This is a genomic window from Microbispora sp. H10670 (assembly GCF_014161385.1).
GTDB lineage: Bacteria > Actinomycetota > Actinomycetes > Streptosporangiales > Streptosporangiaceae > Microbispora > Microbispora triticiradicis.
Map to the genome: position 1 here is coordinate 115,343 of NZ_JABBWW010000017.1, position 57,671 is coordinate 173,013.

The following is a 57,671-nucleotide window of genomic DNA, read 5'->3' on the forward strand; positions in this document are numbered from 1 at the left end:
GAACGGCAGGCCGCCCCACACGATGACCGGGGCCGCGAGCGTCAGCGACAGCCACTGCCAGTAGGTGAACTGCAGCACCGGGATCATCGCCAGCGCGATCACCGGCACCGCGAGCACCACGGAGACCAGCAGCCGGGTCCGCAGGGCGGCGAGTTCGTCCGGCTCCGGGGGCGCCTGCTCCGGCTTGGGCGGCTCGGGGAGTCTGGCGGTGTATCCGGCCTTCTCCACCTCCGCCACCAGCGCCTGGGGGTCCAGGTCTTCGGGGAAGGTCACCTTCGCCTTCTCCGTGGCGTAGTTGACCGTCGCGGTCACGCCGTCCATCTTGTTGAGCTTGCGCTCGATCCGGTTGGCGCACGACGCGCAGGTCATGCCGCCGATCGAGAGTTCGACCGCGCCTGTCGGCCGGTCACCGGTGATGGAGGCCATCACCCCTCCTTTCCGCGTCATACCCGGCGTCAGTGGCCGGAGTGGGCGTGTTCGGATCCGTGGTCCGCCGTGGTGGCGGGAGCCGCCCCCGAGGGTTGCTCCGCCCGTACGGTGAAGGCGGCGGTGTGCACGGTCCCGTCGTGCTTGAAGTCGAGGAAGAGCCGGTAGTCGCCGCGGCTCGGCACCTCGGCGTAGAAGGTGATGCCCGGCCCGGCCGTGGTGACGCCGTCGCCGGGGGCGCCGTCAGGGTGGACGTGCAGGTAGGCCAGGTCGCCCACGCGCAGCGCGACCAGGTGGCCGTAGGCCGCGAGGTACGGCTGGAGGTCGGTCACGGGCCTGCCGTCCTTGCTGATCTCGGCGACGAGCCTGCTCGCCGCACCGGGAGTGAGGGTGCCGTCGAGCCGGACGGTGTATCCGTCCACCGTCACCGTACGGCCGGGCGCCGGCAGCGGCCGGGGCGCGTAGTCGCCGGAGGCGTACAGGTCGGCGCCGAGGGTCAGCCCTGCCCCGCCCTGGGGGACGAAGTCGGCGAAGACCCGGTAGGCGCCGGCGTCGGGCAGCGTCAGCGGCACCGACCAGGTTCCGTCACCGGCGAGCTCGGGGTGCACGTGCCGGAAGATCGTCGCGTCGCGGCTGACCACGATGAGGTGCAGCTTCTTGTCGTGCTGCGTCTCGTAGGCGGTCACCGGGCGGCCGTCCGGGCCGTCCACGGTGAACCGGAACTCGGTCCACTCGCCGGGAGTGATCGTCGTGGTCCGCGGGGTGAGGGTGTAGCCGTTCTGGGACACCTGGAGCCCTCCCGGCACGTGGTCCGTCTTCGGCGCGGCCTGTGCCGGGGTCCCGTGCCCTCCGTGTCCGTTGTTCACGGACGCCGAGGGTGGAGTCGCGCCGACCGCGCCGCCGATGCCGAACGCTCCCGCGAAGACCACGGCGAGGCCGAGGACGTAGGCGCCCATCCGGGCCGGTGTGTTCATGGGTGGTCCACCACTTCGTATCCGGCCTCCTCGACGGCGGCCCTGATCGTGGCCGTGTCGAGGGGGTTGTTGCTTTCCACGGTCAGGAGCCCGGTGGCCAGATCGACCTCGACACCGGTGACACCGGTGACCTCGCCGACCTCTTCCTTCACGGAGCTGACGCAGTGACCGCAGGTCATGCCGCTGACAGTGTAGGTGGCGGTCGTCATGACGCTTCTCCTTCTGTTGTCGATCGATCAGGAACGGACGGGACGGGCGACGGCGTCGGAGGCTTCCTTGATCTTGACGTCGGCCTCGGCGCCGCCTTGCTCGGAGGTCCGTTGTCCTAATTGAACACCCTACCCCCCTAGGGTATTTCGCACTGCCCAGGGTGGACCCGCTCGACCGTCTCACACCTGCACGGACGTCGCTTCGGCGCCCACGGCGGCGGGGGTGGCCGGCTTCGGCCTGCGCATGAGCAGCAGGGTCAGTACGGCCCCTGTCGCCGCCAGGACCGCCGCGCCGACGAATGCGGCCTGGAAGCCGCCGGTGAGCGCGGCCGGGCTGTCGGCACCTCCGGTCGCGGCGAGCGCGGTCGTCACGGCCAGGCCGAGGGCCGAGCCGATCTGGTAGGTGGTGTTGACGATTCCCGAGGCCAGCCCGCTCTCCTCGGGCCGCGCGCCGGAAATCGCCGACATCATCGCGGGGATGTAGGCCAGGGACATGCCGACCGCCGCGGCCAGCGAGGCGGGCAGCACATCGGCGGCGAAAGTGCCGTCCGGCCGGACCAGGGACAGCCAGGCCACCCCCGCCGCCAGCACGGCGAGCCCGATGACGATCAGGGGCTTGGCGCCGAACCGGCCGAGCAGCCGGGCGGTGATCCCGATCATGACGATCATTATCGCTATCGTCATCGGGAGCAGGGCCGCTCCGCTGGGGAAGGCGCTGTAGCCCAGGACCTGCTGCAGATTAGAGGTTGAGGAAGTACCACATCGGGATCCAGGCGGCGCCCAGCAGCGCCATCGCCAGGTTGGCGACGGCCAGCCCGGGGGTGCGCCAGACGGCCGGCGGCATGAGCGGCTCCCGGATCACGCGCTGCACGAGCAGGAACAGCGTGAGCAGCACGACCGCCCCCGCCAGTTCCAGCAGCGTGGTGGCCGAGCCCCAGCCCTGCTCTGGCGCCCGGACGATGGCGAACACGGCCAGGGCGATCCCGGCGGTGACGACGAGGCCGCCGAGCACGTCCACCGATCCGCGCCGGCCGGCGACCGCGGGCAACAGCGCGGGCACGGCCAGCAGGGTGGCGATGCCGATCGGGATGTAGACGACGAAGACCCATGGCCAGCTCAGATACTCGGTGACGACCCCGCCGAGGAACACTCCGGCGGTGCCGCCGGCCGGCGCCGCGGCGCCGTACAGGGCCATGGCCTTGCCGAGCTCCCGGGAATCGTGGGAGAAGAGCATCATGAGCAGGGTCATCGAGGCGGGGGCGATGAGCGCGCCGCCGACGCCCTGCACGCCCCGGCCGAGGATCTCCACCCAGGGGCTGTTCGCCACGGCGGCCACGGCCGACCCGGCGATCAGGATCAGCCAGCCGGCCGTGAAGATCCTGCGGGCTCCGAAGATGTCGGACAGGCGGCCGCCGAGCAGCAGCAGGCCGCCGAATGCGATGACGTAGGCGTTGAACACCCACTGCAGCGCGCCCGGGGAGAAACCCAGGTCGCGCTGCATGTCGGGCAACGCGACACCGATGATCGAGGTGTCCATGATGACCATGAACTGGGCGGCGGCGAGCACGACCAGTGCCCGCCACCTGGGCGGATTGACGGCGTTCATGCCGCACTCCTGTTCTTCGCATCCGCCCCTCGATGGGAGGATGCGCTAAGGGGGTTGGGTGTGATGCGTGATCGGACCGGCCCCACGGGTGGGCGTGCATGCCGGTGCACGCCCACCGCTCTCTTCCGGGGCCCGGTCGCCTGGGCCTAACTCACCAGCGTGTAGCCGGCCTCTTCCACCGCGGCCCGGATCTCCTCGTCGGTGAACCCAGAGCCGCTGACGGTGACCGCGCCGGTCGGCAGATCGACCGTCACGCCGGTGACGCCGCCGACCTTGCCGATCTCCCCCGACACCGACGAGACGCAGTGACCGCAGGTCATCCCGCTCACCGAATAGACCTTGCCGTCCGCCGTTCCCGTCTCGGTGTCCGTCTCGGCGGCCACCTCGGCCTGAGCCGTCTCCGTGCCGCACGCGCATACCGTGCACATGTCCGCCATCCCTTCGTTTAGTACCCATAGGGGGTATCGACGCGAGGACCGTAGCATACCCCCAGGGGGTTTGTCTGCCCGGTTCGTCCTGTAGAGAACCGGGTGGTACGCCCGTCGGCGCGGTGAACCCCGGCGACAGGGACGGCTCGGGGCTGTCGTCCACCCGCAGGTCAGGTCCAGAAACGATCCATGGGAAAGCCATGGGATGACGTCGCGAGGCGATGCGGGGAACCCACGGATCGCTGGGTAATGTCGCACTGTCACTACGGGGGTGTGCGCGCAGGCTCGCTCCGCGACTCTTGTGATCCGGGTGTAGAAGACGCGTGCTCGACGGCCGTCCGTCGTCGAGCTTCAGCGAGATGCCCGCACCTGCACACGGAGAGTGTTCAGCCATGAAGCGTCTTGCCGTTCCCGTCGCCGTGCTCTCGACCGGTCTGCTGGCCGGTGCCTGCGGCTCCACAGACACCGCAACTCATGACATGTCGTCCATGTCGTCCATGTCAGCGACGCCGGCTGAATCGCGGGCTCCTGTCACCAGCTCGGCCGCGGATCACAACGAGCGGGACATCTGGTTCGCGCGGATGATGATCCCGCACCACCGCCAGGCCCTGGAGATGGCCAGGCTTGTTGAGGGGCGCGCCGCCGGCGGCAAGGTCAAGGAGCTGGCCAGGAAGATCGAAGCCGCCCAGGATCCCGAGATCCGGACGATGACCGGTTGGCTGGAGAGCTGGGGCGTTCAGGTCCCCGGCGAAGGCGTGCCGATAAACCATATGGACCACGACATGCCCGGAATGATGTCCGGCGAGGACATGAACAAACTCAAGGGCCTCGAAGGCGCCGCCTTCGACAGGGCGTTCCTGACGATGATGATTCAGCACCACGAGGGCGCCGTCACCATGGCCGAGGAGGAGCAGGGCGCCGGCGTCTACGAGCCGGCCAGGCGGCTCGCCGGCTCCATCATCACCAGTCAGTCCGCGGAGATCAGCACCATGAGGAAGCTCCTGAAGTAGGACTTCCGGGCGGGTGGGCGATGATTTCGTCGCCCATCCACCTCTGGTGTCAGCGCGACGTGGGGCACTGCCTGCCGAGCTTGGCGACCTTCTTGGAGAAGGCCTTCGCGTGCCTCAGTTCGTCCTTCGCGGTGCCGTTGAGCACTTCGGCCACCTCGGAGTCACCGGCCGCCGAGGCCTGGCGGGCGTGCTCGGGATACATCCGCGTGCCCTCGTACGTCTCCCCCTTGATCGTCTCGCACAGGTTCGTCCCGGTGTCGCGGACCGCGCCGGCGAGGTTCGCGTGCTCGGCGAAATGCTCGGTGCGCTCGACGGCGGCGGTGCGGTGGAACAGCCTGGCGAGCCTGGGCTGCCCGGTCTCCCGCGCCCTGTCTCCGTAGAGGGTGTATTTGGCGTAGGCGAAGGCCTCGCCCTTCATCGCCGCCCGAAGGTTCTCCAGGGTCCTGGACGAGGAGACCTTGGACGGGCCGGCCTGGATCTCCACCGGCTTGGCCCGTACGTCGGTCGGGATCGTCACCCCGGACGAGGGGTCGGTGAGGGCCTTCCGCGCCTGGCGGAACTTCTCCCGGTGCCTGGCCTCGTCCTTGCCCACCTCGGAGAAGAGCCTGGCGGCCTCCTGGTCGCCGTCCGCCCTGGCCTGCCGGGCGAACTTTCTGTACATCGTCGTCGCCTCGTACGACTCACCGCTGATGCTGTCGCGGAGATTCGCCGCGTTGTCGCCGACCAGGCCGATCAACTCCGCCTGCTCGGTGAAGTGCTCGCGTAACTCACTGTGCGCGGTGTGCCGGTACAGGTTCGCGACATCGGGCAGGTTCTCCCGATCGGCCTGCTTGGCATAGGCGCGGTAGGTGACGTTCGCCAGCGCCTCGCCCTTCATCGACTTCGTGACGTTGGTACGCGTGGACGGGTCGACGTCGTCCGAACGAGGAGCGGACGCCGCCATGGCGCTCCCGGCTCCCATGGACAGAAGGACGACCGTGCCCGCGATCGTGAGAGAGACTTTCCAGCAGAAGAGACCTCGGGATTCCATGTGACCCCCCGATGTGCGTGCGGTCGGCACGAGCGGAGCGGTTTCCGCGCGGTCACCGAAGTCGCGACGGAACACCAGCCCTTCTGACAGTGATACCCCGCCGGCCGAATCCCCGGGGCTGGCGGTGGTCAAGGAATCGGACGCCGGTCAGGGCCGCCGGCCGCCGGCGGCGTGTTTCGGGAGGTAGGCGGTGTAGCCGGTGCCCCGGAGCCGGTGGGCCTTCCACTCCTGGGCGTAACCGGGAGGTGGGGAGCGTCTGTCGGCGAGGGCGGCGGTGGGTTCGGTCGCGGCGCGGCGCAGCAGGGCGGCCTCGGTGATGTTGCGGTTGTTGCCGCTGACGTCGGCGGAGGCGCAGCCGGCGTAGTAACCGATCGGCTGCGAGTGACTGCCGGTGACCAGGCAGGGCGGGCGCAGGCCGAGGCGGCGCAGGCCGTCCGCGACCGCCTGGTAGCGGTCGGCGGTGGCCCGCGCACCGGCGGCCCTCTCCTGGAGCACCTCGAACTGCACCGTCAGGTGCGCGACGAGCAGCCCGGCCAGGACACCCGCGACGACGACACGGCCGCGGGCCGGACGGACGGCTCGCACCGTACCCGCGGCCAGCGTGGCGACGGGCAGGGCCAGCAGGGCGTAGACGGGCAGGAAGAAGCGCGGCGCGGAGTAGCCGACGAGGACGAGGTAGGGAACGCTCAGCGCGGCGGCGCAGACGACGGGCAGCACGGTCTCGGCCGCCCGCCCGGTGCGCAGGGCCACCGCGCACGCCGTCAGTGCGAGCACGGGAAGGGCCAGCCACCACAGCGTGAGCTCCGGGTGCGTCAGCGGGACCGTGCAGGGGCGGCACAGCAAAGGCCCGTTGAGGCTGCGCCAGGCGTCTCCCGCTGCCCAGTGCAGGCCCATGCCGCCCTCGGTCGCGCTGGACGCGTGCAAGCGGGCGCTGACGCCGCCCCATCGCCCGTACGCCTCGGCGATCCACTGGGCGCCACCGGCGGCGAGCCCGCCCGCGACGGTGAGGGCCGGGGCCGGACGCCGCCAGGCGGGCACCACGCCGCAGGCGGCCAGCAGCGGCGCCGCGAGCCAGACGCCGTCGGAGAAGCGGAAGAGCGTGGCCGCCGCGACTGAGCCGCCCAGGCCGAGGAGCACGACTCCGGAGGCGCCGGGCCGCTGGGCGCGCAGGAACCAGCCGGTCGCCGCCACCGCCGGCAGCGCCACCCACAGGTTGGGCATGGCCTGAGGTCCGTACAGCACGGTGACCCACAGGCCCGCGAACAGCAGGGCGGCGAACGCGGTCCGGCCGGGCCCGAGCAGCGGGCGCCAGACGCGGTACGCCGCATAGAGCGCGACGGCCGACAGCAGCGCCAGCACGATCCTGATCACCGGGGTGGCGCCGGTGACGGCCATCAGGGGGGCCGCCAGGAAGCCGATCCCCCGCGAGCGCGGCGCGCTGAAGTAGGCGGCCGGATTGCGTGGATCGACCTGGGACAGATACACCGTCTCGTCCCAGCCGAGCCCGAGGAGCGGCGTGACGACAGCCAGCTGGACCGCCGCATAGCCGGCAGCCACCAGGCCCAACCATGGGATTCGGATCACAGCAGCCTACCCGCCGGCCGTGCTTGCCGAATGGTGACTGTTCGGGGGCCGTTCGGCACTGTCGGCCCGCACGTCGGGGCTGTCGTATGGAGGCGACACTTCCGTGTGTGGAGGCTCGACATGCCGCGTTCTCTCGGTGTCCTGGGTGACCGGTGGGAACAGGCGTTCCTGGTGGCGACCGGCGGCGCGCTGGTGGGTGGTGGTGCTGCCTGGCTGGCCGGGGCCACGGCCGTCGCGGACGGGTTCTGGGCGGCGGGGACCGCGGTGGCCGTCCCACCCGCCGTGGTGTGGGTGGCCGCCGCGGTGCGCAGGGGGCGGGCGGGTGTCGACCTGATCGCGGCGCTGGCGCTGGCCGGGACCCTGGCCGTCGGGGAGCACCTGGCCGGGGCCCTGATCGCGCTGATGCTGGCCACCGGGCGGGCGCTGGACGCCGCGGCGGAGCGCCGCGCGTCGCGCGATCTGCGTGCGCTGCTGGAGCGCGCGCCGCGCTCCGCGCGTCGCCGGAGCGGCGACGACCTGGTCGTCGTCCCCCTGGCGGACGTACGGATCGGGGACGTCCTGGTGGCCGGCCCGGGCGAGGTCGTGCCGGTGGACGGCCGGGTCCTGACGGGGCCGGCGATGCTGGACGAGTCCGCGCTGACCGGCGAGTCCGCCCTGGTCGAGCGTGGCGCCGGCGAGGCGGTCCGCAGCGGGGTGGTCAACGCCGGCGGCGCGGTCGACGTCGAGGCGACGGCGACCGCCGAGGACAGCACGTACGCGCAGATCGTCCGGCTGGCCGAGCAGGCGGGCGCGCAGCGGGCGCCGGTGGTGCGGCTGGCCGAGCGGTACGCCGCCTGGTTCCTGCCGCTGTCGCTGGGGGTCGCCGGGGCGGCGTGGTGGCTCGGCGGGTCCGCAGTGCGGGCCGTGGCGGTTCTGGTGGTGGCGACCCCGTGCCCGCTGCTGCTGGCCGCCCCGGTCGCGATCGTCTCGGGGTTGTCGCGGGCGGCGCGCCGGGGTGTGATCGTCCGGGACGGCGGGGCGCTGGAGCGGCTGGGACGGGCCCGCACTCTCCTGCTGGACAAGACAGGCACCCTGACCACGGGCCGTCCGCGGGTTCTGCAGGTCGTCGCCGCCCCTGGCCGTACGCCGTCGGAGGTGCTGCGGCTCGCGGCGTCACTCGACCAGATGTCCGCTCACGTGCTGGCCGAGGCGATCGTCGCGGAGGCGCGGGCCCGCGCCCTGGCGCTGCCGCCGGCGCGGGAGGTGACCGAGGAGCCCGGCCGCGGCGTGACCGGCACGGTGGACGGGCGGCGCGTGACCGTGGGCAAGACGGTGATGCCACCCGAAGCCCGTCCCGGCTGGGCTCGCGCGGCCGACAACCGGGCCGCCCTGGACGGCGCCGCCGTCGCCTGGCTCACCGTCGACGGCGCGTTGTGCGGTGCGGTCCTGCTGCTGGACCCGCTGCGTCACGACGCTCCCCGTACGCTGCGGCGGCTGCGCTCGGCGGGAATCGGCCGCCTGCTGATGCTGACCGGCGATCGCGCCGAACCCGCCCGGGAGGTCGCCGCCGTCGTGGGGCTGGACGAGGTGCGGGCCGAGCAGTTGCCCGCCGACAAGGTCGCCGCGGTCAGGGCGGAGGCCGCACGGGCGGTGACGGTCATGGTCGGCGACGGCGTCAACGACGCCCCGGCGCTGGCGGCGGCCGACGTGGGGGTGGCGATGGGGGCGCGCGGGTCCACCGCCTCCTCCGAGGCCGCCGACGTGGTGCTGGTCACCGACCGGGTGGACCGGCTCGCCGACGCCATGGAGATCGCGGTGCGCGCGCGGCGCATCGCCGCGCAGTCGGCCGCGGGCGGCATGGCCCTGTCGCTGGCGGCCATGGTGGCCGCGCTGCTGGGCCGGCTGCCTCCCGCGGCGGGGGCGCTGCTGCAGGAGGGGATCGACGTGCTGGTCATCGTCAACGCGTTGCGTGCCGTGCTGCCCCGGCGCGGCGCCGGGCCGGGGCTGGAGCCGGCCACCGAGGACCTGATCCGCCGCTTCGCCGCCGAGCACGACGATCTCGCCGACGTGCTGGACGCCGTACGCGACGCCGCGAGCCTGCTGGCCGTCGAGCACGGGCCGCGGGCGCTCGGCGCCGTGCGGGAGGTCGACCGGCTGCTGACCGAGCGGTTGCTGCCGCACGAGTACGCCGAGGAGCACGAGCTCTACCCGGCACTGGCCGGTCCCCTCGGCGGAGGAGAGGCGACCGCGACCATGAGCCGGGCGCACAGCGAGATCGACCGCCTGGCCCGCCGGATCGGCACACACGTGAGAGTCGCCGGCGCCGCCGGCCGGTTGCGGCCCGAGCAGCTGGAGGATCTTCGCGCCTGCCTGTACGGGCTGCACTCGGTGCTGCGGCTGCATTTCGTCCAGGAGGAGGAGAACTACTTCTCTCTCGCCCCCTGACCGTCGGGGCCGTGATTCTTTCATCGAGGGAGAGCCGTCCGACCAGGCCATAGAAAGTTTCGTTTATTCGGTGTTCTTGTTCTCCCCGAAAACGGGTCACTAGTCTCGCGACAGCGTAGAAGCGCTTCGACGACCTCGAAGGGGACGGCCCCCACCGTGAGACCCGAGCTGAACCGCAGAAGCTTCGTCGCCCTCGCCGCGGCGACTCCCCTGCTCGCCGCCTGCGGGGGCGGGGCACGGCAGAAGACCGGCACGACCACCGGGGAGGGACTGCGAGCGGCGTTGCCGTCCTACGTGCCCAGCGGCTCCGTCAGGCCGGACATCCCGTCCCTGGCGGGCGGAGCCGGAGCCGCGACCGATCCCGCCTTCCTGGCCTACCCCTCCGGCCGGGTCGCCACCGTCCACGGGACTCCGGGCAGGGGCGGCAGCTACACCGCCGTCACACCGCTGTGGGGAACGGTGCCGCCGGCGGGGAACTCCTTCTACGAGGCCGTGAACAAGGCCCTGGGCGTCACTCTCACCGTGAAGCCGGCGGACGGCAACAACTACAACACCATCGTCCCGACGATGACGGCCGCCAGGCGCCTGCCCGACTGGATCCAGCTGCCGACCTGGTGGAACGCCGTCTTCGACGTCGGCGGGCTGGCGGGGACGCAACTCGCCGACCTCACGCCCCACCTGGCGGGCGACAAGATCAAGAAGTATCCGAACCTCGCCGCCATCCCCACCGGCGCCTGGCAGACCGGCGCGTGGGGCGACAGGCTGTACGGCATCCCCTCCTTCTCCAGCGGCTTCGTCGTCGCCGGCGCGGTCTTCCACCGCCGGGACATCCTGGAGGCGAAGGGGATCACCGCCGGCCAGGTGCGGTCGGCCGACGACCTGATGAACCTGGGCAAGGAGCTGACCGACGCCAGACGCGGCGTCTGGGCCTTCGACGACGTGTGGACCTATCTCTTCCCCGCCTGGAACGTCCCTCTCACCTGGGATGTCCAGGACGGCAGGCTGATCCACAAGTACGAGATGCCGCAGTTCTTCGAGGCGCTCGACTGGCACCACGGCATGGCGCGGGCCGGCTACCTGCACCCGGACGCCGCCGCCGGTCAGAACGCGAACGCCGACGCCCGCTTCTACTCCGGAAAGGTGCTGATCAGCGGTGGTGGCACCGGCGCCTGGAACCTCGCCGACCACCAGTCCGGAACGGCCGCCGACAGGGACTACCGCCGCGGCGCGTTCGACTTCTTCGCCGCCGACGGCACGAGCCCGCCTCGCGTCGCCATGGGGCCCTCCACGAACGTCGTCAGCTACCTCAGCAACAGGTTGAAGCCGGACCAGATCGAGGAACTGCTGGCGGTCGCCGACTATCTGGCCGCCCCCTTCGGCTCGGCCGAGTACACGATGGTGAACTTCGGGGTCGAGGGCGTCCACTTCACGATGGAGGACGGGGTTCCGACCGCGACCGAGGACGGCAGGAAGTTCGTCCAGGCGATGACCTTCCCGTTCCTGGCCTCGCCGCCCGCCGTGATCAGCAACCCCGGCGCCGAGGTCGTCACCAGGGACTACGCCGCCTGGCAGGCTGCCAACGTCAGGGCGCTCTACAAGCCGGTCTTCTGGAACATGAACATCAGCCTGCCCCGGTCGCTGTCGGCGGCCAGTGCCGCGCAGGCCGTCGAGGACGCCGTCAAGGACTGCTACCACGGGAGAACGAAGGTTTCCGAGGTCCAGGCCGCCGTCTCCACATGGAAGACCGGCGGCGGGGGCGACCGGCTCAAGCAGTGGATGACCGACAACGTGCTGGACAGGTACGGCACGGGTCGGTGAGCACATCGCACACTCGGCAGGAGCGTCCGGGCCTGCGGATCAGGCTGCGGCGCGACCGCTCGCTGCTGATCATGGTGATCCCCGCGGCCGTCCTGCTGCTGGTCTTCAACTACGCACCGCTGTTCGGACTGCTCACCGCGTTCCAGTACTACGACCCGCCGGCCGGGGTCTGGAACAGCGAATGGGCGGGCTTCGAGCAGTTCCGCCGGCTGTTCGCCGACCCGCTGTTCTGGGGCGCGCTGCGGAACACGCTCTACCTCAGCCTGGTCCAGCTGGTCCTGTTCTTCCCCATCCCGATCGCGCTGGCGCTCCTGCTCAACTCGGTGCTCGGTGTGCGGGTGCGCAACTTCGTCCAGTCCGTCGTCTACCTGCCGCACTTCTTCTCGTGGGTGCTGGTGATCACGATTTTCCAGCAGATGCTGGGCGGTGCGGGCGCGCTCAACCAGTTTCTCCGCTCCCACGACCTGCAGACGTGGGACATCACCACCAATCCGGGCACCTTCGTGCTGCTGGTCACCTCTCAGGTGGTCTGGAAGGAGGCCGGCTGGGGGATCGTCGTCTTCCTGGCCGCACTGTCCGCCATGAATCCCGGGCTCTTCGAGGCGGCGGCCGTGGACGGCGCCGGGCCCTTCCGCCGGATGTGGCACATCACCCTTCCGGGCCTGCGCGGAGTGATCGTGCTGATGCTGGTGCTCCGCCTCGGCGGCGCGCTCTCGGTCGGCTTCGAGCAGTTCCTGATCCAGCGCGACGCCGTCGGCCACGAGACCGCGGAGGTGCTCGACACCTACGCCTTCTACTACGGCATCGCAACGGGCGACTACAGCCTGGGTGCGGCGGCCGGGCTCTTCAAGAGCGTGATCTCGCTCCTGCTCATCTGGGGCGCCAACAGGATCGCGCATTCCTTCGGCGAGGACGGGCTGTACCGGAGATGACCAAGGCGTTCACAACCGGCACGAGTGCGGCGACGGCCCCACGGGCGCGGACGGAACGCCCGCCCTGGCAGGAGCGGCCGACCGTCGCCGGCCGGTCCGCGAAGGGCGGTGCCATCGGCGGTGTGCTGGCGGTCATGCTGGTCCCGCTGTGGATCGTCGTGGTGACCAGCCTGTCCGCTCCCGATGTCGTCAACCGGGCCGGCGGCCTCGTCGTCTGGCCGGACGGCCTCACCTTCCAGGCCTACCGGGAGATTCTCACCGACCCGACCGTACGCACCGCGCTGTCGGTCAGCCTGGGCGTCGCCGTCATCGGCACGGCGCTGTCCATGGTCGTCTCGGTCCTGTGCGCCTATGGGCTGTCGCGGCCGGGTTCGCCCGGGCACCGCCTCATCCTGGTGCTGCTGATCGTCACGATGTTCGTCGGCGGCGGGCTCATTCCCACCTTCCTGGTGGTGACGGGCCTCGGCGGCTACGGGCAGTGGTGGGCGTTGATCCTCCCGAGTGCGGTCTCGGTCTTCAACATCCTGGTGCTCCGCTCCTTCTACATGAAGACCTCCGGCGAGCTGATCGACGCGGCGCGGATGGACGGCGCGGGCGACTGGCGCATCCTCTGGTCCGTCGTCCTGCCCACCTCGCGCGCGGTGACCGCGGTGATCGCCCTCTTCTACGCCGTCGGCTACTGGAACTCCTTCTTCAACGTCATGCTCTACCTGCCGACCGACAGCGAGAAGTGGCCGCTGCAGTACGTGCTGCTCACCTATGTCAACCGCGGGGCCGGGATGCCGGGATCGGTCAACGCGGGCTTCGGCATGGCGCACGCGCGGACCGCTCCCCTGTCGACGCAGATGGCGGTGGTGGTGCTGACGCTGGTACCGCTCCTGGTCGTCTACCCGTTCGTCCAGAAGCACCTGCGCACGGGAGTTCTCACGGGTGCCGTCAAGGGGTGAACCACCCGGCCGCCACGGGTGCCAGAATGGCTCCAGACCGTCGAAAGGCCGGGTGATCCAGGCGGCCGCCGTGGCGGACGCGCCGTTGACGAGGAAGGGCGAACGTGACGGACAACCGATCGGACGGGCCTGCGGCCGACGAGCAGAGCTCGCAGGGCGACGGGCCGGGATCGGTCACCATCGCCTATATCGCCGAGTCGGCCGGGGTCTCGATCCCCACCGTGTCGAAGGTGATCAACGGGCGCTCGGGGGTGTCGGCCCAGACGCGCGCCCGGGTCGAGGAACTGGTCAACCAGTACGGATACCGCAAGCCGAGCGGCAACCGGAGCAACATCGTGGAACTGGTGTTCCGCGAGCTCGAGAGCATGTGGGCCGTGGAGATCATCCGTGGGGTCGAGCGGGTGGCCCGCAAGAACCGCGTCGGAGTCATGGTCTCGGAGTTCGGCCTCCGCGACTCGGTGGGCATGTCCATCGACGACACGGTCGGACGCCGCCCTCAGTGCGTCCTTTCGGTGGCGCAGCTCGCCCAGGCGGAGCGCGACCAGCTGACCGCGAAGGGCATCCCGTTCGTCGTCTTCGACCCGATCGACGAACTGCCGGACGACGTGCCGTTCGTGGGCGCCACCAACTGGAGAGGCGGCCAGGCGGCGACCCGGCACCTGATCGAGCTGGGACACCGCCGCATCGCCATGATCAGCGGCCCTGATCACCCGTTCTGCCGTGCCCGGCTGGCCGGCTACCTCTCCGCGATGGCCGAGGCCGAGCTGCCCGCGGACCCCGGCCTCGTGGTCCGCACCCTGCTCACCCGCGAGCACGGCTACGCCGCGGCACGCGACCTGCTCTCCCGGCCCGACCGGCCCAGCGCCGTCTTCACCGCGAACGACCTGCAGGCGCTCGGCGTCTACCAGGCCGCCCGCGAGATGGGACTGTCCATCCCCCGGGACCTGAGCGTGGTGGGTTTCGACGACCTGCCGGTCGTGGCCTGGGTCGACCCGCCTCTGACCACGGTCCACCAGCCGTTGAACGAGATGGCGGCGGCCGCGACCGAGCTGGCGCTGGCCCTCGGGCGTGGCGAGGAGATCACCCAGGTCGGACTGGAGATCGCGACCACCCTCACCGTACGGGAGAGCACGGCGCCCCCGAAGGCCTGAGCACCAGGCGTCATGCCGGCCGGTGCCGGCCGGACGTGTCGTGCACGTCCGGCCGGCGTGGGTGACCCGGGCGCTCGCCGGTCGAAGCGTCAGCTTCGGGTCCACTTCTGGTTGCTACCGCCGTTGCACGTCCAGATCTGGACCCTGGTGCCGTTGGCGGTGCCGGCGCCCGAGACGTCCAGGCATTTGCCGGCGCCGACGGCGGTGACGGTGCCGTCGGAGTTGAGCCGCCACTTCTGGTTGTTCTGGCCGTTGCAGTCCCAGATGATGACCGCGGTCCCGTCCGCCGTACCGCCGCCGTTGACGTCCAGGCACTTGTTGCCGTAGACGCGCAGCTCACTCGCGCTGGTGGCGGTCCACTGCTGATTGCCCTGGCCGTTGCAGTCCCAGATCAGCACCGTCGCCCCGTTGGCCTGGGAGGCGCCGTTGACGTCCAGGCACCGGCCCGAGCCGACGCCCTTGATCGGGCCGGCCGGCGAGGTGCTGCCGCCGGGGCGGCGGTAAAGGCCGATCTCGGCGATGCCGGGATTGGCCCGGGCGCCGGTGATCCGCAGCCTCACCTGGCCGGTGCTGACGGGAGAGGCCAGGCGGATCAGCTTCTTGTGCCCGATCGTGGTGTCGGTCGCGATCTGGGTCCAGGAGTTGCCGTTCCATGAGTCGAGCGCGAACGACCTGGTGCGCTGGCCGATGTTCAGGTCCTCCTGCACCGAGATGACGTCGAAGGTCCGCGCCGACGGCAGGGTCAGCACGAGCCCGCCGGTCGTGCCGGTCGGCTGCCAGGAGCTGTCCAGGTCGCCGTCCTGCGCGAGGCCAGGGGTGTGACCCGTGCTGCTGGAGGTCCCGCTGTCGTTGGCCACACCGGCGCCGTCGGCCAGGTTGGTGGCGAACGTCTGCGACACCGTGGTGCCGAACTGCGACAGAGTGTCGATCGCCGACTGGTCCAGCAGGCCCTGCCGGTTGGGGGAGATGTTCAGCAGGAAGTTGCAGTTGCGTCCCACCGACCCGTAGTAGATCTCCAGCAGCTCGCTCGGGCTCCGCCAGGTCTCACCGGTCTGCCAGAACCAGTTGTGGCGTGCCGACAGCGTCCCGTTGCACTCCGCGGGGGACCACCGCAGCACGTTCCACGCGCTGGTCCCGTCCGACTTGCGCTGGGACAGCACCGCGTCGCTGCCCACATCGGCGGCGGTATTGAAACCGGGCACCGGCAGCGCGGTGTCGGCGGCGGTGGCGGGGTCGCCGTTGGTCGGCACGACCGACCACTCCGACTGACGCGCGTAGCCGTTCTCGTTGCCGACCCAGCGCACGTCCGGCCCGCCGTCGCCCTCCATGACCGCGTTGGGCTGCAGCCTGCGGGCCATGGTGGTCCAGTCCCTGAAGTTGTACGGCTGGTTGCGGCCGGTCGGGTTGGCGCCGTCCAGCCACAGCTCGTCGATGCTGCCGTAGCGGGTGAACAGCTCGTAGAGCGTGTTCTCGAAGTAGGTGTTGTAGTCGTCGGAGGTGAAGGTGAACGTCACCCCGTTGACGATCTCGGAGGAGTCGGACGGGATCGTCACCTGCCTGGAGGGGCTGCCGTTGGCGAACTTCCCTCCAGGCTGGTTCTCGTGCAGGTCGGCCGGCGAGACGTACAGTCCGGCCTTCAGCCCGTACTTGTGCATGGAGTCGGTGAAGCTCTTCACGACGTCGCCTCGCCCGGCGGACCAGGAGGAGGACGCGACGCCGAAGTCGCTGTACTTGGACGGGAACAGCAGGAACCCGTCGTGGTGCTTGGCGGTGAGGATCGCCCCCTTGAACCCGGCGGCCTTTATCGCCGCGGCCCACTGGTCGGTGTTGAGACCGGCGGGCTGGAACGCGTTCGGGTCCTCGGTGCCGGTGCCCCACTCCCTGCCGGTGAAGGTGTTGATGCCGAAGTGGATGAAGTTGTACTGCTCCAGCCGTTGCCAGGCCAGTTGGCGCGGCGACGGCACGACGTCCGCGGCCTTGGCGATGATCGTGGCGGACGAGTCCGACGGCGCCACCGGGGCGACCTGGACCGAGGCCGCCGAGGCGGGGGCGGTCGTGGCCGGCGCGGACACGACCAGGCCCAGCACAGAGAGTGCTGTCAGCGTTCTTCTCGCGAAGGCGCGCGTCCTCGGCGCGGATCCGAGCCTGTCAGGGGGGTGCATGGGCAGTCCTTTCCGGAGCGTGTGGGGTGCGGCGTCAGCTTCGGGTCCACTTCTGGTTGTTCGCGCCGGTGCAGGACCAGATCTGGACCTTCGTGCCGTTGGCGGTGCCGAACGCCGAGACGTCCAGGCACTTGTTCGCGCCGACGGCGGTGATGGTGCCGTCGGAGTTGAGGCGCCACTTCTGGTTGTTCTGGCCGTTGCAGTCCCAGATGATCACGCTGGTGCCGTCGGCCGTGCCGCCGCCGTTGACGTCCAGGCACTTGTTGCCGTACACCCGGAGTTCGCTCGCGCCGGTGGTCGCCCACCGCTGGTTGACGCCGCCGTTGCAGTCCCAGATCTGCGTCTGGGCGCCGTTGGTCTGGGAGACGTTGGCGACGTCGAGGCACCTGCCGGAGTTGACGTCGCGCAAGGCGCCGCTCGTCGTGCTGGGAGAGTTCTTCATCGGCCCGTTGAAGGTCAGCTTCACGACGTACGCGAGCGCCGAGTACGGCTGGCCGGGCAGGGTGATGCGCAGGCCGGAGGAGTCCTGGGTGCGGGTGGGCAGGTTGACGTAGGTGCCGGCGGTGTCGCCGATCAGCTCGGCCTTGCTCAGGTTGGACAGGTCCATCCTCCCGGTGGCCAGCGAGGCGAGGTTGAGGGTGGAGCCGGGCCAGCCGAGCACGGTCGCGTACAGGACGGTGTTGTCCTTGCTGCGGGTGTAGCGGATGTCCTGCGGCGTGCCTGCCCGCGGTTCGACGAAGCTGCCCCCGCCCATCTTGGTCGGGCCCTCGCCGTAGGTGGTCCAGGCCCGGGTGGCGTAGATCGACTCGCCGTTGCGCTTCAGGTAGCCGCCGATGGCGTTCAGCAGGTCCTTCTGCGTCTGCGGAATCGAGCCGTCGGCCCTTGGCGAGATGTTGAGCAGCATGTTGCCGTTCTTGCTCACCCGGTCGATCAGCGCGTGGACCAGCGCGGCCGAGCTGTAGTACGTGAGTGTCGGGGTGTAGGACCACGAGGGGTTGCTGACGGAGTCGTCGGTCAGCCAGTAGGGGGAGCGGATGTCGGCGGGGCCGCCGCGCTCGTAGTCGTACACCTCACCGTTGGTGTTGAAGCCGTCCTTGTACGCCGCGACGACCTCCTTACCCCACGCGTTGGCCTGGTTGTAGTAGTACGACAGGAAGTTGAGCCGCTTGGCCTCGTCGACGAGGTAGAGACCGCCATCCTGCCAGATCATGTCCGGCCGGTACCTGTCGACGACCTCCTTCAGCTTGTCGTACCAGAGCTGCTGCTCCTGGGCGTTGGGGAGCTGCCCGTACAGCTTCTTCAGCGTGGTGGTCGGCTGGGCGGGCACGTGGTCGTAGTAGCCGGTGAAGTTGTACAGGTGGTGCAGCGAGACCATGAACTTCAGGTTCTTGGCGCGGATCGCGTCGGCGAACAGGCCGACCAGGTCGAGCTTGGGCCCGCGGGCGACCGAGTTCCACTCGTTCACCTGGCTGTTCCACATGGAGAAGCCGTCGTGGTGCTCGGCCACGGGACCGGCGAACTTCGCGCCGGAGTCGGAGACCAGTTGCGCGAACTCGGCGGGGTCGAAGTTGCCGCCGGCGGACTTGAGCTTGGGCGTGAACTGCACCCAGTTGCCCGCCTTGTCGCGCGCGCCGTCGATGAAGTTGTGGTACGGCCATGCCGACGGGTCGCCGTAGACGCTCTTGTGGTGGTTGTTCTCGCTGGAGCCGTTGACGTACATCGTGCGGGGGTACCACTCGGTGCCGTACTCCGGGGTGGCGAAGGCGCCCCAATGCCAGTAGACGCCGAACTTGGCGTCCTGGAACCACTCCGGGGCGGCCGGGTGCTGGTCCACCGACGCCCAGGTCGGCTCGTAGACGGAGGGGGCGGCCGCGGCCGCGCCGCGCAGGGACGGAGCGGTGAGCAGGGCTCCGGCGAGCAGAGCGGTACCGGCGAGAGCGGTTCGCCGGCGCAGCCCGGACAGCTTCGAGGGGGGCATGCTGTCTCCTGTCGTGAGAGGGTCGTATCGATTCGATGACGGCGACGCGCGCCGATCGCGAGCGGACAGGTGTTCCTCGTACGGCCATGGGGTGCGGGCCGGACGGCCCGCACCCCTGGTGCTGGTCAGTACGAGTAGGTCGTGGTGCAGACGGTCCCGTTCAGGGTGAAGGAGGCGGGCGGCGGGTTGGCTCCGGTCTGGTTGCCGACGAACCCGAGACTGACCGTGTTGCCGCCGTTCGGGGCGAGGTAGGTGTTCGAGCCGGCCGGGGTGACGACCACGTGCCGGCCGTCCGTCGAGAAGGTGCCGTTCCAGGTGCTGCCGGAGACGGATTCGGTCGCGGCCGGGAAGGTGAACGCCAGCGTCCATCCCGTGATGGGAGTGGGACCGGTGTTGGTGACGCTGATGTTCGCCACGAAACCGCTGCCCCAGCCCGTGGCGAGGTTGTAGGTGACGGCGCAGGTGCTGTCGCGCGGCGTGCCCGTGACGAAGGTGACCGGCTCCGAGGGCATCGAGAGATGGCCCTTCTGGTCGACGGCGAGCACGTTCAGCGTGTAGGAGGTGCCGGGGACCAGGTTCCGCGCGGTGAAGGAGGTCGAGGTCGACTCGCCGAGCAGCACGCTGTTGGTGCCGAACTGCTGGTAGACGGCGTAGCGGGTGACGGCGCCGCCCGTGGACGGCCGCCAGGAGACGGTCGCGGTGCCGGCGGTGACGTCGCTCGCCGCCGGGCTGCCGGGCGCGGTCAGGGTGGTGCTGACCGGGTTGGTGGCCGACGGCGTGAGCTTGAGCGTCACGATCGAGTACGGCGGGATGACCTGCGTGCTCGCGGTGCCCTGCTTCGACGTGGCTATCGAGGTGTACCCGGAGCCGAGGGTGTGGACCGTCGGCGTGGCGCCGCTGGGGGTCCAGCCGTCGTAGCCGAGATGCACGGTGTAGGCGTTGCCGGGGTCCTGGTTGATCAGCTCGACGCTGAGCCCGCCGTCGGCGCCCCGGGCCGCGTGCACGGTGACGAGCCGGTTGTCGGAGGCGGCTCTGACCAGCGTGTCGCCGGGCAGCGCCACCCTGCTGAGCATCTGCAGCGCGTAGTAGGGCGCGAACGGCGTGTTCAGCGGGGGTTCGCAGACGTTGTCACTGTTGCAGTTGCCGCTCGACAGCAGGCCTCCGTCGCCGTACGACGTCGTCCCGTCGGGCGCGGTGGTGACCTCGCCCATCCCGTTGCGGGTGTCCCAGTAGTCCACCGTGAAGACGCCGTTCTCCAGCGCGGCGAAGTAGACGTCCGCGGTGAACAGGCCGCCGACCTGGGTGTCCGACTGGTAGTTGGACGAGGTCTCGGTCAAGGCGATGCCGATGTGCGGGCCGTTCCGGCCGGCGTACTGGTCGATCTGCCGCCGCACCTGCTCCAGCTCGCCGGGAAGCAGCCGCACCTGCTGGAGGACGTCCGCGGCGGTGGTGTGGTTCGGGTAGTAGTGCATGATCACGAAGTCGATGTACGGTCCCGCGATCGACAGCACCGTCTGGTTCCAGGCCGCGGTGTCCCCGTCCCCGACGACGCCGTCGGGCCAGTTGCCCGGATCGGTGACCACGGCCCCGATCTTGATCGTGGGGTCGACCGCCTTCATCGCCCGGGCGTACTCCACCACGTTGTTCGCGTACGTGGCCGGGCTCTTGCTCTCGTGGTAGTCGAGCTCCCAGTCGGCGCCGTAGTGACCGTTGCCGAAGATCTCGTTGCCGATCTCCCAGTACTTGACGCCGTACCCCTTGGTGACGTTGGCGTACTTCACCCAGTCGGCGGCCTCCTGGGCCGTGCCGGAGCCGTAGTTCGCGATGAGGATCGCCTGCGCGTCGATGGCCTTGACCGTGCCCATGAACGAGTCGAAGTCCGTCCCCGGCGCGACGTACCCGCCGCCGGAGACGGTGCTGGTCTTCCAGTGGAAGCCGTCGCCGTACGAGCCGCCGGGATAACGCATCATCTGCACGCCGGCCTTGCCGAGAAGGTCCACCGACGCCGGGGTGTTCATGTTTCCGTCCCACACCGCCTGGTTGAGGCCGTACGCGGTGTCGGGCACCGTGCCGAGTCCCTCACGGGCGTTGACGGTGACCTCGACGGCCGGGGTCGCCGCCTGGGCCCCGGTGCCCGGGGTGGTGAGGACGGCGCCGGCGAGAGCCACCGCCCCGACCATGGCGAGCCGGCGCCGACGGCCCCGGCCGCGGAGAAACGACAGGTCCACTGGTTCTCGCTTTCTGGAGTTCGCCCGCGCTGGAGACGGGGCCGCGGCCGATGTGGCCGCGGCCCCCGTGTCGGTGTGGTCAGGTGGTGCTTCCGGTCACGTTGGCGCCGGACTTGGTGATGTAGTAGGTGATCTTCGTTCCACTCCAGAAGTGGAAGGTGAGGGTGACGCGGCCGTCGTTGACCTCGGCGAAGAACTCGGGTTTCAGGATGATGGTGTTCGCGGTGTAGTCGGGCTGGAAGCTCGCCCAGAACTCCTTGTACGAGGTCCAGTTGGCCGGTCCGGCGGGGCTGCCGTCTGCGTACTTGGCCTCCATCGTGGCGAGCTGGTCACCGCGGAACTGTGTGGGGATGGAGAACGAGGAGGTCGTGCCGGTGGCGGCGGCCTGGGTCGGCGGGTCGGAGGTGATGATGCTGATCTGCCAGGGCGCGCCCTGGGAGAAGCGGGCCTCGATGGTGGCGTTCACGCCGTACGCCCGGTTGCCGGCCAGCCGGGCGAGGGCGGCCGCGGTGAGGGTCAGCGTGGTGCCGGACACGGTGTAGTCCGTGCCGTTCGCGAGGTTGGTGCCGCCCTGCCGCAGGCCCTGGAACGAGGTGCCGTTGAGGTTGAGCGTGAGCGACCTGGCGGTGATCGTGCCGCTGCGCGGAAGATACACCTGGTCGGAGGAGGCGGTGCCGGATCGCACGGTCCAGCTGGCCTTCATCATCTCGTAGATGCCCTGGTCCCGCCATCGCAGCTCGTTGCGTTCCAGGAACGAACCCGCGTCCCAGAGCATGGTCGTGAGCTTGCGGATGCGGGCGTTGTAGCCGACGGCCTCGATGTACTTCAGGAACTCGCCGCGTTCGATGATGCCGGGCCGGGTGTAGTCGTAGGCGAGCAGCGCCCACTCTCCGATGATCACCGGGATCCCCCGGGACACGAACGTGTTGTACACCCGGTCGAAGCCGCCGACCAGGTCGCTTTCGACGTTGCTGTCGTAGCGGGTGCCACCGGCGATGTTGGCGCTGAACGGCCACCACCCGTAGAAGTGCACCGTCGCGGCGAGGTTGGGATCGTGCAGCTGGTTGAAGGTGCCCGTCAGCGCGTCCAGCCGGGCCTGCTCGGAGCTGGTGTACAGGGTGGGCAGCACGAGCAGCCGGGTGGCGTTGCCGCCGCCGGACGCGCGCACCAGGCGGACGAACGCGGTGTTGAGCTCGTTCAGCACCTGATCGCTCTCGCCGTCTCCCGAGGTGCCGGTGAACTGCGGCTCGTTGATGCTCTCGAACACCAGCTTCTGCGAGTGGTCACGGAACGCGCCGGCGAGCTGCCGCCACAGCGCGTTGTATCGGTTCATCACGGTCGTACGGTCGCCCGGGTACCCGTTGATCCACTGCCAGGAGTCGTGATGGAGGTTGATCATCACGTAGAAGCCCTCGGCGAGCGACCAGTCGACCACCTGGCGCACGCGGCTCAGCCAGGCGGCGTCGAGGGTGTAGTCCGGCGCCGGGCCGTGGTGGTTGCTCCAGGTGATCGGGATCCGGATGCTGTTGTATCCCTGGGACCGCACGTAGTGCAGCATGGCCTGGGTCGTCGGCGGGTTGCCCCATGACGTCTCGTCGGGGATCGCGTCGAAGGTGTTGCCCAGGTTCCAGCCGGGCTGCATGGCGGCCACCCTGGCCATCGCGTCGCCCGGCTGCGGAGATGCCGACGGCGAGGGGGACGGCGACGGGCTGGGCGACGGAGAGGGAGACGGCGACGGGCTCGCCGAGGGCGACGGGCTGGGGGATCGTGACGGGCTCGCCGAGGGCGAAGCGCTCGGGGACCGCGACGGGCTCGCCGACGGCGACGGCGAGCCGACGTTCCCGGTGCACGTGACGCCGTTGAGCGTGAAGGTGCTCGGCGCGGTGTTGGCACCCGACCACGACCCGTTGAAGCCGAAGGAGACCGTCGCGTTGGTCGCGATGGCCGCGTTCCAGCTCACGTTGACGGCGGTGACCTGCGCGCCCGACGAGGTGATCGTGCTGTTCCACGGCTGGGTGACCTGCTGCCCCGAGGGGAACGTCCAGGCGAGCCTCCAGCCGTTGATCGGGTCACCGAGGTTGGTGACGCCCACGTCGGCGGTGAAACCGCCCGGCCACTGGGAGGTGACCGTGTACGCCACGCGGCAGCCCGCGGCCGCCTGGGCGTTGACGGCCGTCATCACCCCCGCCGGCAGCAGCACGGCCAGGGCGCCGGCGACCATGCTCACCCACAGCCGCGCTCTGCGTAAGAGCCGCAGATTCAAGAGTGGCCTCCTTTGTCTTCTTTCACAGGTCCTGTCGTGGCGGACGGAGGGCCCGCGCTGCGTGGAACCGCTCTCGCCGGTCGCATCAGGACGCACTGATGAACGGTGGAACATGGGTGCCCTACAGTCGAACCGATTCGGATACATCCAGCAATCGAAAGTAGAGCCGTCCTATCTACGCAACAACAACTAAATATGGCGCGAAACATAGCATTGCGCCCTGCGGGAGTCGCCCTCCGCCGCATCGACCCCAGGTGGGCACACAGACATCCGCATCAGGGTGATCCATGCGGGAAGGGTCTTACTCCCTCCCGCTCCACGTCAGCGACATGATCGCCACTCCCCTGCCAGTTGTTCGCACGTACCGGAGATAGGGAGCCGGAAAGTTTCGAGGACGGGAAGCTGAAAGTTTCAGCCAAGGGGCACCGCGCGGCGAACAACGAACCGGTCCCGCCGCAAGCCATCCGCGACCGCTCGGGAACGCACCGGCGACGGGCTCCTTCCCGGCTTCGGGCCGCCGCCTAAGATCAGCGGAGTGACCGTTCCCGCCGTGCGGGCCAGCGCCCGCGTTCTACTGGTCGACCGCGACGATCGGCTCCTGCTCTTCCGTTTCCGGGCCTCCGACGATCTGCCCGCCTCCCACTTCTGGGCCACGCCCGGCGGTGGTGTCGAAGACGGGGAAACCCTCTCTCAGGCGGCGGTGCGCGAACTGTTCGAGGAGACCGGTCACCTCCTCGCTCCGCAGCGGCTGAGTCCGGTGGTGGCCGTCTCCTCCGGTCCTGCCCGGTTCGGCGAGTTCACCCTGCACGCCGTCGACTCGTTCTTCTTCACCCGCCTCGACCAGCTGACCTTGGCGCCCTCGGACCTGGAGGCCCACGAACTCGAGGCGATCGCCGCGCACCGCTGGTGGACCGTCCACGAACTTCAGACCACCTCCGACCTCGTCTTCCCCGTCGGCATCGGCGCGCTTCTGCCCCGGCTGCTCGCCGGTGACCTCCCCGCCGAACCGGTGCACCTGCCCTGGCGGCCGACCCCTGCCCGGTGAGGTCAGGCGAAGCACCCTCGACGATCCTGGCGCTATTGCCGTCGGAGAGATGAACAGCGATCATGAACTTCAGGTGACGAAAGGATGAACGCCGAACAGGCGGCGGCGCCCGATGCGTCGGCTCCGAGAATCGCTCTTCCTTCTGACGTGTAGTCCGGCCCGGCCCTACCTCTTGCCGCGCGCGCTTTCACTCACGAGCACCACTACCCCCGGAGGCAGACGCATGGAAGTGCTCGTACTCCTGCTCGTGCTCCTACTGGCCGCCGCCAACGGAGCGAACGACGTGCCGAAGGGCGTCGCCACGCTCGCCGGCGCGGGTGTGACGAAAATCCGCACGGCCATCGCATGGGGCACGGTGGCCACCGCCCTCGGCTGCCTCGTCTCGCTGACGTTGGCTTCGAAGATGACCCAGCTCTTCTCCAAAGGCATCGTCTCCGCCACGCCCACCCCGGCTTTCACGGTCGCGGTGCTGATCGGAACCATCTTCTGGGTCGTCCTGGCCACGATCCTGAAACTGCCCGTCTCCACCACCCATGCCCTGGTGGGCTCGCTGCTCGGCGCCGGGAGCCTGTTCGCCGGCTCTGCCGTCGAGTGGAGTGGACTGCTCGGGAAGGTCGTGCAGCCGCTGCTGCTGAGCATCCTGGTGGCCTACGCCATCTCGGCCGTACTGGGAATCATCACCCGAAAGGTCGTGACGATCCGTACCGCGAGAAGGGAAAGGACCCCGGCTCCGGTCCCGGACGGTGATGCGGTGCAGGTCGCGACCGTGACGGCACAGGTCGAGCCGACCAAGGCGCAGAAAGCCATCGGGGTCGCCCACTGGGCGACGAGCGGGCTGGCGAGCTTCGCCCGAGGCCTCAACGACGCACCCAAGATCGTTGCTATCGGCTCCTTCGCACTGGTGGGCGGGATGACCCCGACCGGCCTGCTGTTCGCCGTGACCGCGGCCATGGCCGTCGGAGGCGTCGTGGCGGGCTCCCGCATCGCCGACCGGCTCGCGTACTCCGTGATCAAGATTCCGCACGTCGAGGGTTTCACCGCCAACCTCACGACCGCGGGCCTCGTCGGACTGGGCGCCATGCTGGGGCTGCCCATGTCGACCACCCAGGTATCGACGGGGGCCATCTCAGGCATCGCGGCCAACGATCTGTCCAGGCTCAACAAGAAGACGGTCCGCGACCTCCTGATCGCATGGCTGTGCACACCGCCCGTCGCCGCCGCCGTGGCCGCCGGAGCGTATCTTCTGCTCTCGTGACGCGGGCCGGTCCGCCCCGCTCCCCGACCGATCGAAGGGACCAGCCATGCCCCCGACGCCCAGCGTCCTGTTCGTGTGCGTGCACAACGCCGGCCGTTCCCAGATGGTGGCCGGTTGGCTCGCGCATCTGGCCGGCGACCGCGTCCAGGTCCGTTCAGCCGGGTCGGCGCCCGCGGAGCGGGTCAACCCCGCCGCCGTCGACGCCATGCGTGAGGTCGGCATCGACATCAGCGCCGCGACGCCGAAGCTCCTCACCGCCGAGGCCGTCCAGGCGGCCGATGTGATCATCACTATGGGCTGCGGTGACGCCTGCCCGGTCTTCCCCGGCAGGCGGTACGAGGACTGGAAACTCGACGACCCGGCCGGGCAGGGCGTCGAAGCCGTGCGTGTGATCAGAGACGAGATCCACGACCGGGTGAAGGTTCTCCTGGCCGGACTGCTGAAGCCCTGACGTGCTCGAACGCCGGGCACCCGGTCTCGTCGGCAGTGTCATCAATCCGCTCAGCGAGCATTTCCAGGCGACGGTCGAGCAGTCGTCCCGGATCTTCTGGGTGTGGTTGCTCGGCGTACTGTTCGGAGCGCCGCGGCGGGCATCGGAGTGCTCGCCGCGGCGACGTCCACGGGCGACAAGGGCCTGGTCCTCGCTGCCACCATGCTGGCGAACGCCGTCGCCACAAGAGCCTGGACGGCCGCCTATCCGACCTTCACCGAACTGTTCCCCACGCACCCGCGGGCCGCCGGAATCGGCACCAGCGTCGCCGTCGGACGGATCGGCGGCCTATCTCCGCGCTGAGCGCCGGGACCCGCGGCCCGGCCGGCCGGGCCTGGGCATCGGCCTCGCCGGTGCGTCCTTCGGCGGTCGCCTCCCGCCTCCTCCGGTCCGGGAGAATGCAGGCATGGCTGAACAGAGCATCTGGATGCAGAAGGTCGCCGCCGACCCCGATCACTCCACCTGGTTCATCGAGCGCTTCCGGTCCATGGCCCGCGCCGGTGACGACCTCGCCGGGGAAGCCCGCCTTGTGGATTCCATGGTGCCGCGCCATGCCCGCATCCTCGACGCCGGCTGCGGGTCCGGCCGCGTCGGTGGCGCGCTGGCCGAGGCCGGGCACGACGTCGTCGGCGTCGACGTCGACCCGGCTCTGATCGAGGCCGCCGAGCAGGACCACCCGGGGCCGCGATGGCTGGTCGGCGACCTGGCCGAACTCGACCTTCCTTCGCGGGGCATCCCCACGCCGTTCGACGCCGTCGTCTGCGCGGGGAACGTGATGACGTTCCTCGCGCCGAGCACCCGTCGTGAGGTGCTGAGACGCATCCGCGCGCACCTCGCGCCGGACGGCCGGGCCGCGATCGGGTTCGGCGCCGACCGTGGTTACGAGTTCGGCGAGTTCTTCGCGGACGCGGCTGCCGTCGCGCTCGAACCCGACCTGCTGCTGTCCACCTGGAGCCTGCGTCCGTTCAGGAACGACTCGGCCTTCCTGGTCGCCCTCCTCCACCCTGCCTGACAGCGTGGGAGTTCCCTGGTGCGATCGCCGCTCCTCAGTCGAGCCGGGAGACCTGGTAATGGGCGATGCGCCAGCCCTCCTCGGTCCGCTTCACCAGCACGCTGAGATGGACGTGGAGGGTGGGCCGGTCGGTGAAGGAGAAGCCGACGGCCAGGTAGCCGAGAACGAGGTCGGCGGCGAGGGCTCTGGCCTCGACGATGCGGTACGCGGCGGTCAGCCCGGCCGGCTGGGAGTCGTAGTAGGCGGCGACGCCCGGCCTGCCGACGCTGTAGGGGCGCAGCCCCTGGAAGATCGCGTCCTCGGTGAACAGGGCGGCGACCTGCCGCGGCCGGTGCTCGCCGACGCCGGCCCGCCACCGGTCCAGGACGTCCCGCAGGATCGCCTCGGTGTCCGTGTCGGTGTTCATGGGATTCTCAGTGGCCGGCGCTCATGCCGCCGTCGACGTGCAGGATCTCGCCGGTGACGAAGGGCGCGTTCTCCAGGAACAGGACCGCGTCCACGACGTCGCTCAGCTCACCCATCCGGCGTACCGGGTGTAGTGCGGCCAGCGCCTCGTGGGTCTCCTCGGGGTGCATGGGCGTCTTGACGGAGCCGGGCGAGACGGCGTTGACCCGGACGCCGCGCGTGGCGTACTCGATGGCCAGGGACCTGGTGGCCGCCTGCAGGCCGCCCTTGGTCAGCGAGGCCAGCACTGACGGCACCCGCGCGTCGGGGTTGTCGACCAGGCTGGTGGTGATGGTGACCACGTGACCGCCGCCGCCCTGCGCCAGCATGCGGGCGATGGCGAGCTGGGTGACGTGGAAGAAGCCGTCGAGGTTCACCCCCCGAATAGCGGCGTAGTCGCCCAGCGTGTAGTCGGTGAACGGTTTGGCGACGAAGATGCCCGCGTTGTTGATCAGCGTGTCCAGGCGGCCGAACCGCTCCACCGCCGCGGCGACCGCGCGCTCGGCGGTGGCCCGGTCGGCGACATCGCCCTGCACGGTGACGACGTCGGGATCGGCCGAGGGAGCGATGGTGCGCGAGACGGCGACGACGGCGTAGCCGAGCCTGCGGTAGCCCTCGACCACGCCGGCACCGATGCCCTGCGACGCGCCCGTGACCAGAGCGACCTTCTGCTGCTGGATGCCCATGATGGCTCCTCCTTGCCTCTTCACAGTCTGCAATAGACGATCGGTCGTCTATCCATATGTGAAGTTAGACAGTGGCCAAGGAGAAGTCAAAGCTAGGCCGGGACTGGAATCCTCCTACCTGATAGGCAAAACCTCTTAGCGCTGGCGCATGAGGGAGTCCAGGCGGGTCGAGGACGGTCAGCTCCGGTGCGGGTCGTCCTCGGGCAGCCAGGCGTCCGCGCCGTGGATGCCGAAGTCGCCGTCGGGGCGCAGGGCCTGCACGACGTCCAGTACGGAGGTGCGGTCCTCACCACGCCGCCACACCAGCGACCAGGTCCAGTACACCTCCGGCGCGACGATCTGCCGCCGTACCAGGTCCGGCGGCAGCGACGCGCTCTGCCCTTTGGGCGAGTTGACGATCGGGCGGTCGCAGCGGCGCACATGGTCGAAGAAGGCCGGGCCGGTGATGCCGCCGTCGGAGACGCGCACCGCGCGGGCCCCGGTCCGGCCGGCCAGCTCCTCGGCGTAGACGTTCCACGACGACCAGGACGTGAGGTCGTCGTCGAGCAGGACGCCGGTATCCGCGGCCGGAACGTCACCGGTGTCCTGGCCGGTGGCCAAGGCGTACAGCCGGTCGGCGCCGATGAGCTGCGCGCGCAGGCCGCGTTGCTCCAGGTCGCGGGCGCGCACCCAGCACACCGCGAGATCGAGACCGCCGTCGGCGACCCGGGCGGCCTGGGTGTGCGAGGGCGCGACCCAGGCGTCGACGTGCACCCGGGCCACCGCCGCCGTGCGGGCGCCCAGGTCCGGCGGGAGCCAGTTCACGTAGCCGAGCCGGACCGGCTCCGAGCCGGACAGCCGGCGGGCCCGGTGCCGCAGCTCGTCGGCGCGCTCCACCAGGGCCCGCGCGTCGGCCAGCAGCGCGGCCCCGGCCGGGGTGAGGGACACCGACCGGCGGTCCCGGTCGAACAGGCGCACGCCCAGATCCCGTTCCAGCGCCTTGATCTGCTGGGACAGCGAGGGCCCGGCGATCAGCAGCCGGCCGGCGGCGCGGCCGAAGTTCAGCTCCTCGGCGACCGCGACGAAGTATCGCAGCTGGCGCAGCTCCACACCGTCATGCTACTGAGGCGGTGAGAGGCCAGGCCTACCAGCGAGCGGAAGTCAGAGGCCGACGGCCACCTCACTGGGCGCCGGCGCCTCGGCACCGAGCAGCGCCAGGCAGCCGGCCCACAGGACTCCCATCCGCTGCGGGTCGTTGTAGAGCTTGGCGAACAGCACCTGCCCCTCCATCTGCGCCACCACCGACCGCGCGGCCTGCCGGGTGTCGGCCACCCTGGCCTCCCCCCTTGCGACGGCCTCGGCGATGACGGCCTCGATCATCTCGACGTGCGCGTCGAAGATCTCCTGCAGCCGCGCGCGGATGGCCTCGGTCTGGTTGCTCAGCTCCAGCGTCAGGTTGCCGAACAGACACCCCGCGACGCTGCCGCAGCTGCGCTGTCCGCTGCGCAAGGTGGCCTCCGTCGCCTCGAACAGCTGCCGCAGCCGCTGCAGCGGCGGCGCCTGACCGCCCAGGATCCGCTTCCAGTCGCGCTCCTGGGCGGCCCAGTGCTCGTCGATCACCGCCAGAGCCAGCGCCTCCTTGGAGGCGAAGAAGTAGTAGAAGCTGCCCTTGGGCACGCCGGCCGCCTTGCAGATCTCGGCCACCCCCAGGGCGGAGTAGCCGCGCAGCTCGATGAGCGATCGCGCCGCGTCGAGGATCTTCTCCTTGGCGTCGCTGGTCCGTCCCATACCCCGAGTGTACGACCGGTCGGCTATTTGATACCTGACCGGTCGGCTAGCATGGCGCACACGCCCGCTCGGGCGCCCTTCAATACCCGCTGGACCACGAACAGCCCTCTGGCCAGAAAGACGAGGTAAAGGCCGTACGTGCATCGAAGAAGCGTCAGCTCTCCGATCGGACGTCGATCTCGGCTATCAGAGATTCGATGCGACTTCTGATCTCGTCACGGATCGGGCGGACGGCCTCGACGCCCTTGCCGGCGGGGTCGTCGAGGGCCCAGTCGAGGTACTTCTTGCCGGGGAAGATCGGGCAGGCATCACCACAGCCCATGGTGATGACGTAGTCGGAGGCTTGGACGGCCTCGGGAGTGAGCGCCTTGGGGGCTTGGCTTGATATGTCGATGCCGACCTCCTTCATCGCCTCCACTGCGGCCGGGTTGACCTGCTCGGCGGGCAGCGATCCGGCGGAGCGGACCTCGATGCGGTCACCGGCCAGGTGGGAGAGGAAGCCGGCGGCCATCTGGGAGCGGCCGGCGTTGTGCACGCAGACGAACAGCACGGACGCGACAGGAGCGGTCGTGGGCATCTTCGTTCTTCCTTGCTGATGATGGCGGGGACAGGGTGGTGAGCACGTCGGTGATGTGCGAGTCGATCGCGTCGCGGGTCGCGCGGACCGGCCTCCGGGGAGCGGCGATTTCCGGCTCGATCTCGGCGGCGGGGTCGTTGCCTGCGGAGGAGACGATGACGCCGCCTGCGCGGACGTTCAGTAGGGCCGCGGCCACCTGGGAACGCCCCGCGTTGCGGCTGCGCACGAACAGCACCCTGGGTGTGCGCTGCCTGCCTGGTCTTCGGCGTGGGCGAGGGCGTCCAGGCGCTCGGCCGTGAGGCGTTCGGCCGGCACGACCAGGTGAACGTGCACACGCGAGGTCTCGGCGAGGAGGTGCTGCACCGTCTCAGTGGAGAAGCGGCCTGCGTGGCCGGCGGCCAGCCGGGCCACGCCCGAGAGGAGGCGGTCCGGCAGGACAGGCGACGGTGACGTGGTCACGGGAAACCCTCCAGGTCCGGTGGGGGTATGCAGGAGGTGGCAGCCGGGGCGGCAGGTTCGCATCAGCATCGACTGATGTGACAGTATCAGTACATGCTGATGTCAGTCGACACTGATCTATTGCGGGTGCTGGCCGATCCCCTGCGGCTGCAGATCGTGACCCTGCTCGCCCGGGAGACGCTGTGCACCACGCATCTGGTGGAGGAGACCGGTGCGCGGCAGACCAACCTGTCCAACCACCTGAAGGTGCTGCGGGACGCCGGAGTGGTGGACACCGAGCCGTGCGGCCGGTTCACCTACTACCGGCTCAAGCCTGACGTCATCGCCGCTCTGGCGGGGCGGTTCGCCGAATTGGCCGAGACCGCTCACGCCACCGCCTCCACCGACAGGAAGAGGGCCTGCCCATGACAGCCACCGCCTCCGCACGCGCCACGCGCGGGGGCGTGGCGGGGAAGTTGCCGCTGCTGGACCGCTTCCTGGCGGTGTGGATCCTGGCCGCCATGGCCCTGGGCCTCGGCCTGGGCCGCGCCGTCCCGGGCCTGAACGACGTGCTGTCGAAGGTCGCGATCGGCGGCATCTCTCTGCCGATCGCCCTCGGCCTACTGATCATGATGTATCCGGTGCTGGCCAAGGTCCGCTACGACACGCTGGACGCCGTCACCGGAGACCGCCGCCTGATGATCTCCTCGTTGGTCGTCAACTGGGTCATCGGCCCGGCCGTGATGTTCGCCCTGGCATGGATCTTCCTGCCGGACCTGCCGGAGTACCGCACAGGCCTGATCATTGTCGGCCTGGCCCGCTGCATCGCCATGGTCATCATCTGGAACGACCTGGCCGGCGGCGACCGCGAGGCCGCCGCCGTCCTGGTGGCGCTCAACAGTGTGTTCCAGGTCCTGGCCTTCGGCCTGCTGGGCTGGTTCTACCTCGACCTGCTGCCCGGCCTGCTCGGTCTCGGCCAGGGGCAGCACCTCGACATCTCCGCATGGAAGATCGCTCTGAACGTCGTCATCTTCCTCGGCATCCCACTGCTCGCCGGATTCCTCACCCGCCGCCTGGGTGAGCGCCGGGTCGGCCGCGAACGCTACGAGAACGTGTTCCTACCGAAGGTCGGCTCCTTCGCGCTGTACGGGCTGCTGTTCACGATCGTGATCCTGTTCGCCCTGCAGGGCGAGACGATCACTTCCGAGCCTGCCGACGTCGCCCGCATCGCCCTGCCGCTGCTGGCCTACTTCGCCCTGATGTGGTTCGGCGCCTTCGCTCTCGGCAAGGCCCTTGGCCTGCCGTACGACCGCACCGCCACGCTGGCCTTCACCGCGGCCGGCAACAACTTCGAGCTCGCGATCGCCGTGGCCATCGCCACCTTCGGCGTCACCTCCGGCCAGGCCCTGTCGGGGGTCGTCGGGCCGCTGATCGAGGTCCCCGTGCTGGTGGCGCTGGTCTACGTCTCCCTTGCCTGGCGTCGTAAATTCGCCGGCGCCGGTTAGCAGCCGGCCCATTCCGGCCAGCACGCTCGGCTCGACCCGGTAGTACACCCAGGTGCCCCGCCGCTCGGAGGCCAGCAGACCGGCCTCCTTCAGCTTTTTCAAATGGTGGGAGACGGTCGGCTGGGACACCCCGACGTCGGAGATGTCGCACACGCACGCCTCGCCGCTGGGAGCGGAGGCCACGGCGGAGAACAGGCGCAGCCGCACCGGATCGCTGAGTGCCTTGAACATCGCCGCCGTCCGCTCGGCTTCGGCGGCCGTGAGCGTGCGTTCGGTCAGCGGCGGGCAGCACGGCACCACATCAGGCTCCAGCACCGGCAGCGTCCGCCTATTCGACATCCATCTATGTTGACATACATCGAACTAATTCGTGAGGACCGGCCGATTCCTCGTCGGACGGAGGGTTGCATTCCGGTCAGCCGCGCAGCCGGGCGGACAGCCGCCGGGCGGTGCGTGCTGCGTCTCGTCCCACCCCGCGCAGCGAGTTGGACGACAGGCTGCGCTGCCACTCAAGCCCCGAACCCTCTCCTTATTTCGATGAGTGTCTATGTTGACGTTCATCGAATCAGGTGCCATGCTGGCCGCGCAACTCATAGACGGATGTCGAAATAGGGAGACGTCGTGACTATGCCCGCCGCTGAACTGCCCGTTGTCGTGATCGGAGCCGGTCCCATCGGCCTTGCCGCTGCCGCCCACCTGATCGACCGCGGACTGGACCCGCTGGTGCTGGAGGCCGGCCCCGCGGCCGGATCCGCCGTCCGGGAGTGGTCACACGTGCGGCTGTTCTCCACCTGGAGCGAGGTCGTCGACCCCGCCGCCGAAAAGCTGCTCGCCCCGACCGGCTGGGTCCGCCCGGACGCGGCGACGTACCCGACCGGCGGAGACTGGGCCGAGCTGTACCTGCAGCCGCTCGCCGACGCACTCGGCGACAAGGTCCGCTACACCAGCACCGTCACCGGCGTGGCCAAGGCCGGCCGCGACCGCGTCGTCGACTCCGGCCGCGACGAGCAGCCCTTCACCGTGCACGTACGCACCGCCGACGGCCGCGAAGAGCGCATCACCGCCCGCGCGGTCATCGACGCCTCCGGCACCTGGACCACCCCGAACCCGCTCGGCGGCGACGGCCTGCCCGCACTCGGCGAAAAGAGCGCGGCCGACCGGATCTCCTACCGCGTCCCCGACCTGCGCGACCCCGCCGTACGTGCCCGATACGCCGGTCGCCGCACCGCAGTGGTCGGCTCCGGAGCCTCGGCCTTCACCGCCCTGGCCGCCCTCGCCAACCTGGCCACCCAGGAGCCCGGCACGCACGCGGTCTGGATCCTGCGACGCGGCATCGGTGCCGGCACCTTCGGCGGCGGCGAGACCGACCAGCTTCCCGCACGCGGCGCCCTCGGGCTCGCCGCCAAGGCCGCCGTCGAGGCCGGCCACGCCACCACGGTCACCGGCTTCCGCACCGCCGCGATCGAGCATGACGGCACCCGCCTGGTGCTCATCGCCGATGACGGCCGCCGCACCGAGCCGATCGACGAGGTCATCGTGCTGACCGGCTTCCGCCCCGACCTGTCGTTCCTGACCGAGGTCCGCCTCGGCCTGGACGAGCGCCTGCAGGCCCCCCACGCGCTGGCGCCGCTGATCGATCCCAACGTGCATTCCTGCGGCACCGTCTACCCCCACGGCGAGGGCGAACTGTCCCACCCTGAGCAGGGCGTCTACCTGGTCGGGATGAAGTCCTACGGCCGTGCCCCGACGTTCCTGGCCATGACCGGATATGAGCAGACCCGCTCCATCGCCGCCGCCCTGGCCGGCGACCGCGAGGCCGCCGAACGTGTCGAGCTCGTCCTGCCCGAGAGCGGGGTGTGCGGCGGCTCCGGCCTCTTCGACCAGCCCGACGCGGCGCAGGCGTCCGGCGGGTGCTGCGCCGCCCCGGCAACGCTGCAGGTCGGCATCGGCGCTCCCGCCTCCTCCGGTGGCCGCTGACGGCGGTCACCCGGCCATCACCGCCGACACCGGCGCACGGGGGCCGAACGCAACCCGCCGCCCACACAAGTCTCTGACAGCCGCCGGTTCCGCACCGGTGACGTCAGACGGCGGGACTGCGGCGTTCGATCATGAGGACGTCGCGCCAGACGCCGTGATGGCGGCCCACGCGTTCGCGGGTGCCGATGACGCGGAAGCCGGCCGCCCGGTGCAGGGCCAGGCTGGCCGTGTTCTCGGGGAACACGCCGGACTGGATGGTCCAGATCCCGGCGTCCTCGCTGGCGGCGACGAAGGCGTCCAGAAGGGCCCGGCCCAGGCCTCGGGAACCGTAGCCGGGGTGGACGTAGATGCTGTGCTCGACGACGCCGGCGTAGACGGGACGGGCGGAGACGCGGGAGGCGGCCACCCAGGCCACCACCTGATCCGTACGGGTGTCGGCGACGACGTAACGCAGGTTGCCGAGGCGGGCGGAACTGAACGTCTCCCAGGACGGGGCGGTGGTCTCGAAGCTGGCGTGGCCGGTGTCGAGGCCGCGCTGGTAGACGCTCAGAACCTGGCCGGCGTCCTCGGCCCGCATGGGGCGGATCTCGAAGCCGGGGGCGACGGGCGGCTTCACGGCCTTCACGATGGCCGAGTGGACGCCGTCGCCGTGATCGGCGGTCGGGGTGATGGTGATGCCGGTGAAGCCGGCGTCCAGGAGCAGCGTGCGATACTCGCCGACGGTCAGGGAGCCGGCCGTGCACCCGATGCGGGTCTCGGTGCGGCGGCGCAGGTCCTGGTCGGGTACGGAGTCGTCGGTGACGACGTCGCTGACGCCGAAGCGGCCGCCGGGGCGCAGAACGCGGAACGCCTCGGCCAGGGTGGCGGCCTTGTCGTCGGACAGGTTGATGACGCAGTTGGAGATGACCACGTCGACCGTGCGGCCGGGCAGCGGGACGTGCTCGATGGTGCCGTGCAGGAACTCGGTGTTGGTCACGCCGGCCTGTGCGGCGTTGTCGCGGGCGAGACTCAGCATGTCGGGGCTGGCGTCCAAGCCGTAGACCTTGCCGGTGGGGCCGACGCGGCGGGCGGACAGCAGGACGTCGATTCCGCCGCCGGAGCCGAGGTCGAGCACGACGTCGCCCTCATGGAGGTCGGCGACGGCGACGGGATCGCCGCAGCCCAGACTGGCGCGCAGGGCGCCGTCGGGCAGGGCGGCGGTGTCGTCGTAGCCGGCGACGCCGAAGCAACCCTCCTCGAAGGAGGCGTCATCCGATGAGGCGGGGTCGTCGCCGGGCCGGCCGGTCATCGCGGTCCTGGCGAACCTCGAGTAGCGGTCGACGATCTCCTCGTGGGCCACGGCGGCCTCCTTCACGTGCAGGTGGGGGCGGCGGGGACTCCGGCCGCCCCCGATCTCATCTCATCCTGCCGCGGCCGGGATCCGGTAGGTGGGACGCGGGTAGCCGGGCTTGAACGACGGGACGCCGGCGCTCTGTACGGCCAACGTGCCGGTGGCGGCGGACACCTCCGCCACCGCCTCGGCCACCGCGGCGTCGAGCTCGGCGGGCTCGCACGCGACGCGGGCGTTGAGCCGTGCCTCCGCCCCGGTGAAGATCCGCCCCGCGACGGCGTCCACTGTCGGCTCGGCACCGCCGGCGGTCACGCTCACCTTGCTCAGGTCACCGGCGGCCTCGAGGCTGACCTTCACGTGGCCGATCATCCAGCCGTTGCGGGCGGCGGTCGCGGACAGGTGCTCCAGCAGCGCACGGGCCCAGGCGTCCGGGTCGAAGCCCTCCGCCGCCGTCACGTCGAAGCTGAGGTTCAGCCAGGCCAGCGCGGCCTCGGCGTTGGCGTAGCGGTCGTAGTCGATGTCGAGGCCGCGCCCGACGGGCTCCGAGCCGAGCCAGAGGGACACCAGTTGTTCCAGCCCCTCGCCGGTTTTCGCGGAGTAGCCGAGCACGGTGGCCGTGGGGTACCGCTCGCGCAGATCCGCGGTGATGGCGGCGGCTTCCGCCGCGTCGAGCAGGTCGATCTTGTTGAGCGCGATCACGTCGGCTTCCTGTAACTGCTTGCCGAACAGGTAGGACATGTCCGACTCCGTGTCGTCCAGCGGCAGCGACGTGCGAAGCGCGTCAAGCCTTTCCGGTTCGACGACGACCAGGAGGGGGGCGGGCGTGAAACGTTCACCGTAGTGGGCGCTGAGCGGCCGGATGACGGTGGCCTGCAGATCTGTGCAACTGCCCACCGCCTCGGCGAGCAGTGTGTCCACCTGGTGGCCGTCGACCAGACGCTGCGCGACGGTCAGCAGGTCTTCGAACCGGCAGCAGAAACATCCACCCGTGACCTCGCCGGCCTCCGCGATCGCGGACTTGGCGAGCTGGGTGTCCACCAGTTCGGTTCCCTGGTCGTTGGTGATGACCGCGACCCTGCGGCCCTGCGACTGGAGATGTTTCGCGACCGCGACGAGAGTGGTGGTCTTGCCCGCCCCGAGAAACCCGCTCAAGGTCATGAAGGTGATCAACCGGCGTTCGCCTCACTTCTGGTAACGGTGCTCCGTACAGATATCGCCGCATGGCACGGCACGAGTGAGTATTCGCGTCACAGGGAGTCGAGGTGGTTTCAGTGATCCGCCATCCGCAGTCAGCTAACAGCCTCCGTTCCGCGTGGTCAAGATCCTTGACGCCCGGCAACAAATGATTAACAATGCCGCGGGGCCGTACCAAAAAGGGGTATTGATGACGGTCAATACAGGTGCTACAATAGTCACCAAGATATTTGTGTGCGAAATTATTCGCGCATCATTTACCCGATGACGGCATCGGTAACCGACCGCCCGCCGGATCGCCTATCTCGTGGCGACGGAAGGCAGGGCGATGATGCCCGTGAGTGCGGTGAGCGCCTCGGGCACGACCCGGTAGTAGACCCAGGTGCCCCGGCGGGTCGACGTGACGAGCCCGGCGTCCCGGAGAACCCTGAGGTGATGGCTGATGGTCGGCTGGGTGAGGTCGAACGCCCCGACGAGGTCGCACACGCACGCCTCTCCGTCGAGGTGAGAGGCGACGAGGGAGAGCAGCCGCAGCCGTACGGGGTCGCCGAGCGCCTTGAAGCCCGCGGCGAGTGTGATGCTCTGCTCCCGGGTCAGCGGCTCCGTCACCCGCGCCGGGCGGGGCACACCGGGTTCGACCGTGGGAAGGTCCTCATGCGGCAGCAGCACGGGCTCGTCGTGCTCGGCCATGACGATCGGGTCCTCTCCCTAAGCGCCCCGGGCGTGGGTCACCCGGCCGCATCACCCACGAGTCTAGACAACCCTTCCGTGCAGGAGGTCTCGTCATACCGCGTCCCCCGCTGACCCACGCCGAGGCGACGGAGCGTGGCGCCCTGCTCCGCGTGCGGTCCTACGACCTCCACCTCGACCTGAGCCGGACCGGGGAACCGGTGTTCCGGTCCAGGAGCACGATCCGCTTCACCTGCGCCCGGCCGGGCGCCTCCAGCTGGGCGGACGCACTGCCCCGGCGGGTGCGTTCCGCAATGCTCAACGGGCGGCCGGTCGAGTACGACGGCGCGGGACGGATCCCCTTGCCCGATCTGGCGGCCGTCAACGAGCTGACCGTGGAGGCGGACTACGACTTCTCCACCGGCGGCGAGGGCCTGCACCGGTTCACGGACCCGGCCGATCGGCAGGCGTACGTGTACAGCCACCTGCAGCCCGGCCACGCTCCCCGGGTGTTCGCCTGCTTCGACCAGCCCGACCTCAAGGCGCCCTTCACGATCAGCGTGACCGCTCCCGACGGCTGGACCGTGCTGTCCAACGCTCCGCTCGATCACTGGCCCGGGACGGGCGTCCACAGGTTCACACCGACCCCGCCGATCAGCACGTACATGGTGGCGGTGGCGGCCGGCCCGTGGGCGTCGTGGACGGTGGACCAGGGCGGCGGCGTGCCCCTGGGGGTGCACTCCCGGCGTTCGCTGGCGGCGCACCTCGACCCGGCCGTGCTGCTGGAGCGGCTCGGGGCGGGGGTGGCGTTCTTCGCCGAGGCGTTCGCGACGCCCTATCCGTTCCGGAAGCTCGACCTGTGCTTCGTCCCCGAGTTCAACTTCGGAGCCATGGAGAACGCCGCCTGCGTGTTCGCCGCGGAGACGTTCGTGTTCGACCGCGCGGTGACCCGGTACGCGCATCGCCGCCGGGACGAGATGATCTTCCACGAGATCTCCCACCAGTGGTTCGGCGACCTCGTCACCCTGCGCTGGTGGGACGACCTGTGGCTGAGCGAGGCGTTCGCCACCTGGGCGGGCGTCCACGCGCTGACCCGGCTCACGGACGACGCCGACGCATGGGCCGACTTCGCCGCCGGCAAGAAGGCGCACGCGTACCTGCTGGACCAGTCGGCCGCCACCCACCCGGTCGTGACCGGCGTCCCCGACGTGGACGCCGCCGGATCGGCCTTCGACGCGCTGACGTACCACAAGGGCGCGAGCGTGCTGCGCCAGCTCGTGGCGCGCCTGGGGCTGGACGGGTTCCTGGAGGGCATGCGGCGCTACTTCGCGGACCACTCCCACGGCACCGCCGGCCGGGCCGAGATGCTCGGCGCCCTGGAGAAGGCGGGCGGCCGGGACCTGACCGCCTGGACGGACGCCTGGCTGCTGACGGCCGGGCTCACCGAGGTGCGGGCCGACTTCGACGTCGACGAGGCCGGGCGCTTCACGCGTTTCGACCTGCTCCAGGACGGGTCGCCGAGGCCGCACCGTCTCGCGGTGGGCGTCTACGCGGAGGACCGTCACGGCGATCTGGTCCGGGTGGGGAGGCACGAACTCGACGCGGACGGCCCGCGCACGAGCGTGGACGCGCTCGTCGGCGCCCGCTCCGGCGCGCTGGTGCTGCCCAACGACGGCGACCTGACGTACTGCCGGATCGTGCTGGACCCGCGCTCCACCGAGGCGGTCGTCCACCGGATCGGCCGGCTGGCCGATCCCATGGCCCGCTCGCTCTGCTGGACGGCGGCGTGGGACATGGTCCGGCACGGGGAGCTGCCGCCGCGGCGGTTCCTGACGACGGTCCTCGGCGGGCTGACGGCGGAGACGCAGATCGGCGTGTTCCAGCGGCTCCTCGTCCGGGTCTCCACCGTGCTGACGGCCTACACCGAGCAGGGCTGGGCCCGCGCCCACGGCTGGCCGTCGTACGTGGACCACCTGCTGCATGTCGTCGACGCCCCGGACGGCGACGCGGACCAGAGGCTGGCGGCGGCGCGGGCGATCGCGGACGCGGCGCTGACGGCCGGTCACGTCGACACGGTGCGGAAATGGTTCCACGGAGCGGCCCCGATCGACGTGGACGACGCGTTACGCCGCAGGCTCGCCCGGTCCCTGGTCGCGCATGGCGAGCCCCTGGAGGACGTCACCGGCGCCTTCGCCACCGTGGAGGACCGGCTCGCCGAGCGGCTGAGGGCGTCGGTGCCCACCCCGGAGGCCAAGGAGTGGGCGTGGACGACCATCCTGGGCAGCGGGAGCGTCGCGCAGGTCCGCGCGCTGGCCGACGGCTTCGCCCACCCCGCGCACCGTCACCTGCTCACGCCGTTCGCGCGGCGCTACGCGCAGGACGTCCCCCCGCTGCTGGCCGCCGCGGGAGACCGGGAACCGGCGCGTACGGTCGCCGTCCGCATGTTCCCCTCCTGGTCGGTCTCACGGCGCACGCTAGGCATGATCGACCGCCTGCCCTCCGAGGACCGGTTCGTCAGGCTGACCGGCGCGGCCAGGGCCGAGCTCGCCCTCGCCGTCAACCTGTCCGAGCGGGACGCCGCCGGATGACAGCCATTCCTCGGCGCCGGCACCGGCGGCGAAGGACTCGAAAAGCTCCCGCATGGCCGGCCCGGCGTCCGGGCCCGCGTACCACCGCTCCCCCGCCCGGCCGGTCAGGTGGTCCCACAGCGTCTCGCTCAGCATGAACGCCTGGTGATACAGCAGCGGGTAGCAGGGCTTGCCCTCCAGGTAGGTCTGCAGCCGATCCCACGCGGCCCCCCCATCCACCGCGACGCCGAACTCCCGCTCGTACGAGCGTACGTACTCGGCGGCCGGGTCCGGATGGCCGTCGTGCACGGCCATCTCGTGGCAGAGGCTGGTCGCCACGAGGCGCCGGACGTGCTCACGCGCGAAGGCCAGGCGCTCCACGGCCTCGGCGTCCACCGTGACGCCGAGGTGGCGCCGCTGCCAGTCCGGCCGCCGGACGACCCGTTCCAGGGTGAAACCGAACGCCTCGGTCAGCGCCGGGTGCGTGCGCCACAGGTCGGCGGGGTGCCGGACGCCCGCGGTGAAGTGCAGCGCGTGCCCGAACTCGTGCAGAAGCGTGGCGTGGTGGCCCAGCGTCGTGCCCGGCGTGACGGACACCCGCACGTCGGCCGGCGGCGCGACCGGCGAGCAGAACGCCGTGCCCGACTTGCCGGGCCGTGCGACGTCGTCGACGACGACGCGTTCCAGGCATCCGCCGAAACCCCACTCGCGTACGGTGGAGCGGACGCCGTCGAGGGCGCCGCCGGCGCCCTCGGGCAGGACGGCGCGTGCGGCGACGAGGCGGGCGTCCGCCATGGACGGCGTCGAGATGGCGTCGCGGGCCCGCCAGCCGTCCCATCGCCTGAGGAACTCGGCCCGCGTGGCGTCCAGCCAGTTCCGGGCGTGGGCGACGAACCGGTCCACCTCCGGGTGCAGCGCCCGCACCAGCGCGGCGTGCGTCGGGAACCCCAGCTCGGCCCGCGCCTCGGCGTACGCGTCGAGCCAGCGCCGCCGGCCCTCGCGCAGCCGCTCCCCGACGTCCGCCAGGGCGGCCCGGACCTCGGCGCGCCGCCGCTCGTCGGTGACGGTCCGCGAGAGGGCGACGAGCTCCCCGTGGGTGAGCGTCCTGCCGCCGGCCTCGGCGGTGACGGTGCGCTGGAGCAGCCGCAGCCGCGCGGTCGCCTCCGTCAGCCGGACGCGGAAGTACCAGAGGACCAGCTCCCCCGCGTAGTGCAGGTCGCCGTGCTCCAGGGCCAGGAGGACGAGCCCGCCGTCGGTCAGCCGGCTGAGCCCGCTTTCCGGCAGGGCCGGAGGATCGTCGCTCTGCCCCGTCGCGGCCAGCCAGCGGGCGTGGGCGACCTGGGCCTGGAGCGCGGCGAGGTCTTCGACGTGACCGGCCAGGTAGCCGGGAACGGTGGTCACGACGGGTCCACGGAGGCCGCGGGAGGCAGGCCGAGCACCTCCGAGGCGCCGTCGGCGACCCGCTGCCAGAAGTCACGCCGGTCCTCGGGGAGCCCGGCGAACAGCTCCGAGCAGCGGCGGGTCATCTCCAGTGCCAGCCCGGGATGGGCCAGCACTCCGCGGATCCAGGCGAGCTGGCCGGGCTCCGGCGGGTCGATGCGCAGCCCCGCGAGACCCGCGCGGACCTTGCGCCCGACGCGCTCGTCCAGGACGGTCGCGTAGCTCTCCCGGGCCTGCGGAGTGTCGCCGTCCACCGCGAGCGGCACCGTGGCGGCGAGCGTCTCCGCCGCCGCGCAGGCGTCGGTGATGCCCGCGCCGAACAGCGGGTCCTTGTGGCAGTAGGCGTCGCCCGCCAGCCGCCAGCCCGGCCCCGCCGGCTCGCGGTGGAAGTTCCGCAGGCTCTTGGACGCGTACACGGGCGAGACCCGCCGTGCCGCACGCAACCGGTCCGCCATCGCGGGGATCGACCGGAGCAGGCGCTCGTACCCCTCGTCTCCCCGGATCGCCGCGTACTCCCCCATGGGCGCCGACAGCATGACCACCCACCGCCCGCCGTCGCACGGGCCGACCTGGAGCACGTGTCCGCTGTCGTGCCACAGCTCCAGCGCGGGCGAGGGCAGCGGGACGACGTCCTCCCAGTAGGCGTGGAACGTGCAGCGCATGGCTCCCGCGTCGAAGGTCGTGGCCGCACCGGCCTGACGGGCGGTCGGGGATCCCCGCCCGTCCGCCCCCACGACGATCCTGGCCTTCTCCGACCACCCCGCGCCCTCGATCCCGATGACCTGGTCACCGTCCCGGCGCAGGGACCGGACCGGGCTGCGCTCCCTGATCTCGGCCCCGTGCCGGCTCGCGGCGCGCAGCAGGACCCCGCTGAGGGTCTCCCGGCGTACGCACAGGTTGTAGTGGTACGGCGAGCGGGGCAGCATGGGCGCCCCGTAGTAGCCGCCCTCGACCTCCAGGTGCCAGCGCCGGAGCGGTGGCGCGCCGGTGGCGAGCACCTCGTCCAGCACGCCGAGCCGGTCCAGGAAGGACAGCGTCGTCGGGCCGAAGAAGTGGGTGGAGACGGCCGGGGCGGGCAGCCGGGTGCGGTCGCACACCAGGACCCGCAGACCCTCGCGCGCGAGCAGGGCGGCGCTCGCGGCCCCGGTGACGCCGCCGCCGACCACGATCACGTCATACATCGGCCGCTCCTCGCGTCATGTCCCGCCGGCCAGCACGAACGGCATACGGCCCGACCAGATCCTGCTCACGGCCCACCGGCGGTCGCTGACCGCGCGGAAGCGGCGGCCGAGCACCTCACGCAGGTCCAGGGCGATCGGTCGCTGCCGGAGGATCCCGGCCACCCGTCCGTCCCTGATCAGGAACCCGAGCCGCAGCCTGCCCTCGACGACCGGTGAGAGGCCGGCGCGCTGGTGCCCGCCCATCAGCGACTCGACCAGCACCCCCTCGCGGACGCCGGCCAGCAGGTCGTCGAAGGAACCGGCGTCGGCCGGACCGGCGGACAGCGTCGCGCCGTTGAGCACCGGCGTGGCGGGCTTGAGCACCGTGCGGCGCAGCGCGTTGCCCCGGAACCCGTGCCCGGTGGGCGCCGTCCCGCACGCGGCCGCCGTACGGACGCTGTGGTAGGCCCGGACCGGGACGCCCCGCTCGACCAGCGTGAGGGGCACGCATGGCACGCCGTCGTCGTCGCTGCCCGGCCAGGCCAGCCCGCCGGTGCCCTCCTCGTCCGGCGCGGCCGGCTCCGAGGGATGGTCGCGCAGGCCGATCGAGGGATGCAGGAACGGCTCGCCGAGACGCCCGGCGACGAACGAGCGGCCCGCGGTGACGGCGGTGCCGTTCAGCGCGGTGACCAGCGGGGTGAGCAGGGTGTGCACCGCGGACGGCGCGAGCAGCACGTCGTGGGCGCCGGAGGGCGCGTCGGCGGCGGGCAGCCCGTCCCAGCCGGCCGCGGCCTCCAGCCACGCGGAGAGCGCCGCGGGCAGCTCCGGCGTCCGGGTCCAGCCGGTCCAGGGCAGCTGGACGGCCGACCCCTCCGCCAGCGCGGCGATGTGAAAGAACCGGTCCGAGGTCGTGGTCCGCCCGTCCGGGGCCGCGCGGTGCACCGCCTGTTCGGTCCGGGTCACCGTGCCGTGCACCGTCAGCCCGGACGAGCGTTGCAGCGCGCCCAGCCGCTCGGCCAGGAGCCGTACGGATCGGGTGCCCTGGTCCGCGGCGGGCACCGTGGCGGCCTCGGGGGCGGCCTCGGGGGCGGCGGTCCTCCCGACGACCGGGTCGCGTGACGCCGGGGGCCCGTGCGCCGCGTTCCGTACGGCCTCGCCGACCAGCCCGTGCACGTCGTCGAGGCGGGTCGTGGTGGCCGTGCCCACCCGGCCGTGGCGGTGCACCCGCAGGCACAGCGCCGTCTCGTGCGCGGACCTGACCAGGTCGGGCACGCCCGAGCCGACCTCCACCACGGTGTCGTCGCGCTCGACGGCAAGGATCTCCCAGTGGTCGGCGCGGGCCGCGGCCTCCGCTCCGGCCTGTTCCAGCCGGTCAGCCAGAGGTGACACGTATGCCTCGCAATCGCAGCATGGGGGCCCAGGAGCTGACCGGCAGCGCGTTCTGGCCCTGCTTGCCGCAGCTCGCCGAGGTGTCGCCGCGCCACTGCTCACGGCCGATCGCGTCGATGACCGCGAAGGCGCCGAGCACGTCACCGGACAGCACCACGCCTCTGACCCGTCCGCGGACCTCGCCGTCGCGGATCTCCCGGCACTCCGCCGGCAGGAAGGTGAATCCGGCGCGGTCGGTCTGCCCGCCGAGCACGCCCCGGGCCAGCAGCCCGCGCGCCACACCGCCGATCATCTCCTCCTCGGACGCGGCGCCGGGGGCGATGGCGATCGTCCGAAGCCGGGGCAGCGGCGGGTGGCGGAAGTTCAGGGCTCTGGCGTTGCCGGTGGGCTCCTCACGGAAGGCCCCCGCGGTGGAGCGGTCGTGCAGCCGGGGCCGGGTGACGACACCGTCGCGCAGCAGCTCCACCGCAGACCCCGCCGTGCCCTCGTCGTCCACCGGTACGAATCCCCGCGCACCGGGACGTCCAGGGTGATCGGTGATCGTCAGCATGGACGGGCCGAGCCGGCGTCCGGGGGCCAGGGACCGTTGCAGAGGCGCGTCCCCGAGGTGGTGGTCGGCCTCGGCGAGATGCCCGATCGTCTCGTGGGCCCAGATGCCTGCCAGCGGGCCGTCGCAGACCACGTCGTAGTCCCCGGGCGCCACGACGGGGGCGGCGCGCAGGTCCACGGCGGTCGCGACGGCGGCCTCCACGTCCGGGGCCAGGCCCCGCACCACGGAGAAGTCGCCGCCGCTGCCGGCCGACACCGAGCCGGCGGTCCTCGCGGCGCCGCCGTCGGCGTAGACGGTGATCTGCAGCGTCAGGTCCCTGCGCCGGTACGAGACGCCGGTCCCCTCGCTGGTGAGCAGCTCCACGTCCGCGACCGACTCGCGGTAGTAGACGAGCGCCCCGGTCACGCCGGGATGCGCCGCCAGCGCCGCCGCGTGGTAGGCGCCGAGCAGTTCCACCTTCTCCGCCAGGCAGACCGTCTCCACGAGCTCACCGGCCTCGCCGGGAGGGTCGTCCCGGTAGGGCCGGTGCGCGGCGAGACGTCCCGCCGCGCACCCCAGCTCGACGGCGTCACGCGCGGCCCTGCGCAGCACCGGCCCGGCGTCCACGGCGGTGTCCGACGCGAACGCCGACCCCGACCGGCCGATCACCCGTGCGCAGCACCCCTCGTCACGGCTGGTCACGCTGCTTTCCAGGCCGTCGCCGCGCCACACCAGGTCGACGGTCCTGGCGCGTTCGACACGGACCTCGGCGTAGTCGTCCGCCCGCAGGCCGGCGTCCCGGAAGAGCGCGGGCGAGCCGCCGGTCAGCAGCACGGTTGCGCGGGGCTGTCGTCCCGGTAGGCGAAGATCATGGCACTGGTGACCTGCGCGCCGTCGCGGTACGGGACGAGCCCGTCGCTGCGCATGTCCACGCTGCCGAAGCCCGCGCCGAGCACCAGGTCGCGGTACTCGCTCTCGGTCATGCCGACCACGCACCGGGCGAAGTCCTCCGCGCCGGCGGACTCGCCGGCCGCCACGTCCGCCGGGGGCGGGCCGTCGTCGGAGTACACGACGTCGGAGATCACCGCCACCCCGCCCGGGCGCAGGACGGCCGCGACCGCGTGGAGCACTTCCTTCTTGTCGGGGAACATGCCGAGGACGCAGTTGCTCATCACCACGTCCACGCTGGCCTCACGCACCGGCGGGCGCCGGATGTCGCCGACCCGCACGTCGATGTTCTTGAGCCCCATCTCCTTGGCCGCGCGGCGAGCCGTCCTGACCATCTGCATCGACGCGTCGACGCCGATGACCCGGCCCGTCTCCCCCACCCGGCGCGCGGCGATCAGCAGATCCAGGCCGGCGCCGCAGCCGAAGTCCACGACCGTCTGCCCGGGGCGCAGGCCGATCGCGTTCATGGGAGAGCCGCAGCCGCTGGACAGCTCCAGGACCCACTCGGGGATCTCGGCGAGTTCCTCCGGGGTGTACACCGATGTGGGAGAGCAGCACAGCGTGCTGGTGCCCTGCACCGCGAGCGCGTCGTAGCGCTTCTTGACGTGCGTCTCGACGGGAACGGGACCCTGGTCGGCCGGGGCCGCTTCCGGGGCCGCGCAGCAGCCCGCCGCCTGGTCCGCGGTCGCCGGGGCGCATCCGCAGGCGTCCGGCTCGGCGACCGTCTCGGCCGCCGTCCGCGGCCGGATCAGCTCATCCAGGGAAACGAACCCACGCGTGTCATCTGCTCCCACGTTCCCTCTTCTCCTTCCGGTCGGTTCGCGTGCTCCTGCCGCCGGCGCAGGGCCATGGGCAGCAGGTAGGCCAACTGGGTCTCGACACGCGTCGTGATGCTGGACACCTTGGGGCAGTAGCAGGTGTTGAAGTCGCCGCCGTTGGCCGCCCACGCCTTGATGGGGCAGCCGCCGCCCCCGCAGAACAACTTCACGTTGCAGTCGCGGCACATGGGCACGGTGTCCACGTGGCGGTGCCGCCAGGGATCCCGATAGCCGGCCGCGTAGCTGAACTCGGGGTAGAACGTCCCGCAGGCGTGCTGGGGACGGCCCACGGTCTCCGGGCAGCCGTAGATCTTGCCGTTGGGATCGAAGGCGACGACGCTCGTGCCGGCGCTGCACCCCTGGAGGTTGGGCCGCAGCCGGTCGCCCTCCAGGACGGCCGACCTGATGCGGGCCAGGTCGGGCTGCAGCATGCGGTCCACCAGGGGGTTCTGCTGCACCATGCGCCAGAAGGCCTCCTGGAGCCCGGCCTTGACGTCACCCCGGACCATGCGCTTGCGCTTCTCCTCGGGGTGGTCGGGGGTGACGTACAGGAACGTGGTGGCCTTGGTGAAGCCGTTGAACAGGCGGATCTTCGGGTGGTCGAGCCACCCCTTGGCCTGCGCGAACTCCGCGAAGCGCGGCATGTCGTCCACGCTGTCCTCGTCGACGAGCACCCGGATCAGCACGCGGATGCCGGCCTCGGCGGCCACGTCGATGCTGCGCTCGATGAGCTCGAACGTCGGCTTGCCGTTGCGGAACACCCGCCGGGTGTCGTGGGTCCTCGGCGTGCCGTCCAGGCTGACCTGGACCTCCTCGCAGCCGTACTTGAGCAGCATCGGCACGTACGCGTCCAGCGCCACGCCGTTGGTGATCGCGGTGACCGGGTAGCCGCGATCGTAGGAGCCGCGCAGGATCTGCTCGACGGCGCCGCGCTGGTACGCGGTGTCCAGCAGCGGTTCCCCGCCGAACAGGGTGATGTACGGCGGGCCGGAGTTCTGGTGCCGGTCCTGGATCTCCGGGATGGTGTCGAACGCGGCCTCGATCATCTCCTCGTCCATGCGCGGGCTCTTGGTGGTCAGCTCGCCCTCGAAGCAGTACGGGCACGCCAGGTTGCACACGAACGACGGGATGAACATGAACTGGAACGGCGCTTCCTGGATCGCCTGGAAGTAGCCGTCGACGATGGCGCGGTAGCGCGCCTCCTCCTCGACCGGGTCGGTGCAGACGTACCCGCGCTCCAGCAGGCCGGCCACGAGCTCACGGTCGACGGCATCGTCTCCGGCGCGGACCCGTTCGAGCACGGCGACCTCGGCGGGGGTGACGATGTCCATCGATCCGGACACCGCGTTGGCGAGGACGCTCACCTTGCCGCTCTCGTCGAGATAGGCCGGGTCCAGGGTGCCCTCGGGGAGCTCCACCGAGAAGGTGACGGTGTTCGGGCTCACAAGCATGGTGTGTCTCCCAGAAACGGTGTCCGTGGTGCCGCCGGGGGGTGGGTGAGGGGGTGGGCCGGGAATTGGAGGGCGCGGCAGGGGATACCTCTGCCGTACGGTCCGGCGGCCACGGTCACTCGCAGCCGTCGGGGTCGTTGGCCATGATGCTGGTCACGACGTCGAGGTTCTTCCGGCCGCGCATGGCGGTGCAGCAGTCGGTCTGCTTCTCGGACACTTCGGCGTTCTCGATCATGGAAATGGCGATCATAGGTATCACCTCCTCCACTGTGATCTCTGCCGCGCTCTCCGGCCCGCTCCCCGGCGCGACGCGTCGGGGAGAGTCGTTGGTGGGGCGCGTGCCCCAGGTGGCGGGTCACCGCAGGACCTCCCGCACGATGAGCACCGCCACGGTGATCAGGCCCTCGCCGATGATCAGTCCCGAGGCGACGATCTCGGTGGCGCTGCGCCGGCCGGGGTTGCGGCGGGTGAGCAGCCACTGGGTCAGGCCACCGGCGGCGAGGGTCAGCGAGTAGGCGGGGGGAAGCAGCACCCCGAGGCCGATCATCGTGGGCATGGCCGAGGTGAAGGCCAGGCCCAGGCCCACCGGGCCCGAGACGGCCAGCGCGAGGGCCACGGTGGCGGGGTATTCGGCCGATCCCCGCACGGTGGCGTCCACGAACTGGACCGCGGTGGCCACGGGGGCGGGGAAGGAACGTCCCCCGAGCACACCAGCGCGGCTGAGCACCGCGATCACCAGGACGCCGACCACGGCGCCGGCCAGGCCGCCCGCCAGTTGCGTCCAGCCCGTCAGCCGCCTGGGCGGCTCCGGCAGGCCCTCGGGACGATCGTGGGCGACCTTCACGGAGTAGGTGAAGTAGACGGCGGCGAGGGCCGCGCAACAGATGGTCGACGCCATGAGCAACGCCGCCGTCTGGTCCGCGCCGGATATGGCGAAGGCCACGACGCTGAAGTACAGCGCCGGGGACAACGGCACCAGCCCGATCTCGCCGCCGGCCCGGGTGAGGAACACGGTCATCACGGCGAGCAGCACGACGCCGAGCAGGCCGTAACCGAGGTAGCGCAGGAGAGACGGGTAGATCAGCGCCAGGAGCGCCGTTCCCACGAGGACGGCGACGGCGAGCCACCGCGTACGGCCCGGGAGCAGGCGGCCCCCCTGGAGGGAACGCGCCAGCGGGCCGCGGACCCGGGCGATCGAGGCGACGGAGTAGCCGAGGATGAGACCCACACCGGCGGCGAGCACCCAGGGATAGGACAGATGGTCGGTGTAGGCCACGGACCGGCCCGCCGTGCCGTCCTGGACCGCCCACACGACGACGGTGTACGCCGCGCCGGCCGCCAGCCACGCGCACGCGCGCGGGCCGATGAGGAACCCGACCCCGTACAGCAGCGGCGAAAGGGCCAGGGCCAGATGGGTGCCCGTGACCTCCGGCGTGACGTCGTGGCCCCACAGGGCGACCCCCAGGGCCGACGCGGCGCCCACGCCCGCGGCGATGGGGAGCATGCGGCCGAGCCGGTCGCTCTCCCCGTCCTTGGGGCTGCTGAGCGACGCCATAAGGGTGATGGCCGGCTTCAGGGTCGGGTAGGGCAGCCTCTCGGCGACCACCAGCGTCCGCGCGACGAGCCCGCCGAGGAAGATCCCCAGGGCGTTCGCGGCCATCGCCAGCACCACCAGGAAACCCCAGGCCGGCAACTCACCGGCCCGCAGGACGACGGCTCCGATGCCGGTGTCCAGCGCGGCCGTCGCCATGTATCCGCTGGACGCGATGGAGAAGACGACGAAGAGGCCCTGCCAGCTGAGCGCCCCCGCCACCCGGAGCAGCGCCGCGCCCAGCGCGGCCACCAGCGCCGACCCTCCGAAGGACGTGCCCGTGCGGAACAGGACCAGCACGTTGAGGACGCAGAGCAGCACGCCGATGGCCAGGCCGATGAGTGTCGCCCAGACGTACGACCCCCGCCAGCCGGCAGCGGCGTCCACCGCCGGAGTCGAATGCGATGCGATGGAGGATGCGGTGCGCTCCTTTCCTCCCACAGAGCGCCCCCCATCTCGACCGAGTGAACTACATTGATAACTATCGATGTAGCCGACGAGTGCACATTAAATTGGGCCGACGGCAATGGTCAAGGGTCTTGACAGGATTGCATATTCGTGCAGACGGCTCATGTTACGTGACGATTACGATACTTTTCGTAATTACGCCATACAACATGTCGGCCAATTCCGCCGGATCACAGCGTGCGATCGGCGAGCAGGGGGTCGGCGTCCACACGTCCGGTCGTCACCGCGCCCGGATCCCGGCCGTACAGCCCGGCGACCAGGGCGAGACCGATCACGCCGCCGATCAGTTGGACGACGACGAACCCCGGCACCGAGGACGGGGCGATCCCGGCGAAGGTGTCGGAGAAGGCCCGGCCGATGGTCACGGCCGGGTTCGCGAAGCTGGTCGACGAGGTGAACCAGTACGCCGCGCCGATGTAGGAGGCGACCGCGACCGGCGCCAGGCGGGCGTTGTCCGCGCGGACCAGCAGGAAGATGACGAGCACCAGCCCCGCCGTGGCGACCACCTCGCCGAGCAGCAGGTTCCCGGCCGAGCGGTCGTGCGTGGACCAGGTGACGGCCGCCTTGCCGAACATCGCGTTGGCCAGCACGGCTCCACTGATGGCGCCGGCGATCTGGGCGGCGGCGTAGACCACCACGTCGGAGAGCGAAAGCTTGCGGTGCACCCACCAGTCGGCCAGCGTGACCACCGGGTTGAAGTGCGCCCCGGAGATCGGGCCGAGAATGAGGATCAACACCCCGAGCCCGAAGACCGTCGCCGTCGAGTTCTCCAGCAACTGGAGTCCCACGTCATCGGGCGAAAGCTCCTGCCCCATGATCCCCGACCCGACCACCACCGCCACCAGCAGCAGCGTGCCCACGTACTCGGCCAGCGCCCGGCGGGGCAACGCCGGGCTCACCAAGAATCACCGATCCGGTCGAGACGGACTGACGAGTCACGCACGTTAGGCCTCCCCTTGACATGACATACCGCATGACGGCTTGCTGCACCGCACCAGCCGACCTGTCGTTACATGACCCGAAGCGCCACTTCCAGCACCATCTGAACCGATATTTACAGATATCAATGTGATTTGGTAGCGCCAATTTCCGGGGATTACGCCTGTGTCTCGCGCCGGGAGCCGGCCGCGACGCCACGTTGCCGGACGGGCCAAGAAGCGCGGAGACATCCAGCAGCAGGCAGGTTCGCCCGCGCCTACCAGCGGCCGAACAACAGCGACCACCGAGTCAGCCGCCCGGGTACGACGCCAGGGGATGCTCACCTGCGGCCGGAGCGCCGGATCCGGCGGGGATCCAGGACTGACTGACACCCACTGTCATGTCATCGATGACAGTCACCCAGTGAGGTTTTCTCAGTGAGTGACCGTTATCCGTGGCCAGTTGCCGTACCCGAATGCCGTCTGGGACACCGGAAGGTGACCACCACCTCGCCCGGAAATCAGTAGCCGATGTTGACCTGTGCCCTGTGGTGGTCGCCTTTCTCGATCAGATCGACGAACCCGAGGGCGTAGTCGCCGGCGGAGATCGCGCCGCCGTCCTCGGGCTGAACTGCGACGTCGTCGCCGAGCCGATAACGGCCGAGTCGTTCGCCGGGCATATGTGCGCCGAACCTGAGCGCGGGGCTCACAAAGACCCAGTCGAGTGTCGCTGGCGTAGCTGGGAGGTCCTCGATGATGAGCGCCGCCCCGGCGCGGATCTCGTCATGAAGCTCTGCCGGGATGTGGCTGAGGTCGGTTACGAAGCGAGCCGCCCCGGGCGCAGGGCGCAGCGACGAGTAGCCGCCGACGACGTACAGGGGTACGCCTGCGCCATCTGCCAGACGCGCGAGGGTGCGGTAGACGTCGCGGAAGATACCGGCCAGCGGGCCGCGTGGGGCGAGTGCGGCCACCACGACGTCCGCGCCCTCAATGGCTGCCGAGAGCGTTGCTTCGTCGGTGGCGTCACCTTGGGCATAGGTCACGTTCGGGATTGGCGCGTCGGGGAGCGAGCGGCTCAGTGCGGTGACCTGATGACCGCGAGCGGCGGCCTCCGCGACGATCGCCGAGCCGGCATAGCCGGTGCCGCCGATGACGGTGATGCGAGACACGAGGTGCCTTTCCATGGGTCGGATGGCGTCGGACGACGCTCTGCGATTACCGTATGAGTGCAGCTCTCCCATCGGAAGAAGGCACCTTGTGGTAACCACCCGGGCCGAGTCGGTGCTCGGCGGCAGCCCCTACCGCGCGGACTGCCCGACCCGCCACATCCTGGATCGCATCGGCGACCGTTGGACGGTGCTCATCGTGGGTGCCCTCTGGGACGGCAGCGCCCGCTTCTCAGAGTTGCGCCGACGCATCGAGGGAATATCGCAGAAGATGCTCACCCAGACTCTCCGCGGCCTCGAACGGGACGGGATCGTGCGCCGCACCGTCTACCCCGAAGTTCCTGTCCGCGTCGAGTACACACTTACCGAGGCGGGCCGCTCCCTGCGCGAGCCGCTGCGCGCGCTGGAGGAGTGGTCGATCGCACACCTCGGCGACGTGTCAGCGTCGCAGGAAGCCTACGACCGCGCGGATTGAGCCTTTCCGGGCGAGGTAGTGAGGGCCGGGGCCGCTCACTAGCCTCGATCTTTCTCGACCTTGGTGTGGTCGTCTGAGGGTTTCGGCTGAGGTGTGATTTCCCAGCTGTGGTCAGCGCGCGGGCCCGGCTGTTGCGCCGGGGTAGCGGGGTTCCACGGGCCCGCTGTTGCCTTTCTGGTGGTTGGGATGGGATGTCGGCTGTTCAGGTCGGTGTGGGCAGTGCTTGGAGCCGGGTGATAGCGGTGCTGAGCTCGCTCGCCCAGGGCCATCGGGTGGCGATGCGCAGGCGTCTGCCTCCTCGGACCAGTCGTCCGGCGACGGCGAACAGGCGCAGGCGCAGCCGTTTGGGTTCGTAGCGGCGGGCGGGAGTGCCGTGCAGGGCGAGCATCTGCATCCACGCCAGCAGTTCGCAGGCCAGCGCGACGATCTCCACCCAGATCTGGTTCTGAGTGAAGTCGTGCAACGGCAGGTTGCGCAGCCCGGTGTCCTTGGCAGTTCGGATGCGGTCCTCACAGCGCGCCCGGCGGCGGTGACGTAACTCCAGGTCGGCGAGCTGACCGCGGCGGGTGCCCGTGACGAAGCAGGTGAAGCGGTGCCCATCGATGTCGGTGAACCGCGATTGCGCGCCCGGATGCGGGCGTTCCTTGCGAACGATCACCCGCATCCCGGTGGGCCAGTCGGCCAGATCGAGCAAGCCGGTGAGCTCGGCGACCCAGGCACCTGGCCATACCTGCCCTTCAGCGTCGTAGGCGGGGGTCCACGCCGCAGCGGGCAGGGCCAGGAGCGCGTGCTGGATGTCCTCGGTGAGGGTGAACCCGATCGAATAAGACAGCCGCCGTCCCGGCCGGGTCAGCCAGGACAGGAACTCATGGGTGCCGCCGCCGGAGTCGGTGCGGATCAGCACCTGACGCCGCTGGTGTCTGGGCAGCTGGGCCAGGGCGAGCCGGGCGGCCTCGATGTGATCGGCGGCCGTGTTGGAGCCGGCGTTGCCCGGCCGGAGCACGATGGCCAGCGGCTCCCCGGCTCCGCCCGCGCCATGGTCGGCGAACACCGTCGTCGGGTGAAAGCCGTAGCTCTTTTTCCAGGTCGGTGCCGCCTGCTCCTTGTCGGAATGGGCAACCACGATGGTCGCGTCGATATCGAGCGGGATCAGCTCACCATCGGCACCGGGCGCGCTCTGCCCCGCCAGTACCCAAGACCGCTCCCGTGCAGTGGCACGTGCGCTACGGATCGCCTTCAACGCCCGAACCGGGTCGCAGGCCAGCCGGTCGATCAGCCGGGAGACCGTCGGGTCGGATGCCACGTGGCCGAACAACTCCGGCTGGGAGCACAGCATCGCGATGTCGGCCAGACAGTCCCCGCCCAGAGCGAGCGTGACCGCCAGATCAGTGATGACCTTGCCCGAATCGTGCACGGCGCGAGCAGGTCGCCACCGCCCCAGCTGCGCCGACAATGCCCGGTCCAAGCCGGTGATGCGCAATGTCTCCACCAGCAGCAGGCCCCCAGCCTGGGAGATGAGGCCGTTGCCGTCGGCGGAGGCGAGAATCTTGGGGCCGGACGCGATAGTCTTCACGCGAAAAGTGCCTTCTGATCTGGCGCGGACAGGACTCTAGACAAGCCCGATCCTCCCAGTTCAAAGGCACTTTTCTCATGTAAACGATCAACCTCGGCGAAATTCAGCACGAAAGCCCGAGGTTAGAGGCTGTGCTCAGTAGCCGGTCCGGTGTGACTGCGTGTTCCCGCCCTCGTGCACCCGCTCCCTTCGCCGACCGCAGCGCGTGGATCATGTCCGTCGCGATCTCGCGGTCTGGTCTGGTTCGGGGAGCGGGCGGGCGGTGAATGTTTCATCTCGGGATCGATGATCTTCAGGTGGCGTCCCATGCGAGGCAGAGGCACCACCCGCGGCCGAGTCCCACGTCAAGGCGCGGTCACCCGCGTGAGGTGCCCCCGTCGCCGGACCTGGCGTGCCGCCCGCCATCGGACGGCTTCGGTGAGCGGGCAATCCGATATGCCACATTCGTCGGGAGTCGTGACAATATTTCTGACAGCATTGTCAGAGAGGTGTTGTTCAATCCTGATGGACTCCGTCGCATTTTGCTGGATCTGGCAGCGAACGGACCTCACGGGGTGCGGTCGGCGGCGCCGTACCCCGAGCCCGGGCCGCGCCGTCGCCGCACTGCGCCGGCCGGCTTCTCGGTGGTGACCGCGCACCGCGGTCCCGCCGGCGCCGCGCGAGACCCCTCCCCTGGCAACCCCACCCTCGAACGACCCCGGTAAGGACTGATACGAATGTTCGCCTTAACCACCCGTGGTCGGCCGTGGCCGCGCGCTCTGGCCGCCTTCGTGGCCGCGCTCGCCTCGGTGGCCGCCATGATCGTGGCGAGCTCGGCGCCCGCGTCGGCGGCCACCTCGACCGTGGTCGGCGTGGCGTCCGGCCGCTGCCTGACCGTGGCCGGCAACTCCACGACGCCAGGCGCCCGCGTCACCATCTACGACTGCAACGGGCAGGCGAGCCAGACGTGGACCTCCACCACGGCGGGAGAGCTCCGGGTGTACAGCTCCCCGAGGTGCCTGGACGTGGTCGGCCAGGACACCACGCCCCCGGCCACGCTGCAGATCTCCACCTGCACCGGGGCGGCCAGCCAGAAGTGGCGGATCAACTCCGACGGCAGCATCGTCGGCGTGCAGTCCGGCATGTGCCTGGACGTGAGCGGAGGCCGGACCACCAACAACACCCCGGTGCAGTTGTGGACGTGTAACGGGCAGAGCAACCAGAAGTGGACGACGTCCACCGGAAGCGCCGACACCCAGCCTCCGACGGTGCCGGGCAACCCGCGGGTGAGCGGCCTGGTGTGCGACTCGGTCACGTTCGCGTGGAGCGCCTCCACCGACAACGTCGGAGTGGCGTTCTACGACGTCTACCACGACGGCCAGCTGATGAAGTCGGTGAGCGGGACCACCCTATCCACCACCCTCACCGTGGTCCCCGGTTCGACGTGGGGTCTGTACGTCAACGCGCGCGACGCGGCGGGCAACGTCTCCCAGGCGAGCGCGACGGTCACGATCACGCCACCGCAGTGCCAGTCCGACACCCAGGCGCCCACCGCCCCGAGCCAGCTCACCGGCTCCGCGTCCGGCACCACGGTGACGTTGCAGTGGACCGCGGCCACCGACAACGTCGGAGTCCGCGCCTACCTCGTCTACCGCGGCGGTGCGCTGGTGGGCACGGTCACCGGCAACCCGCCGGCCACCACCTTCATCGACAGCGGGCTGTCGGCGAACACGAGCTACCAGTACTACGTGGTGGCCCGCGACGCGCAGTCCAACGTCTCGTCGCGCAGCAACACCGCGACCGTGACCACCGGCGGGGGGTGCGCCGACTCGGTGTGCGGGGTGACGCAGATCGCGACCGAAACCGACCTCCCGTGGGGTCTGCTCACGTTGCCCGACGGCACGATCCTCTACAGCCGCAGGGACGTCCACGACATCATCCACCTCGACCCGGCCACCGGGGCGAAGACCACCATCGGCACGGTGCCGAACGTCGACGACACCGACGGCGAGGGCGGCCTCATGGGGCTGGCCATCGCCCCCACCTTCGCCAGCGACCACTGGCTGTACATGATGCACACGACGTCGACCGACAACCGGATCGTCCGCATCAAGCTGGAGAACGACCAGCTCACCCTCAGTTCTGAGCAGATCCTGCTCACCGGGATCCTGCGCAACAAGTACCACAACGGCGGCCGCCTGCGGTTCGGCCCGGACGGCAAGCTGTACGCCAGCACCGGCGACGCCCAGAACGGCGACAACGCGCAGAACCTGAACGGCCTCAACGGCAAGGTCCTGCGGCTCAACCCGGACGGCACCGTGCCGTCGGACAACCCGTTCGGCACCTACGTGTGGAGCTACGGGCACCGCAACCCGCAGGGGCTGGCGTTCGACTCGCAGGGCCGGCTGTGGGAGCAGGAGTTCGGCAACTCCATCATGGACGAGACCAACCTGATCACCAAGGGCGGCAACTACGGCTGGCCGGCGTGTGAGGGGACGACGGGCACCTGCGGCACCGCCGGGTACATCGCGCCCAAGCGCACCTACCCCGTGGCGGAGGGCTCCTGCTCCGGCATCGCCATCGTGAGCGACGTGATCTACATCGCCTGCGAGCGCGCCACCCGGCTGTACCGCGTGCCGATCAGCGGGAGCAGCCTGCCCAGCGCGCAGGTGTTCTTCAACGGCACCTACGGCCGGCTGCGCACTGTGGAGCCCGCTCCCGACGGCGGCCTGTGGCTGACCACCAGCACCCAGGGCGACAAGGACGGCATCCCGAACAACGGAAACGAGAAGATCTTCCACGTCACGCTCGGCTCCTAGCCGGCACGACGGCGCGGCCGGTGGTCTTCGCGAACACGCGGACCACCGGCCGTCCGGGCGCGGCCTGGTCCGCCGCGGCGGCCGGTGCCGGGCCACAAGGGGCGCCGCCACGAGCTCAGGAGCCGCCGGTGAGCAGGCCGGGGGTGAGGTCGGACGGCAGGGTGGCGCCGCAGAGGGCCATGGCGATCTCCAGCTCGGCCAGCAGGCATCGGGTCGGAGGCCACGTGGCCGAACAACTCCGGCTGGGAGCGCAGCATCGCGATGTCGGCCAGACAGTCCCCGCCCAGAGCGAGCGTGACCGCCAGATCAGTGATGACCTTGCCCGGATCGTGCACGGCGCGAGCAGGTCGCCACCGCCCCAGCTGCGCCGACAATGCCCGGTCCAAGCCGGTGATGCGCAATGTCTCCACCAGCAGCAGGCCCCCAGCCTGGGAGATGAGGCCGTTGCCGTCGGCGGAGGCGAGAATCTTGGGGCCGGACGCGATAGTCTTCACGCGAAAAGTGCCTTCTGATCTGGCGCGGACAGGACTCTAGACAAGCCCGATCCCCCCAGTTCAAAGGCACTTTACTCATGTAAACGATCAACCTCGGCGAAATTCAGCACGAAAGCCCGAGGCTAGAGGATCAGGTCGTCCGCGTCGGCCGCCGCATGGACGACCAGCCCGACATCGCCGAACTCGACCTCAACCCCGTCATCGTGACGCCGGGCGGAACGGTGGCCGTGGACGTGCGCGTACGGCTCGCACCCGCTCCGCCTCTGCCCTCTCCCTTCCGGCGTCGGCTCCGCTGAACATGCCGGGGAGGCGCCCGCGCCTTTCGTGT

General features: G+C 70.5%; 50 protein-coding genes and 4 pseudogenes (1 of these 54 cut by a window edge). 19 read left to right on the plus strand and 35 right to left on the minus strand.

Annotated features, from left to right (window positions below; all coding sequences use genetic code 11):
• From HHX33_RS22915 to HHX33_RS22935, 6 genes are all read right to left on the minus strand, one after another.
• Positions 1-426, minus strand: partial view of a heavy metal translocating P-type ATPase gene (locus tag HHX33_RS22915; RefSeq protein ID WP_182876421.1) — the 5' portion only. Its footprint begins 1,809 nt before the window's first position; only the first 426 of its 2,235 coding nucleotides appear in the window; it begins with the start codon at positions 424-426; the stop codon falls past the left edge of the window.
• Positions 427-455: 29 nt separating this feature from the next.
• The gene (locus tag HHX33_RS22920) at positions 456-1,400 is read right to left on the minus strand and encodes a hypothetical protein (RefSeq protein ID WP_182876422.1); all 945 of its coding nucleotides are present in this window, start codon (positions 1,398-1,400) and stop codon (positions 456-458) included.
• A complete protein-coding gene (locus HHX33_RS22925) occupies positions 1,397-1,609 on the minus strand; it encodes a heavy-metal-associated domain-containing protein (RefSeq protein WP_182876423.1) in 213 nt (70 codons plus the stop codon). Before HHX33_RS22925 ends, HHX33_RS22920 begins: the two co-directional genes overlap by 4 nt.
• 180 nt (positions 1,610-1,789) lie before the next feature.
• Complete coding sequence (locus HHX33_RS36365; RefSeq protein ID WP_259402769.1) at positions 1,790-2,293, minus strand: MFS transporter; 504 nt, start codon at positions 2,291-2,293, stop codon at positions 1,790-1,792.
• 55 nt (positions 2,294-2,348) lie between these two features.
• A complete protein-coding gene (locus HHX33_RS36370) occupies positions 2,349-3,215 on the minus strand; it encodes an MFS transporter (RefSeq protein WP_259402770.1) in 867 nt (288 codons plus the stop codon).
• 146 nt (positions 3,216-3,361) lie between these two features.
• A complete protein-coding gene (locus HHX33_RS22935) occupies positions 3,362-3,643 on the minus strand; it encodes a heavy-metal-associated domain-containing protein (protein WP_182876424.1) in 282 nt (93 codons plus the stop codon).
• Between the two features lie 392 nt (positions 3,644-4,035).
• Here HHX33_RS22935 and HHX33_RS22940 point away from each other — a divergent pair, with 392 nt between their 5' ends.
• Complete coding sequence (locus tag HHX33_RS22940; RefSeq protein WP_182876425.1) at positions 4,036-4,653, plus strand: DUF305 domain-containing protein; 618 nt, start codon at positions 4,036-4,038, stop codon at positions 4,651-4,653.
• 49 nt (positions 4,654-4,702) lie between these two features.
• Here HHX33_RS22940 and HHX33_RS22945 read toward each other — a convergent pair whose 3' ends face one another.
• Positions 4,703-5,614, minus strand: a complete 912-nt coding sequence (locus tag HHX33_RS22945; protein ID WP_220502106.1) for a ferritin family protein — start codon at positions 5,612-5,614, stop codon at positions 4,703-4,705.
• A gap of 216 nt (positions 5,615-5,830) precedes the next feature.
• Positions 5,831-7,240, minus strand: a complete 1,410-nt coding sequence (locus HHX33_RS22950; RefSeq protein WP_220502107.1) for a hypothetical protein — start codon at positions 7,238-7,240, stop codon at positions 5,831-5,833.
• Positions 7,241-7,387: 147 nt separating this feature from the next.
• Here HHX33_RS22950 and HHX33_RS22955 point away from each other — a divergent pair, with 147 nt between their 5' ends.
• The 5 genes from HHX33_RS22955 (at position 7,388) to HHX33_RS22975 (ending at position 14,539) form a co-directional block, all read left to right on the plus strand.
• Complete coding sequence (locus tag HHX33_RS22955; protein WP_182876427.1) at positions 7,388-9,691, plus strand: heavy metal translocating P-type ATPase; 2,304 nt, start codon at positions 7,388-7,390, stop codon at positions 9,689-9,691.
• 156 nt (positions 9,692-9,847) lie between these two features.
• Entirely contained in the window at positions 9,848-11,509 is a 1,662-nt protein-coding gene (locus HHX33_RS22960) for an extracellular solute-binding protein (protein WP_182876428.1), read from the plus strand.
• Positions 11,506-12,441: an ABC transporter permease gene (locus HHX33_RS22965; RefSeq protein WP_310741480.1), complete on the plus strand. Its 936-nt coding sequence runs from the start codon at positions 11,506-11,508 to the stop codon at positions 12,439-12,441. The genes HHX33_RS22960 and HHX33_RS22965 overlap by 4 nt, the downstream gene beginning before the upstream one ends.
• Positions 12,438-13,388 (plus strand): carbohydrate ABC transporter permease, encoded by a 951-nt coding sequence (locus HHX33_RS22970; RefSeq protein WP_182876430.1) that lies wholly within the window; start codon positions 12,438-12,440, stop codon positions 13,386-13,388. The genes HHX33_RS22965 and HHX33_RS22970 overlap by 4 nt, the downstream gene beginning before the upstream one ends.
• Positions 13,389-13,492: 104 nt before the next feature.
• On the plus strand, positions 13,493-14,539 hold the full coding sequence (locus HHX33_RS22975) for a LacI family DNA-binding transcriptional regulator (RefSeq protein ID WP_182876431.1): 1,047 nt from the start codon (positions 13,493-13,495) through the stop codon (positions 14,537-14,539).
• 89 nt (positions 14,540-14,628) lie between these two features.
• Here the strand turns inward: HHX33_RS22975 and HHX33_RS22980 are convergent, their stop codons facing one another.
• The 4 genes from HHX33_RS22980 to HHX33_RS22995 form a co-directional block, all read right to left on the minus strand.
• Complete coding sequence (locus tag HHX33_RS22980; RefSeq protein ID WP_182876432.1) at positions 14,629-16,626, minus strand: lectin; 1,998 nt, start codon at positions 16,624-16,626, stop codon at positions 14,629-14,631.
• Between the two features lie 109 nt (positions 16,627-16,735).
• Entirely contained in the window at positions 16,736-18,679 is a 1,944-nt protein-coding gene (locus tag HHX33_RS22985; RefSeq protein ID WP_182876433.1) for an alpha-L-fucosidase, read from the minus strand.
• Between the two features lie 125 nt (positions 18,680-18,804).
• The gene (locus HHX33_RS37330; protein WP_220502108.1) at positions 18,805-20,847 is read right to left on the minus strand and encodes a cellulose binding domain-containing protein; all 2,043 of its coding nucleotides are present in this window, start codon (positions 20,845-20,847) and stop codon (positions 18,805-18,807) included.
• A 139-nt stretch (positions 20,848-20,986) separates the two neighbouring features.
• A complete protein-coding gene (locus HHX33_RS22995; RefSeq protein WP_396785496.1) occupies positions 20,987-22,567 on the minus strand; it encodes a cellulase family glycosylhydrolase in 1,581 nt (526 codons plus the stop codon).
• On the opposite strand from HHX33_RS22995, the pseudogene HHX33_RS37730 reads away from it, so the two are divergent.
• A pseudogene (locus tag HHX33_RS37730) lies at positions 22,548-22,685 on the plus strand (hypothetical protein); the annotation flags it as partial. The gene HHX33_RS22995 and the pseudogene HHX33_RS37730 overlap by 20 nt on opposite strands.
• Positions 22,686-22,765: 80 nt before the next feature.
• Here HHX33_RS37730 and HHX33_RS37735 read toward each other — a convergent pair.
• A pseudogene (locus HHX33_RS37735) lies at positions 22,766-23,317 on the minus strand (cellulose-binding domain-containing protein); the annotation flags it as partial.
• A gap of 388 nt (positions 23,318-23,705) precedes the next feature.
• Here HHX33_RS37735 and HHX33_RS23000 point away from each other — a divergent pair.
• From HHX33_RS23000 to HHX33_RS23020, 5 genes are all read left to right on the plus strand, one after another.
• Positions 23,706-24,215: an NUDIX hydrolase gene (locus HHX33_RS23000; protein ID WP_310741481.1), complete on the plus strand. Its 510-nt coding sequence runs from the start codon at positions 23,706-23,708 to the stop codon at positions 24,213-24,215.
• A gap of 223 nt (positions 24,216-24,438) precedes the next feature.
• Entirely contained in the window at positions 24,439-25,470 is a 1,032-nt protein-coding gene (locus tag HHX33_RS23005; protein ID WP_259402771.1) for an inorganic phosphate transporter, read from the plus strand.
• Positions 25,471-25,516: 46 nt separating this feature from the next.
• Complete coding sequence (locus HHX33_RS23010) at positions 25,517-25,921, plus strand: arsenate reductase ArsC (protein WP_182876435.1); 405 nt, start codon at positions 25,517-25,519, stop codon at positions 25,919-25,921.
• A 102-nt stretch (positions 25,922-26,023) separates the two neighbouring features.
• Complete coding sequence (locus HHX33_RS23015; protein WP_182876484.1) at positions 26,024-26,263, plus strand: hypothetical protein; 240 nt, start codon at positions 26,024-26,026, stop codon at positions 26,261-26,263.
• 103 nt (positions 26,264-26,366) lie between these two features.
• Complete coding sequence (locus tag HHX33_RS23020; protein ID WP_182876436.1) at positions 26,367-26,972, plus strand: class I SAM-dependent methyltransferase; 606 nt, start codon at positions 26,367-26,369, stop codon at positions 26,970-26,972.
• A gap of 34 nt (positions 26,973-27,006) precedes the next feature.
• On the opposite strand, the gene HHX33_RS23025 is transcribed toward HHX33_RS23020, so the two are convergent.
• From HHX33_RS23025 to HHX33_RS37740, 6 genes are all read right to left on the minus strand, one after another.
• Positions 27,007-27,378: an SgcJ/EcaC family oxidoreductase gene (locus HHX33_RS23025; protein ID WP_182876437.1), complete on the minus strand. Its 372-nt coding sequence runs from the start codon at positions 27,376-27,378 to the stop codon at positions 27,007-27,009.
• 7 nt (positions 27,379-27,385) lie between these two features.
• Positions 27,386-28,102, minus strand: a complete 717-nt coding sequence (locus tag HHX33_RS23030; protein ID WP_182876438.1) for an SDR family NAD(P)-dependent oxidoreductase — start codon at positions 28,100-28,102, stop codon at positions 27,386-27,388.
• Between the two features lie 177 nt (positions 28,103-28,279).
• Positions 28,280-29,191: a LysR family transcriptional regulator gene (locus tag HHX33_RS37335; RefSeq protein ID WP_182876439.1), complete on the minus strand. Its 912-nt coding sequence runs from the start codon at positions 29,189-29,191 to the stop codon at positions 28,280-28,282.
• Between the two features lie 51 nt (positions 29,192-29,242).
• Positions 29,243-29,869 (minus strand): TetR/AcrR family transcriptional regulator, encoded by a 627-nt coding sequence (locus HHX33_RS23040; RefSeq protein WP_182876440.1) that lies wholly within the window; start codon positions 29,867-29,869, stop codon positions 29,243-29,245.
• A 154-nt stretch (positions 29,870-30,023) separates the two neighbouring features.
• Positions 30,024-30,446 (minus strand): arsenate reductase ArsC, encoded by a 423-nt coding sequence (locus HHX33_RS23045; protein WP_182876441.1) that lies wholly within the window; start codon positions 30,444-30,446, stop codon positions 30,024-30,026.
• A 177-nt stretch (positions 30,447-30,623) separates the two neighbouring features.
• On the minus strand, positions 30,624-30,974 hold the full coding sequence (locus HHX33_RS37740) for a hypothetical protein (protein ID WP_396785479.1): 351 nt from the start codon (positions 30,972-30,974) through the stop codon (positions 30,624-30,626).
• Positions 30,975-30,998: 24 nt separating this feature from the next.
• Here HHX33_RS37740 and HHX33_RS23055 point away from each other — a divergent pair, with 24 nt between their 5' ends.
• The gene (locus HHX33_RS23055; RefSeq protein ID WP_182876443.1) at positions 30,999-31,313 is read left to right on the plus strand and encodes an ArsR/SmtB family transcription factor; all 315 of its coding nucleotides are present in this window, start codon (positions 30,999-31,001) and stop codon (positions 31,311-31,313) included.
• A complete protein-coding gene (gene arsB, locus HHX33_RS23060; RefSeq protein ID WP_182876444.1) occupies positions 31,310-32,389 on the plus strand; it encodes an ACR3 family arsenite efflux transporter in 1,080 nt (359 codons plus the stop codon). The genes HHX33_RS23055 and arsB overlap by 4 nt, the downstream gene beginning before the upstream one ends.
• Positions 32,390-32,416: 27 nt before the next feature.
• On the opposite strand, the pseudogene HHX33_RS23065 reads toward arsB, so the two are convergent.
• Positions 32,417-32,728: pseudogene (locus HHX33_RS23065) on the minus strand (ArsR/SmtB family transcription factor); the annotation flags it as partial.
• Between the two features lie 288 nt (positions 32,729-33,016).
• Between HHX33_RS23065 and HHX33_RS23070 the strand changes: the two are divergent.
• Positions 33,017-34,366, plus strand: a complete 1,350-nt coding sequence (locus HHX33_RS23070) for an NAD(P)-binding domain-containing protein (protein ID WP_182876480.1) — start codon at positions 33,017-33,019, stop codon at positions 34,364-34,366.
• A gap of 103 nt (positions 34,367-34,469) precedes the next feature.
• Here the strand turns inward: HHX33_RS23070 and HHX33_RS23075 are convergent, their stop codons facing one another.
• The 3 genes from HHX33_RS23075 to HHX33_RS23085 form a co-directional block, all read right to left on the minus strand.
• Entirely contained in the window at positions 34,470-35,705 is a 1,236-nt protein-coding gene (locus HHX33_RS23075; protein ID WP_220502110.1) for a GNAT family N-acetyltransferase, read from the minus strand.
• Between the two features lie 60 nt (positions 35,706-35,765).
• Positions 35,766-36,866 (minus strand): GTP-binding protein, encoded by a 1,101-nt coding sequence (locus HHX33_RS23080; protein WP_259402772.1) that lies wholly within the window; start codon positions 36,864-36,866, stop codon positions 35,766-35,768.
• Between the two features lie 324 nt (positions 36,867-37,190).
• Positions 37,191-37,580: an ArsR/SmtB family transcription factor gene (locus HHX33_RS23085; protein WP_182876446.1), complete on the minus strand. Its 390-nt coding sequence runs from the start codon at positions 37,578-37,580 to the stop codon at positions 37,191-37,193.
• 152 nt (positions 37,581-37,732) lie between these two features.
• Between HHX33_RS23085 and pepN the strand changes: the two genes are divergently transcribed.
• Complete coding sequence (gene pepN, locus HHX33_RS23090; protein WP_310741482.1) at positions 37,733-40,147, plus strand: aminopeptidase N; 2,415 nt, start codon at positions 37,733-37,735, stop codon at positions 40,145-40,147.
• Here pepN and HHX33_RS23095 read toward each other — a convergent pair.
• The 10 genes from HHX33_RS23095 to HHX33_RS23135 form a co-directional block, all read right to left on the minus strand.
• Positions 40,034-41,527, minus strand: a complete 1,494-nt coding sequence (locus HHX33_RS23095) for a hypothetical protein (protein ID WP_182876447.1) — start codon at positions 41,525-41,527, stop codon at positions 40,034-40,036. The genes pepN and HHX33_RS23095 overlap by 114 nt on opposite strands.
• Positions 41,524-42,747 (minus strand): NAD(P)/FAD-dependent oxidoreductase, encoded by a 1,224-nt coding sequence (locus HHX33_RS23100; protein ID WP_182876448.1) that lies wholly within the window; start codon positions 42,745-42,747, stop codon positions 41,524-41,526. Before HHX33_RS23100 ends, HHX33_RS23095 begins: the two co-directional genes overlap by 4 nt.
• Positions 42,748-42,762: 15 nt before the next feature.
• Positions 42,763-44,115, minus strand: a complete 1,353-nt coding sequence (locus HHX33_RS23105; protein WP_182876449.1) for a metallopeptidase TldD-related protein — start codon at positions 44,113-44,115, stop codon at positions 42,763-42,765.
• Entirely contained in the window at positions 44,099-45,478 is a 1,380-nt protein-coding gene (locus tag HHX33_RS23110; protein ID WP_182876450.1) for a TldD/PmbA family protein, read from the minus strand. The genes HHX33_RS23105 and HHX33_RS23110 overlap by 17 nt, the downstream gene beginning before the upstream one ends.
• Positions 45,469-46,386 carry a methyltransferase domain-containing protein gene (locus tag HHX33_RS37340; protein ID WP_182876451.1) on the minus strand — a complete coding sequence of 306 codons (918 nt, stop codon included), beginning with the start codon at positions 46,384-46,386 and terminating at the stop codon, positions 45,469-45,471. The genes HHX33_RS23110 and HHX33_RS37340 overlap by 10 nt, the downstream gene beginning before the upstream one ends.
• Entirely contained in the window at positions 46,341-47,861 is a 1,521-nt protein-coding gene (locus tag HHX33_RS23120) for a radical SAM/SPASM domain-containing protein (protein WP_182876452.1), read from the minus strand. Before HHX33_RS23120 ends, HHX33_RS37340 begins: the two co-directional genes overlap by 46 nt.
• A 115-nt stretch (positions 47,862-47,976) precedes the next feature.
• A complete protein-coding gene (locus HHX33_RS36390; RefSeq protein ID WP_259402773.1) occupies positions 47,977-48,111 on the minus strand; it encodes a hypothetical protein in 135 nt (44 codons plus the stop codon).
• A 105-nt stretch (positions 48,112-48,216) separates the two neighbouring features.
• Complete coding sequence (locus tag HHX33_RS37345; RefSeq protein WP_182876453.1) at positions 48,217-49,839, minus strand: OPT/YSL family transporter; 1,623 nt, start codon at positions 49,837-49,839, stop codon at positions 48,217-48,219.
• Between the two features lie 251 nt (positions 49,840-50,090).
• Positions 50,091-50,819 (minus strand): MIP/aquaporin family protein, encoded by a 729-nt coding sequence (locus HHX33_RS23130; RefSeq protein WP_220502112.1) that lies wholly within the window; start codon positions 50,817-50,819, stop codon positions 50,091-50,093.
• Positions 50,820-51,358: 539 nt separating this feature from the next.
• On the minus strand, positions 51,359-52,006 hold the full coding sequence (locus tag HHX33_RS23135) for an NAD(P)-dependent oxidoreductase (protein ID WP_182876455.1): 648 nt from the start codon (positions 52,004-52,006) through the stop codon (positions 51,359-51,361).
• Positions 52,007-52,094: 88 nt separating this feature from the next.
• On the opposite strand from HHX33_RS23135, the gene HHX33_RS23140 reads away from it, so the two are divergent.
• On the plus strand, positions 52,095-52,478 hold the full coding sequence (locus HHX33_RS23140; RefSeq protein ID WP_310740312.1) for a helix-turn-helix domain-containing protein: 384 nt from the start codon (positions 52,095-52,097) through the stop codon (positions 52,476-52,478).
• Positions 52,479-52,680: 202 nt separating this feature from the next.
• Here HHX33_RS23140 and HHX33_RS23145 read toward each other — a convergent pair whose 3' ends face one another.
• Positions 52,681-54,051 carry an IS1380 family transposase gene (locus HHX33_RS23145; RefSeq protein WP_182876457.1) on the minus strand — a complete coding sequence of 457 codons (1,371 nt, stop codon included), beginning with the start codon at positions 54,049-54,051 and terminating at the stop codon, positions 52,681-52,683.
• A 716-nt stretch (positions 54,052-54,767) separates the two neighbouring features.
• Between HHX33_RS23145 and HHX33_RS23150 the strand changes: the two genes are divergently transcribed.
• A complete protein-coding gene (locus HHX33_RS23150; protein ID WP_182876458.1) occupies positions 54,768-56,849 on the plus strand; it encodes a PQQ-dependent sugar dehydrogenase in 2,082 nt (693 codons plus the stop codon).
• 209 nt (positions 56,850-57,058) lie between these two features.
• Here the strand turns inward: HHX33_RS23150 and HHX33_RS36405 are convergent.
• Positions 57,059-57,343: pseudogene (locus HHX33_RS36405) on the minus strand (transposase); the annotation flags it as partial.
• Positions 57,344-57,444: 101 nt separating this feature from the next.
• On the opposite strand from HHX33_RS36405, the gene HHX33_RS23160 reads away from it, so the two are divergent.
• On the plus strand, positions 57,445-57,639 hold the full coding sequence (locus HHX33_RS23160; protein WP_310741483.1) for an acetate--CoA ligase family protein: 195 nt from the start codon (positions 57,445-57,447) through the stop codon (positions 57,637-57,639).
• The last annotated feature ends 32 nt before the right edge of the window (positions 57,640-57,671 follow it).

Coding starts and splice junctions, on each gene's coding strand:
- HHX33_RS22920 (WP_182876422.1), bottom strand. CDS start 1,400: ATGAACACACCGGCCCGGATGGGCGCCTACGTCCTCGGCCTCGCCGTG.
- HHX33_RS22925 (WP_182876423.1), bottom strand. CDS start 1,609: ATGACGACCGCCACCTACACTGTCAGCGGCATGACCTGCGGTCACTGC.
- HHX33_RS36365 (WP_259402769.1), bottom strand. CDS start 2,293: ATGACGATAGCGATAATGATCGTCATGATCGGGATCACCGCCCGGCTG.
- HHX33_RS36370 (WP_259402770.1), bottom strand. CDS start 3,215: ATGAACGCCGTCAATCCGCCCAGGTGGCGGGCACTGGTCGTGCTCGCC.
- HHX33_RS22935 (WP_182876424.1), bottom strand. CDS start 3,643: ATGTGCACGGTATGCGCGTGCGGCACGGAGACGGCTCAGGCCGAGGTG.
- HHX33_RS22940 (WP_182876425.1), top strand. CDS start 4,036: ATGAAGCGTCTTGCCGTTCCCGTCGCCGTGCTCTCGACCGGTCTGCTG.
- HHX33_RS22945 (WP_220502106.1), bottom strand. CDS start 5,614: ATGGGAGCCGGGAGCGCCATGGCGGCGTCCGCTCCTCGTTCGGACGAC.
- HHX33_RS22955 (WP_182876427.1), top strand. CDS start 7,388: ATGCCGCGTTCTCTCGGTGTCCTGGGTGACCGGTGGGAACAGGCGTTC.
- HHX33_RS22970 (WP_182876430.1), top strand. CDS start 12,438: ATGACCAAGGCGTTCACAACCGGCACGAGTGCGGCGACGGCCCCACGG.
- HHX33_RS22985 (WP_182876433.1), bottom strand. CDS start 18,679: ATGCCCCCCTCGAAGCTGTCCGGGCTGCGCCGGCGAACCGCTCTCGCC.
- HHX33_RS22995 (WP_396785496.1), bottom strand. CDS start 22,567: ATGGCCAGGGTGGCCGCCATGCAGCCCGGCTGGAACCTGGGCAACACC.
- HHX33_RS23005 (WP_259402771.1), top strand. CDS start 24,439: ATGGAAGTGCTCGTACTCCTGCTCGTGCTCCTACTGGCCGCCGCCAAC.
- HHX33_RS23010 (WP_182876435.1), top strand. CDS start 25,517: ATGCCCCCGACGCCCAGCGTCCTGTTCGTGTGCGTGCACAACGCCGGC.
- HHX33_RS23020 (WP_182876436.1), top strand. CDS start 26,367: ATGGCTGAACAGAGCATCTGGATGCAGAAGGTCGCCGCCGACCCCGAT.
- HHX33_RS23025 (WP_182876437.1), bottom strand. CDS start 27,378: ATGAACACCGACACGGACACCGAGGCGATCCTGCGGGACGTCCTGGAC.
- HHX33_RS23030 (WP_182876438.1), bottom strand. CDS start 28,102: ATGGGCATCCAGCAGCAGAAGGTCGCTCTGGTCACGGGCGCGTCGCAG.
- HHX33_RS23040 (WP_182876440.1), bottom strand. CDS start 29,869: ATGGGACGGACCAGCGACGCCAAGGAGAAGATCCTCGACGCGGCGCGA.
- HHX33_RS23045 (WP_182876441.1), bottom strand. CDS start 30,446: ATGCCCACGACCGCTCCTGTCGCGTCCGTGCTGTTCGTCTGCGTGCAC.
- HHX33_RS37740 (WP_396785479.1), bottom strand. CDS start 30,974: ATGCTGATGCGAACCTGCCGCCCCGGCTGCCACCTCCTGCATACCCCC.
- HHX33_RS23055 (WP_182876443.1), top strand. CDS start 30,999: ATGCTGATGTCAGTCGACACTGATCTATTGCGGGTGCTGGCCGATCCC.
- arsB (WP_182876444.1), top strand. CDS start 31,310: ATGACAGCCACCGCCTCCGCACGCGCCACGCGCGGGGGCGTGGCGGGG.
- HHX33_RS23070 (WP_182876480.1), top strand. CDS start 33,017: ATGCCCGCCGCTGAACTGCCCGTTGTCGTGATCGGAGCCGGTCCCATC.
- HHX33_RS23085 (WP_182876446.1), bottom strand. CDS start 37,580: ATGGCCGAGCACGACGAGCCCGTGCTGCTGCCGCATGAGGACCTTCCC.
- HHX33_RS23100 (WP_182876448.1), bottom strand. CDS start 42,747: ATGTATGACGTGATCGTGGTCGGCGGCGGCGTCACCGGGGCCGCGAGC.
- HHX33_RS23120 (WP_182876452.1), bottom strand. CDS start 47,861: ATGCTTGTGAGCCCGAACACCGTCACCTTCTCGGTGGAGCTCCCCGAG.
- HHX33_RS36390 (WP_259402773.1), bottom strand. CDS start 48,111: ATGATCGCCATTTCCATGATCGAGAACGCCGAAGTGTCCGAGAAGCAG.
- HHX33_RS23150 (WP_182876458.1), top strand. CDS start 54,768: ATGTTCGCCTTAACCACCCGTGGTCGGCCGTGGCCGCGCGCTCTGGCC.